The sequence below is a fragment of the Rhizobium sp. P44RR-XXIV genome (assembly GCF_001999485.2).
Lineage (GTDB): Bacteria > Pseudomonadota > Alphaproteobacteria > Rhizobiales > Rhizobiaceae > Rhizobium.
Genome location: NZ_MPVZ02000028.1, coordinates 171,795 through 229,147, shown reverse-complemented (window position 1 = coordinate 229,147; position 57,353 = coordinate 171,795). Strand labels below are relative to the sequence as shown.

General features: G+C 58.8%; 53 protein-coding genes, 1 tRNA gene and 2 pseudogenes (2 of these 56 cut by a window edge). 19 read left to right on the top strand and 37 right to left on the bottom strand.

All coding sequences use genetic code 11. From position 1 onward, the window contains the following. Both terL and BSK43_RS18215 read right to left on the bottom strand, forming a co-directional pair. Positions 1–1,091, bottom strand: partial view of a phage terminase large subunit gene (gene terL / locus BSK43_RS18220; protein WP_205910637.1) — the 5' portion only. It extends 394 nt beyond the left edge of the window; only the first 1,091 of its 1,485 coding nucleotides appear in the window; it begins with the start codon at positions 1,089–1,091; the stop codon falls past the left edge of the window. Then, on the bottom strand, positions 1,048–1,458 hold the full coding sequence (locus BSK43_RS18215) for a hypothetical protein (RefSeq protein ID WP_246662631.1): 411 nt from the start codon (positions 1,456–1,458) through the stop codon (positions 1,048–1,050). Before BSK43_RS18215 ends, terL begins: the two co-directional genes overlap by 44 nt. Positions 1,459–1,681: 223 nt before the next feature. On the opposite strand from BSK43_RS18215, the gene BSK43_RS18210 reads away from it, so the two are divergent. Then, positions 1,682–2,386 (top strand): 50S ribosomal protein L11 methyltransferase, encoded by a 705-nt coding sequence (locus BSK43_RS18210; RefSeq protein ID WP_136687094.1) that lies wholly within the window; start codon positions 1,682–1,684, stop codon positions 2,384–2,386. A gap of 37 nt (positions 2,387–2,423) precedes the next feature. Here the strand turns inward: BSK43_RS18210 and BSK43_RS18205 are convergent, their stop codons facing one another. The 4 genes from BSK43_RS18205 to BSK43_RS18190 form a co-directional block, all read right to left on the bottom strand. Continuing rightward, the gene (locus BSK43_RS18205; protein ID WP_077469213.1) at positions 2,424–3,089 is read right to left on the bottom strand and encodes a DUF6362 family protein; all 666 of its coding nucleotides are present in this window, start codon (positions 3,087–3,089) and stop codon (positions 2,424–2,426) included. Beyond that, positions 3,064–3,480, bottom strand: a complete 417-nt coding sequence (locus BSK43_RS18200) for a hypothetical protein (protein WP_136687092.1) — start codon at positions 3,478–3,480, stop codon at positions 3,064–3,066. Before BSK43_RS18200 ends, BSK43_RS18205 begins: the two co-directional genes overlap by 26 nt. Positions 3,481–3,533: 53 nt before the next feature. After that, positions 3,534–3,818, bottom strand: coding sequence for a hypothetical protein (locus BSK43_RS18195; protein ID WP_077469217.1), 285 nt, complete (start codon positions 3,816–3,818; stop codon positions 3,534–3,536). A 78-nt stretch (positions 3,819–3,896) separates the two neighbouring features. Next, on the bottom strand, positions 3,897–4,112 hold the full coding sequence (locus BSK43_RS18190; protein ID WP_077469219.1) for a hypothetical protein: 216 nt from the start codon (positions 4,110–4,112) through the stop codon (positions 3,897–3,899). A gap of 352 nt (positions 4,113–4,464) precedes the next feature. Between BSK43_RS18190 and BSK43_RS18180 the strand changes: the two genes are divergently transcribed. The 3 genes from BSK43_RS18180 (at position 4,465) to BSK43_RS18170 (ending at position 6,481) form a co-directional block, all read left to right on the top strand. Continuing rightward, the gene (locus tag BSK43_RS18180) at positions 4,465–5,253 is read left to right on the top strand and encodes a LexA family transcriptional regulator (protein WP_068398134.1); all 789 of its coding nucleotides are present in this window, start codon (positions 4,465–4,467) and stop codon (positions 5,251–5,253) included. Between the two features lie 384 nt (positions 5,254–5,637). Beyond that, positions 5,638–6,018 carry a hypothetical protein gene (locus BSK43_RS18175; protein ID WP_246662630.1) on the top strand — a complete coding sequence of 127 codons (381 nt, stop codon included), beginning with the start codon at positions 5,638–5,640 and terminating at the stop codon, positions 6,016–6,018. A gap of 67 nt (positions 6,019–6,085) precedes the next feature. Then, on the top strand, positions 6,086–6,481 hold the full coding sequence (locus tag BSK43_RS18170; protein WP_077469223.1) for a DUF4440 domain-containing protein: 396 nt from the start codon (positions 6,086–6,088) through the stop codon (positions 6,479–6,481). A gap of 70 nt (positions 6,482–6,551) precedes the next feature. Here the strand turns inward: BSK43_RS18170 and BSK43_RS18165 are convergent, their stop codons facing one another. The 7 genes from BSK43_RS18165 to BSK43_RS18135 all read right to left on the bottom strand — a co-directional run bounded on the left by BSK43_RS18165 (position 6,552) and on the right by BSK43_RS18135 (position 13,481). After that, a complete protein-coding gene (locus BSK43_RS18165) occupies positions 6,552–7,214 on the bottom strand; it encodes a response regulator transcription factor (RefSeq protein WP_077469225.1) in 663 nt (220 codons plus the stop codon). A 5-nt stretch (positions 7,215–7,219) separates the two neighbouring features. Further along, positions 7,220–8,284, bottom strand: a complete 1,065-nt coding sequence (locus BSK43_RS18160; protein ID WP_077469227.1) for an ATP-binding protein — start codon at positions 8,282–8,284, stop codon at positions 7,220–7,222. 280 nt (positions 8,285–8,564) lie between these two features. Continuing rightward, positions 8,565–8,930 (bottom strand): hypothetical protein, encoded by a 366-nt coding sequence (locus BSK43_RS18155; protein ID WP_136687088.1) that lies wholly within the window; start codon positions 8,928–8,930, stop codon positions 8,565–8,567. A gap of 149 nt (positions 8,931–9,079) precedes the next feature. After that, positions 9,080–10,411: a nitrate/sulfonate/bicarbonate ABC transporter ATP-binding protein gene (locus BSK43_RS18150; RefSeq protein WP_077469230.1), complete on the bottom strand. Its 1,332-nt coding sequence runs from the start codon at positions 10,409–10,411 to the stop codon at positions 9,080–9,082. Positions 10,412–10,432: 21 nt separating this feature from the next. Further along, entirely contained in the window at positions 10,433–12,193 is a 1,761-nt protein-coding gene (locus BSK43_RS18145) for an ABC transporter permease subunit (RefSeq protein WP_077469232.1), read from the bottom strand. A 94-nt stretch (positions 12,194–12,287) separates the two neighbouring features. Continuing rightward, entirely contained in the window at positions 12,288–12,518 is a 231-nt protein-coding gene (locus BSK43_RS18140; RefSeq protein ID WP_077469234.1) for a hypothetical protein, read from the bottom strand. Between the two features lie 369 nt (positions 12,519–12,887). Continuing rightward, on the bottom strand, positions 12,888–13,481 hold the full coding sequence (locus tag BSK43_RS18135) for a TfuA domain-containing protein (RefSeq protein WP_246662629.1): 594 nt from the start codon (positions 13,479–13,481) through the stop codon (positions 12,888–12,890). A 395-nt stretch (positions 13,482–13,876) separates the two neighbouring features. Between BSK43_RS18135 and BSK43_RS18130 the strand changes: the two genes are divergently transcribed. The 4 genes from BSK43_RS18130 to BSK43_RS18115 all read left to right on the top strand — a co-directional run bounded on the left by BSK43_RS18130 (position 13,877) and on the right by BSK43_RS18115 (position 18,125). After that, complete coding sequence (locus BSK43_RS18130) at positions 13,877–15,793, top strand: hypothetical protein (protein WP_077469238.1); 1,917 nt, start codon at positions 13,877–13,879, stop codon at positions 15,791–15,793. Positions 15,794–15,823: 30 nt separating this feature from the next. Further along, a complete protein-coding gene (locus BSK43_RS18125) occupies positions 15,824–16,042 on the top strand; it encodes a hypothetical protein (RefSeq protein ID WP_077469240.1) in 219 nt (72 codons plus the stop codon). 417 nt (positions 16,043–16,459) lie between these two features. Beyond that, entirely contained in the window at positions 16,460–16,957 is a 498-nt protein-coding gene (locus BSK43_RS18120) for an N-acetyltransferase (RefSeq protein ID WP_077469383.1), read from the top strand. A 151-nt stretch (positions 16,958–17,108) separates the two neighbouring features. After that, positions 17,109–18,125 (top strand): methyltransferase domain-containing protein, encoded by a 1,017-nt coding sequence (locus tag BSK43_RS18115; RefSeq protein ID WP_077469242.1) that lies wholly within the window; start codon positions 17,109–17,111, stop codon positions 18,123–18,125. 112 nt (positions 18,126–18,237) lie between these two features. On the opposite strand, the gene BSK43_RS18110 is transcribed toward BSK43_RS18115, so the two are convergent. Next, positions 18,238–18,313: transfer RNA gene (locus tag BSK43_RS18110), tRNA-Ile, on the bottom strand. A gap of 162 nt (positions 18,314–18,475) precedes the next feature. Here BSK43_RS18110 and BSK43_RS18105 point away from each other — a divergent pair. Beyond that, positions 18,476–19,219, top strand: a complete 744-nt coding sequence (locus BSK43_RS18105) for an SIMPL domain-containing protein (RefSeq protein ID WP_068388102.1) — start codon at positions 18,476–18,478, stop codon at positions 19,217–19,219. A 126-nt stretch (positions 19,220–19,345) separates the two neighbouring features. On the opposite strand, the pseudogene BSK43_RS18100 reads toward BSK43_RS18105, so the two are convergent. From BSK43_RS18100 to BSK43_RS18085, 4 genes and pseudogenes are all read right to left on the bottom strand, one after another. Further along, a pseudogene (locus tag BSK43_RS18100) lies at positions 19,346–19,688 on the bottom strand (hypothetical protein). A gap of 254 nt (positions 19,689–19,942) precedes the next feature. After that, positions 19,943–20,248: a hypothetical protein gene (locus BSK43_RS18095; protein ID WP_068388108.1), complete on the bottom strand. Its 306-nt coding sequence runs from the start codon at positions 20,246–20,248 to the stop codon at positions 19,943–19,945. Positions 20,249–20,418: 170 nt separating this feature from the next. Next, the gene (locus BSK43_RS18090; protein WP_077469244.1) at positions 20,419–20,847 is read right to left on the bottom strand and encodes a secondary thiamine-phosphate synthase enzyme YjbQ; all 429 of its coding nucleotides are present in this window, start codon (positions 20,845–20,847) and stop codon (positions 20,419–20,421) included. Positions 20,848–20,927: 80 nt separating this feature from the next. Then, positions 20,928–21,281 (bottom strand): DUF1428 family protein, encoded by a 354-nt coding sequence (locus tag BSK43_RS18085; RefSeq protein ID WP_077469246.1) that lies wholly within the window; start codon positions 21,279–21,281, stop codon positions 20,928–20,930. A gap of 119 nt (positions 21,282–21,400) precedes the next feature. Between BSK43_RS18085 and BSK43_RS18080 the strand changes: the two genes are divergently transcribed. Then, complete coding sequence (locus BSK43_RS18080; protein WP_077469248.1) at positions 21,401–21,793, top strand: GNAT family N-acetyltransferase; 393 nt, start codon at positions 21,401–21,403, stop codon at positions 21,791–21,793. A 24-nt stretch (positions 21,794–21,817) separates the two neighbouring features. Here BSK43_RS18080 and BSK43_RS18075 read toward each other — a convergent pair whose 3' ends face one another. From BSK43_RS18075 to BSK43_RS18030, 10 genes are all read right to left on the bottom strand, one after another. After that, positions 21,818–22,741, bottom strand: a complete 924-nt coding sequence (locus BSK43_RS18075) for a LysR substrate-binding domain-containing protein (RefSeq protein WP_077469249.1) — start codon at positions 22,739–22,741, stop codon at positions 21,818–21,820. 295 nt (positions 22,742–23,036) lie between these two features. Continuing rightward, complete coding sequence (locus tag BSK43_RS18070; protein ID WP_077469253.1) at positions 23,037–24,266, bottom strand: MFS transporter; 1,230 nt, start codon at positions 24,264–24,266, stop codon at positions 23,037–23,039. 95 nt (positions 24,267–24,361) lie between these two features. Further along, complete coding sequence (locus BSK43_RS18065) at positions 24,362–25,093, bottom strand: phenylalanine--tRNA ligase beta subunit-related protein (protein ID WP_077469255.1); 732 nt, start codon at positions 25,091–25,093, stop codon at positions 24,362–24,364. 82 nt (positions 25,094–25,175) lie between these two features. After that, positions 25,176–25,982: an AraC family transcriptional regulator gene (locus tag BSK43_RS18060; protein ID WP_077469257.1), complete on the bottom strand. Its 807-nt coding sequence runs from the start codon at positions 25,980–25,982 to the stop codon at positions 25,176–25,178. Positions 25,983–26,088: 106 nt separating this feature from the next. Beyond that, positions 26,089–27,069 carry a DMT family transporter gene (locus BSK43_RS18055; protein WP_077469259.1) on the bottom strand — a complete coding sequence of 327 codons (981 nt, stop codon included), beginning with the start codon at positions 27,067–27,069 and terminating at the stop codon, positions 26,089–26,091. 135 nt (positions 27,070–27,204) lie between these two features. Further along, positions 27,205–28,653 (bottom strand): DUF930 domain-containing protein, encoded by a 1,449-nt coding sequence (locus BSK43_RS18050; RefSeq protein ID WP_077469261.1) that lies wholly within the window; start codon positions 28,651–28,653, stop codon positions 27,205–27,207. Positions 28,654–28,890: 237 nt separating this feature from the next. Continuing rightward, positions 28,891–29,670, bottom strand: a complete 780-nt coding sequence (locus BSK43_RS18045; RefSeq protein ID WP_246662628.1) for an APH(3')-II family aminoglycoside O-phosphotransferase — start codon at positions 29,668–29,670, stop codon at positions 28,891–28,893. A 122-nt stretch (positions 29,671–29,792) separates the two neighbouring features. Further along, positions 29,793–31,853 (bottom strand): RNA polymerase sigma factor RpoD, encoded by a 2,061-nt coding sequence (gene rpoD, locus BSK43_RS18040; RefSeq protein ID WP_068388138.1) that lies wholly within the window; start codon positions 31,851–31,853, stop codon positions 29,793–29,795. A 449-nt stretch (positions 31,854–32,302) separates the two neighbouring features. Further along, complete coding sequence (gene tdh / locus BSK43_RS18035) at positions 32,303–33,340, bottom strand: L-threonine 3-dehydrogenase (protein WP_068388141.1); 1,038 nt, start codon at positions 33,338–33,340, stop codon at positions 32,303–32,305. A 21-nt stretch (positions 33,341–33,361) separates the two neighbouring features. Then, complete coding sequence (locus BSK43_RS18030) at positions 33,362–34,549, bottom strand: glycine C-acetyltransferase (protein WP_077469263.1); 1,188 nt, start codon at positions 34,547–34,549, stop codon at positions 33,362–33,364. A gap of 262 nt (positions 34,550–34,811) precedes the next feature. Between BSK43_RS18030 and BSK43_RS18025 the strand changes: the two genes are divergently transcribed. Next, positions 34,812–35,582, top strand: coding sequence for an SDR family oxidoreductase (locus BSK43_RS18025; RefSeq protein WP_077469265.1), 771 nt, complete (start codon positions 34,812–34,814; stop codon positions 35,580–35,582). A gap of 28 nt (positions 35,583–35,610) precedes the next feature. Here the strand turns inward: BSK43_RS18025 and recQ are convergent, their stop codons facing one another. Beyond that, complete coding sequence (gene recQ, locus BSK43_RS18020) at positions 35,611–37,491, bottom strand: DNA helicase RecQ (RefSeq protein ID WP_136687086.1); 1,881 nt, start codon at positions 37,489–37,491, stop codon at positions 35,611–35,613. A gap of 7 nt (positions 37,492–37,498) precedes the next feature. Beyond that, a complete protein-coding gene (gene dnaG, locus BSK43_RS18015) occupies positions 37,499–39,490 on the bottom strand; it encodes a DNA primase (RefSeq protein WP_077469267.1) in 1,992 nt (663 codons plus the stop codon). A 569-nt stretch (positions 39,491–40,059) separates the two neighbouring features. On the opposite strand from dnaG, the gene BSK43_RS18010 reads away from it, so the two are divergent. Further along, the gene (locus tag BSK43_RS18010; protein ID WP_077469269.1) at positions 40,060–40,293 is read left to right on the top strand and encodes a hypothetical protein; all 234 of its coding nucleotides are present in this window, start codon (positions 40,060–40,062) and stop codon (positions 40,291–40,293) included. Between the two features lie 336 nt (positions 40,294–40,629). Beyond that, positions 40,630–41,532 (top strand): hypothetical protein, encoded by a 903-nt coding sequence (locus BSK43_RS18005; RefSeq protein ID WP_246662627.1) that lies wholly within the window; start codon positions 40,630–40,632, stop codon positions 41,530–41,532. On the opposite strand, the gene BSK43_RS18000 is transcribed toward BSK43_RS18005, so the two are convergent. Beyond that, a complete protein-coding gene (locus BSK43_RS18000) occupies positions 41,513–41,965 on the bottom strand; it encodes a GatB/YqeY domain-containing protein (protein WP_077469271.1) in 453 nt (150 codons plus the stop codon). The genes BSK43_RS18005 and BSK43_RS18000 overlap by 20 nt on opposite strands. Before the next feature lie 308 nt (positions 41,966–42,273). Between BSK43_RS18000 and carA the strand changes: the two genes are divergently transcribed. Next, on the top strand, positions 42,274–43,482 hold the full coding sequence (gene carA / locus BSK43_RS17995; RefSeq protein WP_077469387.1) for a glutamine-hydrolyzing carbamoyl-phosphate synthase small subunit: 1,209 nt from the start codon (positions 42,274–42,276) through the stop codon (positions 43,480–43,482). A gap of 104 nt (positions 43,483–43,586) precedes the next feature. On the opposite strand, the gene BSK43_RS17990 is transcribed toward carA, so the two are convergent. The 4 genes from BSK43_RS17990 to BSK43_RS17975 all read right to left on the bottom strand — a co-directional run bounded on the left by BSK43_RS17990 (position 43,587) and on the right by BSK43_RS17975 (position 48,127). Beyond that, complete coding sequence (locus tag BSK43_RS17990) at positions 43,587–44,159, bottom strand: EVE domain-containing protein (RefSeq protein WP_077469273.1); 573 nt, start codon at positions 44,157–44,159, stop codon at positions 43,587–43,589. A 96-nt stretch (positions 44,160–44,255) separates the two neighbouring features. Then, positions 44,256–45,653, bottom strand: coding sequence for an MATE family efflux transporter (locus tag BSK43_RS17985; protein WP_077469275.1), 1,398 nt, complete (start codon positions 45,651–45,653; stop codon positions 44,256–44,258). A 148-nt stretch (positions 45,654–45,801) separates the two neighbouring features. Continuing rightward, positions 45,802–47,058, bottom strand: a complete 1,257-nt coding sequence (locus BSK43_RS17980; protein ID WP_077469277.1) for a TCR/Tet family MFS transporter — start codon at positions 47,056–47,058, stop codon at positions 45,802–45,804. Between the two features lie 157 nt (positions 47,059–47,215). Continuing rightward, on the bottom strand, positions 47,216–48,127 hold the full coding sequence (locus BSK43_RS17975) for a LysR family transcriptional regulator (protein WP_077469279.1): 912 nt from the start codon (positions 48,125–48,127) through the stop codon (positions 47,216–47,218). 123 nt (positions 48,128–48,250) lie between these two features. Here BSK43_RS17975 and BSK43_RS17970 point away from each other — a divergent pair, with 123 nt between their 5' ends. Further along, entirely contained in the window at positions 48,251–49,243 is a 993-nt protein-coding gene (locus BSK43_RS17970) for an aldo/keto reductase (RefSeq protein WP_077469281.1), read from the top strand. 48 nt (positions 49,244–49,291) lie between these two features. On the opposite strand, the gene BSK43_RS17965 is transcribed toward BSK43_RS17970, so the two are convergent. Together BSK43_RS17965 and BSK43_RS17960 are read right to left on the bottom strand one after the other, a co-directional pair. Beyond that, on the bottom strand, positions 49,292–50,206 hold the full coding sequence (locus tag BSK43_RS17965; RefSeq protein WP_077469283.1) for a neutral zinc metallopeptidase: 915 nt from the start codon (positions 50,204–50,206) through the stop codon (positions 49,292–49,294). A 93-nt stretch (positions 50,207–50,299) separates the two neighbouring features. Then, entirely contained in the window at positions 50,300–50,791 is a 492-nt protein-coding gene (locus tag BSK43_RS17960; protein ID WP_077469285.1) for a DUF2306 domain-containing protein, read from the bottom strand. Between the two features lie 85 nt (positions 50,792–50,876). Here BSK43_RS17960 and BSK43_RS17955 point away from each other — a divergent pair. The 4 genes and pseudogenes from BSK43_RS17955 to carB form a co-directional block, all read left to right on the top strand. Further along, a pseudogene (locus BSK43_RS17955) lies at positions 50,877–51,706 on the top strand (LytTR family DNA-binding domain-containing protein). A 322-nt stretch (positions 51,707–52,028) separates the two neighbouring features. After that, positions 52,029–52,607, top strand: coding sequence for a DUF1190 domain-containing protein (locus tag BSK43_RS17950; RefSeq protein ID WP_169055429.1), 579 nt, complete (start codon positions 52,029–52,031; stop codon positions 52,605–52,607). Between the two features lie 11 nt (positions 52,608–52,618). Next, positions 52,619–53,788 carry a glutathionylspermidine synthase family protein gene (locus BSK43_RS17945; protein ID WP_077469288.1) on the top strand — a complete coding sequence of 390 codons (1,170 nt, stop codon included), beginning with the start codon at positions 52,619–52,621 and terminating at the stop codon, positions 53,786–53,788. 220 nt (positions 53,789–54,008) lie between these two features. Then, a protein-coding gene (carB, locus tag BSK43_RS17940; RefSeq protein ID WP_068388194.1) for a carbamoyl-phosphate synthase large subunit crosses the window boundary here: on the top strand, positions 54,009–57,353 show its 5' portion. It continues 141 nt past the right edge of the window; 3,345 of the gene's 3,486 nt are visible here — the first part of the coding sequence; its start codon is at positions 54,009–54,011; the stop codon falls past the right edge of the window.

Sequence of the window (57,353 nt, the reverse complement as noted above, 5' to 3'; positions counted from 1 at the left end):
TAGAAGACGCCATCAACCCATGCCATGCGCAGACCAACGGTCCAGTCCGGTTGACGGCCGGGCCGCTCCTTGGAGGCCGCAAAATCCCAGGCCCGGCAACGTCTGGCGCCGGCAGGAACTGCATCAACAATTTCGAAATCGCCGCGCTGAAACAGGCCACCCGAGCGCGGCGAAGGCCGCTGCTGAAACTGACCGGCAACCGCATAGGAGCCGAGCGGTATCTTGTCCCGCTCCACCACATCTCGCGGAAAACGCTGCGGAAAGAGCAACTCGCCCTCTTCCACTCTCGGATCGATGAACCCGATCGACGTTCGACAGCGCCGCTCCGGCTCGAACTCCATCGGTAGCATCAAATGCTCGTAACCGAGCCCCAGCGCCAGAATGGTGCCAGACACATCAGTCTCGTGCAATCGCTGCATGACCACGACGATGGCCGAACGCTGCGGGTCGTTGAGCCGCGTCGGCACCGACTCCCGAAATGTGCGAACCGTCGACAGGCGCTCCGCCTCGGATTCCGCGCCATCGACCGAATGAGGATCGTCGATGATGACGCGATCACCGCGACCACCCGTCAACCTCGAGAAGGGTACACCCTGGCGAGAGCCCGTGCTTGTATTGGCAAAGGCCATCTCGCCGGTTCTCGTCAGCTTGACCCGATCACCCCAAAGCGCCTGATACCACTCTGAAGCAACGAGATCGCGCATGCGTCTGTTGTCACGCTTGGCGTAGTGTTCCGAATAGGACGCGCCGAGATAGCGCATCTGCGGCCTGTGTTTCGGCCCCCATTCCCATGCCGGCCAGAAGACACCGCAGAGAAGCGACTTCATCGTGCCGGGCGGCACATTGATCAGCAATCGTGTGATCTCGCCCGAGGTGACCGCTTCGAGATGGCGGCAGATCGCATCGATGTGCCAGCCATGGACATAATCGGCCGAGGGTTCGACGACATGCCAGGCCTCTCGGACGAAGCCCGCCAGCGATTGGCAATTGGCACGAATTCGGTCGGCATCCGCAGCAATCTGCCTGGCATGCTGTGCCCGTTCACGTTCACTTGTCCGCCTCGCCTTCTCCTCCTGGATCGCCGCCATCATCGCCGCCGGATCCGGCAAGCGGACCGAAGAGGGATTCGAGTGTTGCAAGCTGCTCATCCGTGGCATTGGTTAAGTCAATGGTGAAACCCCGGCCTCCCTTGGTCCCGGTTACCGAACGCTCGCTCGGCTTTTGATGCACATAGGACGCCGCAATTTTCGCCATCTCATCGCGCCGCTTTTGATCCGCCTCATCGTCGCGCATCACCTTCAACATATAGTCTAGCGGTGTATCGCCGGTCGGAACGGCCTTGCGTCGACGCGCACGCGGTTTGCGCTGCACGACTGGCTTGTCGGCATTGGACATGCTTGAAATTTCCGATGGAACCTTGAAAGGAAACAAGCGGTCTAAAACATCGCTTGCGGTCAACAGTGCGTCGCTGCAACTGTTCTCATCATGCCAAAATGAATACCCCAATTCGGCCCTGTTGGCGACACCCTTGAACGACGATACTGCTGCAAGGATTTAAAAATCTTGATGAGAGTGACCATTAATTATTTGATATAACTTGAAAATATCGCACTCTGCGGTCCGACGATTTGATCGATATTCTCTCCGAAGACAGGTCTCTGGAGACAGGCAAGAGGATACATTGAGCCCCGACTTGGAAAGCCCCACAGACCGCGACTGGGTACGGCAGTTCATCATCGCCAACCTCCCTATTTTGCCCGTTCCCGGCATTCCGGAGATTCGGCTGCATAAAGCAGCCCCCAATAGCGGTTTGCGACGCCTGGCGGAGCGAGATCCGCAATTCGGTTCACCCTATTGGGCGCATTATTGGGGTGGAGGATTGGTACTGGCCCGCTATCTTCTCGACCGGCCGGAGACAGTGATCGGTCGCCGCGTGCTCGATCTTGGTGCCGGATCAGGAATTGTGGGCATAGCCGCCGCAAAGGCAGGAGCTGCGCAGGTACTTGCGGCGGATGTCGATCCCTATGCCATTGCAGCTATCGAGCTCAATGCAGCGCTGAACGATGTGACCATCGAAACAGTCATCGCCGATTTGGCTAACGGCAAGCCTCCGGCTATCGATATCGTCTGCGTTGGTGATCTCTTCTATGATGTGGCGCTTGCAGGGCGGATCATCACATTTCTGGATCGCTGCCTGGCACAAGGCATTACGATCTTGATCGGCGACCCATGGCGCGCGCATCTGCCGACATCGCGGCTTCGGCTGCTGGCGGAATATTCAGTGCCAGACTTTGGCGATGGTACCGCAAGCGCACGGCCAAGCGGCGTCTTTGCATTTGAAAGCAGTATGTCACCGCAAGGTGAAGACGGTCAGGATCGCTCATAGCGGCACATAGGGAGTCGGACCGAATAGCCGCCGCGATCTAGGCCTTCATCTTGGCGCGCCGGCGGTTTCCACGCTCCAGCCGCTTTGCAAGTTCGGCAAGTTCGGGACTTGCCGCATCGAACACCGGCCGGGCATCATCCGGCAACCAGTGTGTTTCATGTTTGGTCACCGGCGGCTTCCTTCGCTCCGAACCACCAGGAGAATGCGGCATCATCGGCGATATGCGTGCCCAGTCCGGCTCCTGCAATAGCGGCGAAGTCGCAAGAAGTACGCCCGCGACATTGCGGAATTCGCTTTGAATATGCCGCTCCGCCGTACGTCGCACACGACCCGTTCGAGTACAGAAATCCCGGAAAGATCCCGCGATATAAGGTGCAGCAAGGCAAACGGACCAGCGCGAAAGCAGGATGCGGCGTTCCTCATCCCTGACGCGGGTCCGCAGCCATTCTTGTAAAACCTCTTCCGCGCGGCTGATGGCGGCAGCACTCGGGCGATAGCGGACACGAACCTCGGAATGGTCCAAAGCTTCCGGCAGAACCTCCGGCCAGAGCGTCCGCATTCTGTCCGGGCGAACACCACGGACATCGAGGTGAACCATCGTGTCAGCCGCCTCGATGAAGCGGGCGCGAACGAGCAGGCTCAGATCGGCAATCTCCGCCTCACGGTGGGAAAGATCGTCAAACTGCGAGGCGGGTCGGTGCATCAAGTCGTCTCTCCAATTCCCAATAGATCAAGGTCCGCAGCGTCGCCCGCACCGGCCAAGGTCGCCTCGCGACCGCCTCCGAACGCAACGAAGCAAGTGCAATGTCGTCGAAGGCGCCGAGCTGATCGCCGGCTCGCTGGAGCGCCCAATCCTGGCGTTGCGCGAGAACGTCGGAGACCGCTCCGATCGTATCCGACCACAGCTCGTCGCGATTGTTGCCGGTCTGACGGATGCAGCGCAAAACGAAAACCAGATGGCCATCGCCATAGCGCCCGCGGATTTCCTGCATCGTGCCGCGCGCATGGCTCTGGGCCGGAGCACGGCGGCGATGGACGGGAACGAGCTTTATGCCGAGGCCGTCCAGAAGAAGATCAAGCTTGCCTTTGGTCATGGATCTCTCAACTCCTTCAGTAAAAGCATGCACTTGCTTCACATGAGCATCGATCATGCGCCGGTACCGGCCGGGACGGCGGCACCGGCAGATCTGGGCTTAAAGAAAGCTTCCGCCTTGGAAATCGCCTCCACTCTGGCGCCATCACGCAGCATGGGCGTGTTGAGATAGGCGACCATCGCCTCGCCAGCGGCAGCCTTGGCCGCGTCTGGCGTCGCAAAGACGATCGGTTCGCCGCGGCTATCCCTGAGGATCTCGTTGGTCGCACGGTGAACCTTGCGGATCCAGCCGAGATGACCGCTGGCAACAGCCTCAGTTCCGATTTGAAATTCATTCATAGCAACCTCCTCTGGCCGGCAAGACCAGATCTGTTTGTTCAGTCTCTGATGGGTTTAATGAAAGTGCGCGACGTGTCGTCAGCGCCGTTTCGTCGAGCATGTCGGCTCGCCGGCACGGATGGCGTGGTCCTCAGCTACACGGAAATGAGCCTGATCTCCCTCGGGAGCACCGCCCTCCTCCTCAGCGTATGGGAACGCCGGTCTCCGGACGATCGACCTCACGGCAGCCAGCATGCTGGCAAAAAAGAGTGCCGCACCGACGCATGCCAGGAATCCCTGGAACATCTCGCTCATGGCAGCCTCTCGAAACTAGACGCCTCTGCCGTAGGCTGAGTATCTGCCATCTCAGTCGGTTCCACGGCCGCGTTGCAGTATTCACAATGAAGCTCGATGACTTCCGCGATAGACAAGCTGCGATGGCAGGTCGGGCAGCCCCAGAAGCTATCGAAATAATCTGTCGACTTTCTATTTCTCCTGCTCGCGATCATGCCGTCACCTCCCAAATTCACCTTTTAGCCGCGCCAAAGAGACCTAGCCCCCAGCCTGCAGCAAAATGAGCCACCGGCATCTTGATAAACACTAATTATGTTGATAAAGATACACATGTCAACATGATTTATGTTGTTAATTTTGCAAGGGTCGGAAAATGCAAAAATCCATGGGCGAACGACTGAGGGCGGCACGCGAAGCCGCAAATTATTCATCGGCAACGAAGGCGGCAGAAGCGCTCGGGGTGAGCCTCTCCACCTATCGCGCCCACGAAAACGGCCAGAACGACTTCAGCGCCGAGATTGCCAGTCGCTACGCCAAGAAGTTCGGCACGACTGCGGGCTACCTCTTGACGGGCGAAGGATCGCACAAGCTGGCCCGCGCGGTGCCGAATATGGTGACCTCTTTCGATCCGGACGAGCAGGATAACGACGGATTTGCCGAAGACGGTGAAGAGCTCAGCTACAGCCGCGAACATTGGCAGCCGCAGATCGCCGGGGCAACGCCGGAGGTCGATGTCAAGCTTGGCGCCGGCAGCGGCGTTGTCGGCGAAGTCATCAATCTGCCCGTTGGTTCCGGGAACGTAGCAGGGCATAAAATCGTCGCGGAATGGCTCATTCCCACCGGATATCTACGCAACGAGGCGAAGGCCTCGCCGAACCATACCATCATCATGGAGGTGATCGGCGACTCTATGCAGCCCACCTACATGCCTGGCGATCGCGTTATCGTTGATCTCTCGCAAAACCAGATGACGACCGACACTGTCTATGCCATCAGCGATGGCTACTCCGAACCACAGATCAAGCGCCTGCAGCGTGTGCCTTTCACGCAGCCTGGGCAGGTGAAGATCATCTCGGACAATCCGGCGTTGGAAACATTCACGGTCGAGTTGGAACGGCTGACGATCATCGGCCGCATTTGCGGGCACATTGCCCGCAAGTAAGAAGACCGGCCTTCGCTCAAGTTGAAGCATCGCGCCAATTTTAATTGGCACCTGAAATATCATCTCACATGGACGCATAACATCTTTGGTGTCTTCTTCGACTTTAATAAACATAAAATATGTTGACATCAATCGTGTTTTCTGACAGTTTCCCAATAGAGCCGATTGGCACTGGAAGGAATGAGCCCGAGCAAGCCTAACAGCCTTGCACGAAGTCAGCGAAACCGGACAGGCAACGGCGATCGATAGTGAAAGGAGAATACAGGCGATGCCCCTGAGAACCGACACCGCTCCGATGGAACCGGCGAACACGTCAAAAGCAGGCAAACGCAACACCAGGCTTAATCTATCGTCCCCGTCGGCTACACAGGCGGGAAGATAATCATGCACAATGCCGCCTTCTCCTGCGAATATTCATTCGACGAGCTGCAAATTCGCCTCTGTGACCGCTGGGAAACCGGGTTGCTGCTGTATGGACACGCCGAGTTGACATCTGCGGGAGCCGACTACGAGGACGAGTTCTACGTTTCGGCAATTCGTCTGGATGGTGGAGCACGACTGGCCAGACCAAACACGCCAAACATTGCAAGTAATTTCGAGGCCGAACTGTTTCGGCGCATAGCGGCGGTCATAGAGGACGAGAAGACGCCTCCAGGTCGTCATGCCGCCGAACTCTTCGCCGGGGAATTGGAGCAATTCCGGGAAGCCGATTGCGATCAGGCATACAAAGTCAGGCAAGAGCAGGGAGTGGCCGTCTTTGCATAATATCCTCCCCCCTTAAACGGGCCTACACTGAGCTTGGAAGCAAGATGAAACGGAGACCGCAAGCGCGATGAAAATTGCACAGGAGGAGCTAGAGGAAATTCGCCGGCTGGAGGAAATGTTGCATCGTCCGGAAATCCGGCAATCACCGAAGGCAGTTGCAGAGCTTCTTGCGGAAGGCTTTGTCGAATTCGGCAGTTCAGGCACGATCTATGACGACAGAGATGAACTCATCGCCGGTCTGGCAGCAGAAAGGGTCGAACCAGCCTCGCAGCCGGTAATTGCGTGTGACTATGCCTTCCGATCGATTTCACCGGATGCCGTTCTCGTGACGTATCGGAGCATTGCAGCGGCAATGGGTGATAGTCCTTCGCGGCATGCCCTGCGCAGCTCGATCTGGCAGCGCATCGATGGCCGATGGCAAATGATATTTCATCAAGGCACGCTCACCACGCCCCGCCCCTAATTCAGGCTAGTTCAAATACTGAAGCGGCTTCGCTGGGGCACCGAGATCGGTGTTGGTAAAACATGAAGGCCTACCGCGAGGCGGATGCGGGGCCGCCGCCCTTGCCGCCAATAGCCGTTTCGGTCAATCCGAGGCCATCGGCCATCCTGATGAGATCGGCAACGGAATCGGCTCGCATCTTTCGCATGGCCTGACCGCGATGGACCTTTACGGTGATCTCACTCAGGCCGATTTCCCCGGCAATCTGCTTGTTCAATAACCCTCTCGCAACAAGCGCCATGACCTCACGCTCCCGCGGTGTCAACGATGCGAAACGCTCGTGAAGATCGGCCGAGGCGACTTCCTTTTTCAGTCGAGCCCGATCAACATCGAGGGCTTGCCGGATTGCGTCGAGAAGATCCTGTTCCCGAAACGGCTTCAGAAGGAATTCCACCGCACCGGCCTTCATGGCGCGCACCGACATTGGCACATCGCCGTGACCGGTTAGAAAGATAATCGGTATCGAATAACCTATCCTTGTGAGCTCGTCCTGAAAATCGAGACCACTCGCATCCGGCATCCTGACGTCGAGAACGATACAGGCCGGCCCTTCCGATCGGGGGTGCGAAAGGAAATCGCGAGGTGAGGCGAAGCATCGCGTGTCGTAGCCGACAGAGCGCAAAAGGCTGTCCAGCCCGTCACGCACGGATGGGTCGTCGTCGATCACATAGACAGTCGGTTGTTGCTCCTGCATATGCCCTACCCCTTTGTCTTCCCACCCAGCGGCAGGGTGAAGCCGAATACAGTCCCATACGGAAAATTGGGCGCGGCATAGACGGCGCCGCCATGCGCTTCGATGATCGATCGGCTGATGGCAAGCCCCATTCCCATACCGTTCGGTTTCGTCGTGTAGAAAGCCTCGAATATTCTATCAAGCTTCGCCGACGGAACGCCGACGCCCGTGTCGCGCACGCTGACTGTGATCTTGCTTTCAGCGGCAGCAACGCTGACCAGCAATTCGCGCTCTTCCAGCACGACATCTGTGAGAGCTTCAATCGCGTTCATGATGAAATTGAGCATCACCTGTTGCAACTGTACGCGATCACCAGTCACGGGAGGCAAGTCGCTCGCCAGCTCGGTGCGAAGAAGTATCTGCCCCTTGCGGATTTCACTACGAACGAGTTCAAGCACGTCGGTAATGGCATCCGTCAGATCAAACATATCGCGTGAAGGAGACGATTGCGCAACGAGCCTACGAACGCGGCCGATAACATCACCTGCCCTGTCGGCATCCATGACGATCCGCTCGATGGCACGCCGCGCCTCATTCTGATCTGCAGGTGTTGCCGAAAGCCATCGAAGAGCGGCGTTGCCGTTTGCGGCTATCGCCGTGATGGGTTGGCTGACCTCATGCGCGATCGATGTACCAAGTTCGCCAACGATCGTAAGGCGCGACATACGCGCAAGCTCGGACTGCGCCTGCCTCGCCCTTGCGTCAAGCCTCTCGATTCTGATCGCCAGGTAGGTGGTCGCGCCGATGGCAATCAGACTCAATATACTATTGATCAACCCCGCCTGCGAGGCGCCATGCCGCGTGAGGAAATAGCTCAATATCGTCAGGACGGCGCAGACAACGCCGACGACGGCGATCGCACCGGTTCGTCCGGAATGTACCGACAGCAGGATGACCGAAACATAGAGGACGGCGAACGCGATCTCCAAATCCGTGATCGTGTCGCCAATGAAGATAAGGCCGGCAAGAACGGCGATACCAAGCCAGAATAGAGGCATCTCGAAAAGATACTTCAGAAACTCGCGCCTCATCCCTTTCGTCCCCGTGTCAGCGTTCTCGACGCCTTGCATATCCGAGTGGCAACCTGCCTGATCCAAAGCCCAAAAACAACGGCGACTGTCGCTACCATAATCCTTGTATAGCACTGATTTCGCTTGATGATGGCTTCCGCTGGCCAACACCCGGCTATTGGCGGCATAACGAGGTTGAGCGAGCCGATCGTCTGCATGATTGCCGGATGCTCGTGACGCCTCCAGATGACGTCGGCCCACCCGCAAACGTGCAAACCACGGCCAAGTTGCAATCGATTAGTCAAGCGCGATGGTCATGATTGTCGTTTCCGGCATAGCGAGTGAAGAGACGGCGGCGCTGGCGGCGACGAAGAATGGCAAGGCTTGTCCTGTTCAGACGTGCCGCCCAACGAAGCAGCACGCGCGTCTGATTTGCAGGCAAGATGCCGCGGAGAAAGAGCCGTGTCGCCCATCGTGTGAGGCAATGCGCACCCCATAGAAGCGCCAGCATCGCCGCCAATCCGACATAGTCTCTCAGGCGAGTCAGGCTCGCGCTTAGCCTGTTTCTCTTGCGGGATTGTAGGCGCTTTCCATTGCAGGGCTTGTTTCGGCTGTTCCTGCTGAGGGTTTCCAGAAAACGGCCAAGTTCTTCGTTGTCTCTGGGCATGACGATCCGTCCCGCAGCCATCCAGGCTGCGCGACGGAATCCCGTGCGCTAGGCCCTGACTTGGCTGCTTGTCAAATTCAAAAGTGTAATTGGGTCGGTCGCCGCCTTATCCGGCGGCAACCTTGATCCGTCTGATCCGGCTGCCTGTTTCAACTTGGGTTCTCCAGCGTGAACAGATCCGCATTTTCGTCATAGGCGAAATATTCCGCGTAACGGGCCCAGTTGGTGACGGCCTTGATGGTCGTGTCGGCATAGTCTTCGGACATGTAATCCTCGAGCTCATCACGAAAACGCCGCGCAGGAGCACGATGCGTCGGCCGTTCGTCGAGGACGCGGCGGATATGGGCAGCAAGTGGCACATAGGTTGCCAGATGCTGCTCGAAGAGCCGCTTGCGCTCATCGACATCGCTGTCGGAGAAACGCAGCCCAGGAGCCGTCAACTTGATGTCGCCGCCTTCCAGATCGGCGAAACGCAGAAGCTGGAGTGTTTCTGCCACCGGAAAGAGGTCATCGATGCCGAGATGCAGATGCGTCGCCAGCGGCGGCAAATCTGCCTGCCCGCGATAGGGCTCGGCTGCCACCGTTTCGATCAGACCGGACATCAGGTTGGTCGATACGCGTGGCAGCGCCATGGCGATACCCGTACCCGGGAACAGCCCTTCACGCGTCGGAGCGCCGGTTCTTGCCGTCATCCGGGCATAGATATCCTCGACCAGCATGCGAAACGCCGGATCGAGGCGGTTGCGCGGCTGCGGCAGATCCACCTTGATTTCCGCAATGACGCGACCGGGGTTCGATCCGAAGATCAGGATGCGGTCGCACATCAACACGGCTTCCTCGATGTTGTGCGTCACCATCAGCACCGAATCGATCGGCATGCGGCCTTCGCACCACAGATCGAGAAGGTCGGTACGAAGCGTTTCCGCGGTCAATACGTCGAGCGCGGAGAAAGGCTCATCCATCAACAGGACTTTGGGCCGAACCACGAGCGCACGGGCAAGACCGACGCGTTGGCGCATGCCGCCCGACAGCTCCTTGGGATAGGCGCTTTCGAACCCATCAAGGCCGATCAGGTCGATGGCGGCCAGCGCACGCTTGCGGCGCTCCGTCGAAGCGACGCCCTGAGCCTCGAGCCCGAGCTCGACGTTCTGCAGCACCGTCAACCAGGGAAACAGGGCGAAGCTCTGGAAGACTACGGCAACATCGGAGTTGGGGCCGACCACCGGCCGTCCGTCAAAGGTGATCTCACCCTTGCTTGGACGGATGAGGCCGGCAATGGCGCGCAGCAGCGTCGATTTGCCGGAGCCGGAACGGCCGAGCAGCCCGACGATTTCATTCGGATAGAGCTGAAGATCGACATTCTCAAGCACGACGAGCGAACCGGAGGTTCCCTTGTCATATGTCTGGCAAACCTGCTTTGCCAGAACTAGCGGCGAACCTTTTACAATGTCGAGCTTCTTGGAGATGACAGCGTTTTCCATGTTCATTTCTCCGATGTGTGATTAATCGAGGCGCAAACGGCGTTCAGCGAAGACGTAGAGCGGCCGCCAGAGCGTTCTGTTGAAAAGGGTGACGAAAACGGACATGACGACGATGCCGAGGATGACCCGCGGAAAATCGCCCGCTTCGGTCGCCTTCGCGATGTAGGAGCCAAGCCCGAAGGCTTCGAGCTTCGTGTTTCCCCAGCTTGCCAGTTCCGCAACGATGCTCGCATTCCAGGAGCCGCCGGAAGCCGTCAGCGCCCCTGTGACGTAATAGGGGAATATCCCAGGCAGTATCGCCCGCCGCCACCAGGTCCATGAACGCAGCCTGTAGACGGAGGATGCCTCCCGCAGATCGGTTGGGAATGCGCTTGCCCCGGCAATCACGTTGAAGAGGATGTACCACTGCGTGCCCAGCACCATCAGCGGTGACAGCCAGATATCAGGGTTGGCGCCCGTCGCGACGATTGCAATCACCGCCACGGGGAAGAGCACGTTCGCCGGAAATGCTGCCAGAAACTGAGCGATCGGTTGGACGCGCTCCGCAACCGCCGGGCGCAGACCGATCCAGACGCCGAGCGGGACCCAGATCACGCTTGCGACTGCGATCAGAACGACCACGCGGAGGAGAGTAACGAAGCCACCGGCAAACGCGATCGAAACATCCCCCCATGACAGCGTCTGACTGAGATAAGAGACGATATCCCAGATGCTCCAGGCGCCGATGGCGGCAATCAGAGCGAACCAGGCATAGTCGATGACCCGGCTAACAACACGCCGCTCGTCCCGCCCCTTCGCAACCGCTCTCGATGCAGGCAGCAGCCGCAGAAGGAACAACCTGCCCCACACGGCGGCAAATGGTGCCGTCACATTTTTCAGAAGACGCGTGCGGCGGATCAGCGAATAGACCCACGAACGCGGCTTTTGCTGGCCGGCCGTCTGCTCGAAGCGAAATTTGTCTGCCCAGGCGACGATTGGCCGGAAGAGCAGCTGGTCATAGAGAAGGATGACGATGCCCATGACCAGGACCGCCCAGCCGACGGCGACAAAATCCTGCTTGTCGATGGCAAGCGCCAGCCACGAGCCAAGTCCGGGAAGCTGCACGGTGGTATTGCCAACCGTGATTGCCTCCGAGGCGACCACGAAGAACCAGCCGCCGGACATGGACATCATCGTATTCCACACCAGACCAGGTGCTGCAAACGGGGCCTCCAGACGCCAAAAGCGCTGCCAGGAGGATAAACCGAAGCTGCGGCTGACTTCATCGAGATCGCGCGGCACGGTCCGCAACGATTGATAGAAGGAGAAGGCCATATTCCAGGCCTGGCTGGTGAAGATCGCAAAGATCGAAGCACATTCCGCACCGAGCTGGCTTCCAGGAAACAGCCCCATGAAGAACGTCACGGTGAATGTCAGAAAGCCCAGTACCGGCACCGATTGCAAGATGTCGAGAGCCGGAATGATGATCTTCTCGGCACGCCGGCTCTTTGCAGCAAGCGTTGCAACCACAAAGGTGAAGATGAGCGACGCAACGATTGCAGCCATCATCCGCAAGGTCGTGCGCAGCGCATATTCAGGCAGATAGGCGGGATCGAGCGAGAGCGGAGTCGTCGAGAGGCCCTCCAGCGGCGCCCGCATCTCGCCCACTCCATGAAGCGTAAGATAGCCTGCGGCAGCGATGAAGGCGAAGGCGGCAAGATCGTAGCCGTTTGGCAGGATGCGTGCACCGGCCAACGCGGCAACGGCGCTGCGCTCGCGTCGATCATTGGCAAGGAAAACCATGTATAACCCCTTAAAAACAGGATGTTATCAATAGAGCGCGCCCGCATGACGCAGCAGTTGCAGCGTCAAGGGCGAGCCTGTGTGAAAGAAAGGGCTAGGCCGCTCGCCGACTGTCGTCCTCATCGGAGACAGCAACATTTCCGGTCGTCCAGAAGCACTCCAATTTCCCCGTATGCGGATTGGTGTGCCAAACGGCCATCAGGCGCGGGCGTTGAAAAAGCACGATCCGGCCGAGCGACGACGAAGCCGTCGTAGCTCGCAGCATGTGCGGAGCGGAAAACTTGGTTGCGAACGTGCGTTCGCGGAAAAGAACAATATTGTTCATGGCTCACTCCTCGGTCCGCTTACGAGCAGATCCGGAGGTCGAGCCGGACAGGCTAGGCCCGACCGTCGCTCGCCCGGCGAATGCCGATAGCGGTCCAGGTTGTTGCGATGACCATCCGGATACGGCGCGAAGCCGCAACCGGACAGCGACTAGGGTAGCTGTCCATTTGCTTCTTTTATCTGTTGTTGCATCTGCCCTTGCATCATGTTGCGCAGGCAGGGTCGTCTTGTCATAACCGCTGGGTAGGGTCAATCAAGCGATGGTGCCGTGCGATTATACCAAGGTATAGGCCCTCGGATTTCGTGCTTGCCAAACTCTGGAGAAAGCGAAAAATCGCTATTTCGGAGGGGGTTAAGAGCCTTCTTCGGTCTAAGCCTTAGCCTTACGGGAGGAAGAAACCATCCTGTCCCAGAAGCTCGTTGCTTCGAAAATCCAGTCGGGCCTGACCGCGAGACGCCGATCCGGTGCCGAGACGACGACATCGATAAGACGCTCTGCATCCAGCAGCTTTTGATTGACGAGATTCTGCCGCAGCGCCGTCAGCACCAAAGTCGCGCGATCCGGGTCCTGAATGCTGGACTGTACCAGAACCTTATACGTCCGATCCTTGAAGAAGGTCGCTCTCGCGGCCTCCAGAAGCCGATCATGCTCGGCATCGGTAATGCATCCGCGATGCAGGCATTGCGCGATCGTTGCGCGGACATTGACGAGCGGCTCGCTCAATGAAAGGAAGCCCAGCTCTGCCGGCCCATGAGACTGGGCGACATCGGCATCGTCCAGCAAAGCTCCACTGGCGTAGTCGTCGTAGATCTTGCCGATGCCGATCATGCCGAAAGCTGCACATTCGGCCGCCCTCAAGGCGCCCATGCTTGCGCCACCAAAGACCTGAACTCCCTGGGCAAGAGCGAACAGGATCTCCTTGTGCCAGATCGCCGGTACATGCTCATAAATCCCGTCAATCAAGCCGATAACATTCGCGCCATCCTCAACCGCCCTGAAGAAATCACCTTGCCTGGCGGGCGGCCGCAGCTCGTAACCTTCGCTGGGTAACTGATTCGTCCCGTGTAGAGTCGGGCCTGCGAAAATGACTTTCATATCGAGTTAGGAATACCCATTGCGGTACGTTAGTCGAGCTTTCCTTCCGGATTTCATCGGAATTTCACCGTCGACATCGAAATTTCACACAACAACGTCTTTGAAACTACAGATCGGCTAATAGTCGAGTTGCAATTAATCACGCCTTGCAGCAAAAATATAGCATGAGTTTCACTCGCCGTATCGGTGTCTATCTACCCGATAATCACCAGATTTCTCAAAGGCGGCGGCCGTTACATATGTAAAACAATATAGATGGCGCGATGCAATTTTCACTCAGAACATTTGGAGAGATCGCTCTTCTCGATAGCGCCGGACGCGAGGTAGCATTTCCGGAAAAAGCACTCCTGATACTTACTTATCTACTTACAGGCGAAAGAGGATATACAAGCAGAACAAGCATAGCGCGATTTCTGTGGGGCGAGGATGATATCGCCAACTCGCTGACGAACCTGCGCAAGCTCATTTCTCGTATCAAGAAGCGGCAGGCGGAACTCAATGCAGACTTCATGACCTTTGACGATACGGATATCCATCTCGTCCGGAACTCACTGACCAGCGATCTTATCTCCCCATATGCCGATGCCTCGAAGGACCAATCGCAGCATCTTCCGCTTCTAGCAAAGGCTGTGCAAGCGACGTTCCTGGAAAACGCGAACTGTCAGAGCCGGGCCTTCGTCGATTGGCGAGAGGGTGAAAAAAAGCGGCATCTCGCTGCGCTAAAGCAAGCACTTGAGGCAGCCACACAACGTCCGGCGACAGCCGACGAAATCGCTATCATCAAGGAGGCGGCGCTCCTTCTTTTCGAAGCGGAACCCGCGGACGAGAACACCCATCGCATATTGCTGAAAGTATTTGATGCAGAAGGTGGGATCGAGCAGCTGAAACGCCTGTTCGAGCGGCGCAAGGACCTTGTTTCGTCCTGGCCGGCTAGATCGCCGGCATCTCCGCGGTCATCCATTCCGGCCCCGGCATTCGACGAGGCCATCTCGGAACATGACCTTCCAACGCAACCCATCCTGCGCATACCGCGGCTTGCCTTGCTGCCTCCAGGCAATGACAGCGCCGATACGGCTGCGCTGATGGTGGCGTCGTCGCTGATCGAGGACATAACCCTCGGCTTTTGCGCATTGAACAGTCTGCGGGTCATCGCCCCCTACTCGGCCATGCAGATAAGCCGCCAGACCGAAAATCAACTCGCGCTCTTCCAGCAATACGATATCAACTATGTTCTCGACACTCGGCTGAGCGGGCTTGGCAACGATCTCTCGCTGTTCTCGCAGCTCATCTATATGTCGAACAGCGAGGTTGTTTGGGCGGAGCGCTTCAATTTCGGCAAGCTGGATCTGGCCCGCAACAAGCGCGATATCTCGCGGCACATCGTTCTTGAGGTTGCAGGGCAAGTGGAGCGTCACGAAACGACGCGGATCTATTTTGAACAGAACCCCGCCGCCTATCATCAATATCTTGTCGGGCAACAATATCTCCATCGCCTGACGCTGCCGAACATGCGTCGCGCCCGCAAGGAGATGAAGACGGTCTTGCGGGAAAGCGCCGATTTCGCACCGGCGATGAGTTCCATCGCCCGCACCTATTCCAAGGAATGGTTGCTGACGGCTCGCGGCGATATCGAACTGCTGAAATCCGCCGAAGCCTACGCCACCCAGGCGATCGAGATTCGTGACGACCTGGCGGACGGCTATCGCGAACTTGGCGTCGCCAAAGTCCTGCAGGGAGCCATCGATGAAAGCGTGGAAGCGCTGGAACTCGCGGAAGCCTTGAGTCCACACTATGCGGACGTGATCGCCGACCACGCCGATACGTTGACCCATTGTTCGCGCCCGCAGCTGGCGCTTGAGAAAATCACCCACGCCATCGAGTTGAACCCTTTAAGTCCGGATTCGTATCTCTGGACAGCCGCCGGAGCCAGCTATGCACTCGGGCAATTCAGCGAGACGGTGGAATATATCGGGAAAATGGCCGACAGCAGCCTGGCCGACAGGCTATCGGCCGCCAGTTGGGCCATGCTCGGCAATAGCGAGAAAGCGCGCTTCTTTGTGCGCAGAACCCGAGAAACCAATCCTGACTTCGATGTTGATCGATGGCTCGCAATCGTGCCGGTGAAGGAACAATGGCACAAGGACATGTACAGAGAGGGCCTAAAGAAGGCAGGATTTTAACCAGCAAATCATAGTCAAAAGGAACACCACATGGCACGCGTTGTTATTCTAGGAATTGCCGGAGAGACCGGCCTTTGGGTTGTCGATCTGGATGCCGGGACCGCAGCTCCCCTGACGAACCCACCGGACTCGACACTACAGCCGATCGTCAATCTCCGGGCGGCCGGCGCCACGGTGACCAGAGGGGTCAATGTCGCCGTTTCCGTAGCATCCGCGGAATCGGCATATTCCGGTCATTTTGACGGCTGATCTCCAAAAAGACTGGCGGGAGGTGCCGAACCAATCGGCATCTCCCCCGCAGTCTGTTCAGAGCTGTAACGCCGTGCAATGTCCCCTCGACGATAGTCTTTCAGGTGCCCTGCGAGATCTTTAGGCTAATCAGGTCGGAAGTACCCTCAAGCCGCCGGCTGCTTAAGATATTAGACAGCCGAACGAGGTGGTTTACATAGCTGCAAAAACCCATACGCCGCGAGATCATGGCGAGGCATTAAAGATCGCATCTCGAATGTGGTACGGCTATTTTATGTAAGATTTCCCACCCAGCGCCTAGTTTTACAAACCTTTCGATCCAATAAATGTTGCGGACGACTGCGAGCGCATTCACCGCATGATTGTGCTAGGTAAAATGCAACCTGAAATCGCCCATCAGCAAGGCCAATATTAGTGATTATTGTACGCACAGAGAGACCGGAAGACATCGAGACCATTCGAGCCATAACCACCGCCGCTTTCGCAAGTGCCGAACACAGCTCCGGCACGGAAGCAATGATCGTCGATGCCTTGCGAGCTGCCCATGCGCTGACGCTCTCACTGGTCGCCGTGGAACAAGACGAGATCGTTGGCCATGTGGCGCTCTCACCCGTCAGTATCGAATCAGGAGCAACGAAATGGTTCGGTCTCGGGCCGGTATCGGTGCGACCTGATCGACAAGGGACCGGCATCGGCAAGGCCTTGATCGAGGCCGGGGTCGCCAAGCTCGAAGACGACGGTGCCCACGGCTGCGTCGTCCTCGGCGATCCCCGATACTACGCCCGCTTCGGCTTCGTTAGCGACCCCGCTCTCCGATACGCCGACGTGCCATCGGAGTATTTCCAGCACATTACATTCAAGGGACCAACACCGATTGGTCAAGTTGCTTATCACGAGGCATTTAGCCAGGGTTAGATCAAGAGCCAGAAAGCTAAATCTAGCTTTGACCTCATCGATGACGGCTGGTGCTTCGTACAATCTAACTATTGCGAATTGAAAATTACGGATGCTAAGTTGTATCCGCTACCTTGGGGGCAAGGATAGCGTTTAGCATGCCGGGGGTATAATGCTATTTCGACTTTACGGGTCGATCCGTGAGCTGTTCGGGGGAACTGTTCGCGGTACATCGGCCAACGATCTCTCGCCGACGCTCGTGACGCCAAGCTGGGTCAAACCTCGCCAGAACAGAAGTCGTCGCCTGCGCCAGCACATCAACGAAACAACGAAGGTTCTTGAAATCGGACCGCTCGCGCGGCCAATTGCGCCGAAACGAAAAGGGTATAACGCCTACACCGTGGACAATATGGATCGGGAGGGCCTTCTCCGTCAGTATGCTCATGCTGGCTATGATCCGAGCAGTATTGAGGAAGTCGACTTCGTATGGAGCTCAGGTGATCTAGCGGACGTGGTGCCAGAAGAGCATCATGCGACATTCGAGGTCATTGTTCTCAGCCATGTCCTAGAGCACATGCCGAACCCTCTCGCATTTTTCAGTAGCTGTGCACGACTGCTGAAGCCGGGTGGTTACGTGACCCTGGCACTTCCCGACAAGCGGCATTGCTTCGATCTCTTTCGGCCCGTCACGACGACCGCGCAGTGGCTTGCGGCTTTCCGAGCCAAAACAACGGCACACAACGAGATATCATTGTTCGACTACGCAACCCTTGCGGTTGCACGACGAGCGGAGATTGCCTGGGACAGGTCAAAACATAAGACGCAGGACCTCACGTTCCTGAACATGAACATTGAAAGCGCCTATGCACGCTACTTCTCCGGCGGTGATCGCAACCGCAACAGCTACGAAGATTGCCACGCGTCCGTTTTCACTCCGGCGAGCTTCGCCCTCGTTGCACAGGAATGCCATGCAATCGGGGTTAGTCGGTTTGCACTGGATTACGTGTCAATCACAAGGGAACACGAATTTATCGCGCATCTCCGGCTCGAAGATCGAAAGCCCATCAGCCACCACGATCGGATCCAGCTTCTGGCACTTTCAGCGAAAGAGCAAAGCGTCGGCTACCGCGGCGTGAAAATTGCAAGCCGACCGATCTGGAGTAAGATTCGCGCCGCTCTCAGTGGTTAGCATCGGGATTCCTTATCGCTGTCTCGAGCCACGACTGCGAACCTCGCAGAAATGGCTTCGGAAGCTAAAGTTTCCGCAAAACCGGAACCGACGGCAACAGAAAGTAAAAAAATGGTGGGCCCGGAGGGACTCGAACCCCCAACCAAGCGGTTATGAGCCGCCGGCTCTAACCATTGAGCTACAGGCCCGGCACGAGAAAGGATCCCCGCGCGCGACTCCGGAGCAATGGTTCTCCGAAAGCCGAGATGGCTCTAGCCCAATTTCTCTTTTCCGACAAGGGACTGCCGTAATACCTTCACAATCAATCCGCAAAAGCGAATCCTGAGGGACCATCAACCAAGGAACGAACTATGCCACTGACCAAAACCAGAGATTTTGTCCTTGCCGCTCTTGTCAGCGCCACTTTTTTCGTGCCTGCAGCCGCAGCCTTTGCCGAGGACGCCAAGCCGCGTGAGGCCGTCATCACGGTCACCGGTGAGGGACATGCCGCCATCGCGCCGGATATGGCCGTGGTGACGCTTGCGGTCGTCCAGCAGGCAAAGACGGCGCAGGATGCGCTTGATCAGAACAACAAGGCCATGGGCGCCGTTCTGGCAACGCTGAAGGACAGCGGCATCGCCGAGCGCGACCTGCAGACCTCGGGCTTCTCCATTCAGCCGCAATATACCTATCCGAATGACAAGGATGGCCATACCCAGCCGCCGGTTCTCAACGGCTATCAGGTCTCGAACGGCCTGACGGTTCGCGTGCGCGACCTCTCGAAGCTCGGCGGCTTGCTCGATCAAGCCATCAAGCTCGGCGTCAATCAGGGCGGCGATATCCAGTTCACCAACGACAAGCCGGATGCCGTGCTCGAAGACGCCCGCAAGAAAGCAGTCGCCGATGCCGCCGCCAAGGCGAAAACCTTGACGGATGCCGCCGGCGTCAAGCTCGGCCGCGTTATCGCTATTCACGAAGGCGGCATTGCCGCTCCGCCGCAGCCCTACATGCGTGCCATGTCTGCCGCAGCGCCGATGGACAAGGCCGTTCCCGTCGCAACTGGCGAGAATGAATACAACGCCTCGGTCAGCATCACCTACGCGATCCAGCCGTAACCAAAAGCAAAACCGCCCTTCGCTCAGATTCATCCGAATCGAGCAAAGGGCGGTTCCGCGGCCCCCGCCAAAAGGCGAAAAGATCAAACAAGCAATAACGGGCGCGACGGGCGCCCGTTGTTTTTATCAGCGGCCGAGCAAAGGGCAACCGCGCACATTTGCAAACATCATCGTATCCGGGCCGCGACGGCCGAAGCCATCGACGATCACGCGGCGCGGCGTCACATCCACAACGGCGAGCGCGACGCAAGCCATAGCTGCGGGCGACATCCAGGGCCTCACGCGGGTCGCAGCCGCGGCGACGGTCGAAGCGCGGCGGCGGGTTGTCGTAATCCGGCGGCGGCGGCCGATGGCGGCCGGGACCGACATAGATATCCACGCCCTGTGCGGAAGCAAAATCCGCCGTTCCCGACAACGCAGTAACTGCGATGGCAGCGGCGACCCCCAACTTTGCCAGCAATTGTCTCATTGTGTCCTCCATGGAGCAAAAAAGCCTTTTCCTCGCTCCTACACTATTTGTCGAGCGAGTGCTGAGAGATAACAGCCAAACGCTGAAAAGCGCAGAATCGACCGTACCTCTACTCGTCAGGTACAATGAACGCTAAAATGACACCAGATGCGCCATGATAGCACAATGTAAAAAAATAAAGCCGACTCCAGAGTGGAGGCGGCTTCGGAACTATCGAATATATGTGGAAAACGTCGCCGCTTTCGTAGTCAGCATCAACGGCGGATCAGCGGGCAACCCCGCGCATTGGCGAAAACGACGCGATCCGGACCGCGGCGGCCAAAACCTTCGACAACGACGCGGCGCGGCGTGATGTTGTCGATGCGGGCGCGGCGCAGGCCCATGTCACGCGCCTTCTGAACAGCCAGAACCGGCGAGCACGAACGGCCACGATAGTGATCATAGCGCGCCTGCTGGATGCCGGGGTGAAAATCATTGGCAGATGCGGTGGCGGCCGTTGCGGAGATACCGCCGAGCGCGATCAGAGCGGCAATACCGACCTTGGTGAAAAGATTGGTCATGGGTGTTTCTCCTTCAAATCCTTGCTGCGGATTGTTGCAATCCCGGGATCCGGCTCGACGCCTTTGGGATTGAGTGCAGGTTACGTCGGCCAAGCTGAACCGAACGCGAACTCGCCATTCAGATTGTATTCATGAGGGTTAACAATCGGTTGACGCGAGGATTTCAGAAATCAGGCCGAGAGATGCAGGACAATTTCACGCCGGTGAGGCCGGTCGCGATGCTCGAAAAGATAAATGCCCTGCCATGTGCCGAGCGTCAGGCGGCCGTTCATGACTGGAATGCCGATCGAGACTTGCGTCAGGGCCGCCTTGATGTGCGCCGGCATGTCGTCCGGCCCCTCCATCGTATGCACGACCCAGCGCATTGACGGGTCCGAAGAGGGCGGCACCAGCCGCCGGAAGAAGGTATTGAGGTCCGTCTTCACATCCGGATCGGCATTTTCCTGAATGAGCAGCGAGCAGGACGTGTGCCGCACGAAGACGGTCAAAAGTCCCTCGCCGCCGCCGGCCATTGCGCCACGAACGAAATCTGCGGCCTGATCAGTGAACTCGTAAAGTCCCTGACCACGGGTAGAGAGTGTGATGACGGTTTGCGGCATGGCTTCTTCCGACAATAGTAATGGTGATCGGCATCACGTCTGCCGCAACACTCGCAATGTCAAGTCCAGCAGCCGATAGACTATGTCTCGAGAAAGATGTCGAAGCCGCCATAGATCAAGCGTTTGCCATCGAAGGGCATGTTCTGCATATCATCCTTCAAGCGTGGATCGGCCATGACCTTTTTCAGCACCTCGTCACGGCTCCGCCGCGATTCATAAGTGATCCAGGAAAAGACCACCACTTCATCCTCGGTTGCCAGCACTGCGCGAGGAAAGGATGTCAGTTCTCCATAGGGCACATCGTCGCCGATGGCTTCCACGTAGCTGAGAGCACCATGTTCCCTCCAAACCTCCCCGGCCCTGCGCGCCTGCGCCTTGTATGCCTCGATCTTGTCTTTCGGCACGGCAAGGATAAAACCATCCACATAGGACATTTGAGCCTCCTCTGTTCTACGCTCACGTCAGAATGACGATCGAACACATCACTATCCGACATGGGGCGCTCACTTTTTTCGACGATTGCCCAACAGACGGATCCGCCCGATTGATTCAAATGCAGATAGAATACAAGGACGATCCAAATCCTGGAAATAAAGCCCTTGGCGCTCTCTGGGCGAGCGCATGGAATGATCCCTCCATGCGCGATTTCTCGCCTATCCTTGCAAGCAGCCTCGCCCATGTCGGCGCATTTGCAGGCCCGAGGCTAATCGGTTTTGTCAATGTCGCCTGGGATGGCGGCATCCACGCCTTCATTCTCGATACCTGTGTCGACCCGGAATTCCGAGGCTGGGGCGTCGCGACCGGCCTGGTCGAGCGGGCAACGATTCTTGCCCGCCAGCGTGGCGCGGAGTGGCTGCATGTCGATTTCGAACCGCATCTCACCGGCTTCTATCGAAAGCTCGGTTTCACCCCCATCAAAGCAGGCCTGATAAGATTGCGTGATTGAGACCCGAGTGCTTTGACCAACGCCTCACCCGGGCGAACGAGCTTGCGACAACAGCCAATTGCGAAATAATGCTGCCGACGGGTTCTCCAGCGCATTTGGCGGATAGAGCAGGTTGTAGCTGACGGGCGCCGGTTGGACCTCGACAAAACAACGCACCAATTTTCCCTCGGCAATATCCCGTGCAACCAACGAACTGCGCACAAGCGCGAAGCCGCGCCCTTCCCGGCACGCCTCAAGCATCTCGGCAAAGGATTCGAACTGCTCGCTGTTCTCCACAGCCCGGATGATATCGAAATGCGCGCCTGCCTCGCCGATCCCGCCGGTGATCTGCTCATGCCAACGCTGCCAATCCAGTATCGTGTGACTCATGCCGGCATAGCGCAGCAGCGGGGCCGCCCTTATGGCGTTGCGCGGGGGTAAACGTTTGGAAAGCTCTGGCGAGCTGACGACGAACTCCTCGTCCGCCAGCAATACCTCCTCAACAAGGCCTGCATCGGCATGGCCAAGCCAGATCGCCAGATCGATCCCACCGGGCCGGAAATCCGGACGCTGGTAGCCGACGGCCATCTTCAATTCGATCGCCGGATGTCGCTGACAGAAATCCGGCAGCCGCGATGCCAGCCATTGGCTCGAAAACTCCGGCGAGACGGAAACGGCAACGCTACGAACAGAAATACTCGCCCGCGCCTGATAGAGCGCCGTCTCCAGCTCGGAAATCGTCGCCGCAATTGCCGGATGCAGCCGCGCACCGAGCGGCGTCGGCCTTGCACCGTTTCGGCCACGATCGAACAGGCGCCCGCCGATCCATCCTTCCAGCTGCGCGAGCTGATGGCTGATGGCGGTCTGGGTCTGCCCGATCCGCTCCGCGGCGCGGCCAAAACCGCCGGTTTCGACAATGGCACAAAATGTCTGCAACACCGGCAGGGGTGGAAGCGGCCTCTTACCCATGAAAATCCTGCATGCTCGATTGCGGGAAGCTTCATTATACATCGCAAATTTTCGGGCGTATCCATTCATCTCAGGAAATCATAAGGCTCCGATAGATGAAAAATCTTCATGGAAATGATTGGGCGCGATGGATTGCCCGGTGGCTGGATCAAGCAATCCGCGAACATAACAGCGAAAGGCCGCCCCAGCTGAAATCGAAAGGCAGGCCCAATAGGCTCGATGCTGCGAACGACCATTTACTGAGGGATATCGGGCTCGGCGACAGCCAGGCAAGCTGCAGGGATTGTCGCTTGGGCTAGCCCTTGAGCGTCTTGACCCTGGTGAGATCCGGGAAGAGCCGCATCCACAGCAGCACCACAACTATGGTGCCGACACCGCCGACAATGCCGGTCAACACCGGTCCGAGAGCGCTGGCCAGCATGCCGGACTCGAATTCGCCGAGCTGATTGGACGTGCCGATGAAGAGTGAGTTCACGGCGTTGACGCGGCCACGCATCGCATCCGGCGTCAAAAGCTGCACGAGCGAACTGCGCACCACGACGCTGACCGTATCCGAAGCACCGACAACAAACAGTGCGGCGACGGAAAGGATGATGTTGCTCGACAGCGCGAACACGACGGTGGCAATGCCGAAAATCAGCACGGCAAACAGCATCTTCTTGCCAACATCAGTCTGCAAGGGCCGCCGGGCCAGCCAGATAGACATCACCAAGGCGCCGATCGCCGGAGAGGCGCGCAACAGGCCAAGACCCCAGGGGCCGGCATGCAGAATGTCGCGGGCGAATATCGGCAGGAGCGCGGTTGCACCGCCCAGCAGGACAGCAAACAGATCGAGCGAGATCGTCCCCAGCATTACGGGCCTGCTCTTGATGAAGGAAACGCCGGCAAAGACGGAGCTCAGCGTGACCGGCTCCCGCGACGATGGTTGCTCCCGCTCGACACGGATCGAAATGACGTTGCTGCTCGCGATGACATACAGCATTGCCGAGACAGCGAACGGCGCCACCGGATTGAGGCCATAGAGCAGGCCGCCAAGCGACGGGCCGATGATGAAGGCCGTCTGCATCATCGACGTCGAGGTCGCGATGGCGACCTGGAGCAGCGAGGACGGGACGATATTCGGCAGGAGCGCCGCCATTGTGGGTCGCTCGAAAGCGGTGGCCGCACCCATGACGGCGACGGCGGCCAGAATGCCGGCGGGACCTATCCAGTGCTGCCAGACGGCAACGGCCAGCACCAGTGCCGTCAGAGCCTCGACCAGTTGGCACGCAAGGCCGATGCGCCTCCGGTCGAACCGGTCGGCGACATGGCCAACGACAAAGGTCAGGATGACCATGGGCAGGAACTGGCAGAGGCCGACCAGGCCGAGATAGAAGGCGCTATGAGTCTGATCATAGATCATCCAGCCCATGGCGACGGTCACCGACTGAAAGCCTATCGAGGAGAAAACGCGCGACGCCACAAATGAACGGTAGCCGGGGTGACCGAGCACGCCCGGCCGGTCTAGGTTCTGCAGGGTATCCATGGGCCTTCTTCGTCTTCCGGCGCCGGTGCGCGGAGACATGCACTCTTAATCGTCAAAATCTCTGTAGCCCCTGCTCTGCCTGAACGCGCCGCTTGTCAACCTCGTTTCGGTTCCAGTTGGACATTCGTCTCTGCCGGGAGATCAAATAGCGGTGATGAGCGGCTTAGCAATCCTCGCCTGGCCTCCAGCGACCAGACAGCGGCAAGCTCGGCGGCAATCGTATCGATCAGCCGCGGCACATCGCTGGCGGCGGAATCGTGCAGCGCTTCCGCCACGATGAGCACGGATCGCGTATCCTCCCGCACGGCCGAAAGGCCACTTTGCCGGTTGGTCCAACGCCGGGCGTGGGCCTGTCCCGCGCTATCGGCAAAGACCACCTCGCGAGGCTCCGGATGCTCGACCTCTCCCGAAAATGTCAGATAAGATTCGCGACCGTCCGCATGTCGCACCTCGATATCAGCAGATATTTTCGAGAGATCGAACACAGCGACAGGAATGGCGAAGGCGATGGACACAGCATTGCAGAGATCGACGAGCGGATGCAGCCGCGGCAGCGAACCCTCCTGGCGGAAACGACGCAACAGAGCCTCGGAGGCACAGCGATATTGAGTGGGCTTCAATCCCATTTTCGAGAAGCAGCGCCGCCAGGCCTGAATCTCAGGCATCTCACTTTCGGGACCTTGCGCCAGCCGCTCCGTCGCAATCGCATAATATCCATTGAGACGATGGGTAACGATGGCATCCGCGGTGATCCCGTCGGCAAACAACACGCCCGGAACCAGTTCGGGGAACTCGTTCCACATCTCGTTCGAATGGCGAAAATACATGGCCTCTCCTTCTGCATGTCCGGCTTTGCATTTCAGAAGACCCTGTCATCATCGCAAGGTCTTGAATGAAATTGCAGAAGCCTCAGCAGGCGGCGGCATACGCGCCGGGCGATATGCCGAAATTGCGCACGAACAGGCGCGTCATGTGGCTTTGATCTGCAAAGCCACCGGCAAAGGCGGCTTCAGCCAGCGGCGTGCCTGTTGCGATCAGCCGCCGCACTTCCTGGATGCGGCGCTGCATCAGATAAGCGTGCGGAGTAAGCCCCGTCGCTTTGCTGAATGCGCGCAGGAACTGGAATTGGCTCAGCCCACAGGCATCCGATAACTCGCCAAGCGTTAGGGGTGCAGCAGGATCATCGTCGATCATGTCGCGCGCCCCATCGATGGGCGCGGGGACAGCGATATCGCGCGCCGTCCGTTCGCCTTCACTCATCACGGCGGCGACTAGCGATAACAACAGCCCATCCCGCAGCAACCCATCCGCGGGCTCAGCCCGATCGACCACAAGCGGAAACAACGCGCTGAAGCATGCGGCTATCTGGCCATTGCGGATGACAGGGGCCGGAAATTCGATCTCACCGATCTGCCCTTCCCCGATATCCTCAAGCAAATCGCCGATCAATCGTGGATCGAAATAGAGCATCGACCATGCCCGGCTTTCGCCGATGGGCACGCCGTCATGCACCTCGTTCGGACTGACGCTGATGACGTCTCCAGCCTCCGCCCGCACCATCCCCCGCCCGCTGAGCGACATCTGGGCGCCAGCCTCGATAAGACCGATGCCGAATTGACCATGGGTATGCTTGGGAAAGCTATGCCCCGTTTCCGCCTTCACAGCCTCGATGCCCCCGCCCTGAGAACGGAATATCCTGAATTGGCTGGATCTCATGCGTATCGCTTCCCCACGGAAACAGGATCACTCGCTCGAGGATGACGAAGCCTAACCCGGCACCGCTAGGCTGGCAATCTCAGCCATCTTCCTTCCAGCCCAGCCGCTATCTTTCCGCTATGGCGGCGTCCTCGTCCTGGGTTGTTGCCAATGCCGCCTGCGTGTTGCCGGCAACGGCGGCCGGCAGCGGGGTACCGCGCCTGCGCTCCCTCGCCAGCGTCAATAGCCCGGAGAAGATGATGAGGGCGATGCCGAAGGCCATGGGCATATCGATGCTGTCGTTGAACAGCAGATAGCCGAAAATAATCGCCCAGATCATCTGGCTGTACTGCGGCGGCGCAACCAGATTGGCCGGCGCCATGCGTGCAGCATTCATCAGCAGCACGTTGCCGATCGCACCTAACAGACCATAGCTTGCGAGGAAGACCCATTGCGTCGCCGTCGGCGCCATGACCTCCGGAAGCATCAGAAAGCCGCTGACAATCAAAGTGCCGAACAGGCCGGCACCATAAAGCGAGATGCGCTTTTCCTTCGAGCCGAGCGCACGATTAATGACGATCGAAATCGCCGCCGCAAGACCGCCCACCGCAGCGCAGAGATGGCCGATCGAGAGCTCGCGAAAGCCCGGCCGCAAGACGATCAGCACGCCGATGAAGCCGAGAATGACCGCTGTCCAGCGCTGCCAGCGCACATCCTCTTTCAGGAAGATCACCGAGAGGATCGTCACGAAAGACGGCAGCAGGAAGAGAAGCGCGAAGGCTTCCGCCATTGGCAGCTTGGTAAATGCGATGACCGAGCAGATGGCGCCGGTCGCGCCGCAGATGAAGCGCAACAACCACAGCGGCCGGTTAGACGTCCTCGCCATATCAAGCCAGCCGTCCTCCCGCTTTTTCAGAAAGGGCACGGCGGCAAAGCCAAACAGCGCGCCGATGAAGGCGACCTGATAGGACGGAACCACGCCGTGCAGGATCTTGATCGAAGCATCGCTGAAGGCAAAGACGGCATAAGACGCGAATGCCACAAGGACACCGCGCAAGGCGGAGCGGCCAGCGGCCGCGGAACTGGGATCGGCTGTAATCGAGGACATCGGAATCGTACAATGTGACGGGAGGAGAATTGAATCAGGTAGATACAGGCAATTGTATGATGAAACGAGCCGAATTTCGATTGAGCTGACAATAAACTATTGTTTCAGGAGGATGCCGGACGTGGCTATTCAGTGTCAATTTCCAAGGAACCGCGATCTGTCCATCTGGCTTGGGGAAACATGTCCTCTGAGGGTATAGGAAAAAGCGACAACTTTCAGTGCGTCGCTATCTACTTGGCAGGTGAATGCCACCCTCTGCCAGCCGCTGGGTGTATCAACCGCAACCCCATCACCAAACAGACTGATATCAGAAAGCATAGCGGACGATAGCGCAGAGTTATTAAAGCCAACTGCACCGAGATCGTGACCAAATTGAAGCTTCTCCTCAGAGTTGCAGAGATAGCGTACCCGATCACGTTTTGGCATCTTCTTCCAAGCATCGTAGTCGCTCTTCGACAGGCGCGCCATCTCGGCACCGGAATAGAGCTTCTTGGCTTCAATGGCCCTCTTCGGCACAAGTGACTTAGGCTGCTGAGGCTCAGTCACCAATGCTGTGCCACTGGTCTGGCCGCCCTGACTGCTCGAAGCAGACTGGCTTTGCGAAGCCTGCTCCGTGGGAGAAGGCCTGACTGTGGGAACGGCAATCTGGGGCTCGGCTTTCGCCTCATCCTTGGCTTCGTTGGCGGTAGGCTGCTGTTGCGGATCAGATGGTGACGCCTGCGCGGCGGCTTGCGCCTGCGGATCATTCTGATCGGTCGATTGCGCCTGCGGCTGCTGCACCTGCTGATCAGAGGGCTCGTTGGTCGCCAGCACATCGGGAGCCGAAGAGGCCGCTTTGGCGGTTGAATCGCCTTCCGGCGGCTTGGCCGCATTTGCTTCCTGGCTCTGGGCATCGGCTTGCTGTTGAGCTTGCTCAGCTTGAGCCTGGGCCTGGGCTTGTGCAGCCGCCTCCGCGGCAGCCTGTGCTTCCGCCTGTTGCGCGGCGGCATCATTCGGTGGCGTCTGCGGCGTGTCGCTCGGCTGCGTTGAGGCTTCTGCCTCCTGCGTGGTGGTCGCGTCCTTCTCCTCGCCCTTCATATCCGGAAGTGGCGTCTCCGTCGCAGAGGGCTTCTGGTCCGCTTTCTCTACTGGCTTGTCAGCGCCGCCGTCGTCAGATTTGGGTGCCGGCTTTTCCGCCTGCTCTTCAGGCTTGTCGGCCTTGGCCTCATCGGATTTGGGTGATGGCTTGTCCGTCGGCTCCTTGCCCTGAGGGTCGGATTGCTTTGGTGGTTGTTCGTCTGCCTTTTTTCCCTCGGGCTGCTGCGGCTGCTCTTGAGCTTCAGCGGTCTGTTGCGCTGGCTTCTCATCGGCCTTCTGAACGGGCTTCGGAGGCTGATCGGGCTTCTCATTCTCCTTCGTCGCGATCTCCTGCTTTTCCTCCGGCTGCGGCACCAGCTCGACGTTGACGCTCTGCTCGGGCTTTGCCTGTGGCGGCGCGGGCAACAGCGGCAGCAGAAAGATAGCCACAAACAGGACATGCAGGAGGATCGACAGGACAAAGCCCGGCCTCGTCTCCTTATCCCGTTTTTCCGCAACCTTTTCCATCGTTCAGCGGATGGCTCGCGAAGAGAAAACAATCAAGAGGGAACTGCGCATCGATTCATTCGATCCTTGCCGGCAAACAGATCAGAAGACTTTCAAGCCCGCTGACATATGGTATCCGACAGCACGCCAAGAAAGAGGCAGCCATCAAAATCGAACTTGTCAGGCCTCCGGGCGATCCGCAATGCTTCAAAAACAAACCTGCGTGATCGCACGGGCGCCAAACGCACCCGTCCACCGTTAAAAAAACTCGTCCAACAGCCGATAGTAGGCCATCTTTTCAGGATGCAGCTCGAAGTGCCCATAGGCATTGAGGAAATCGGCAGCCAGCGCCGCGCCGAAATTGTATTGGATGCTGCCGCAGGCCAGTGCCAGGTCCTGATAGCGATCGGCAATGCCGAGGCGGCCGCAATCGATATAACCACTGAAGCCCGCGCCATCCGCCATGAAATTCGGAAGGCAGGCATCGCCATGGGTGACGACGAGGTCTTCCGTCGCAGGCCTCTTATCCTCGAGTTCTCCGAAAAGATCATGCCCCGAATGTCCCAACCGGGTCTCATCGAAATCATCCTCATCGACGCAGCCGGCAACCAGGCGCGCCTTTGCATCGCCAATTCTGTTCGCCAATCGATGATCGAAAGGGCAGGCAGCAATGTCGATCGCGTGCAATCGCCGCAACGCATCCGCCAGAAGACGGACACGTTCGGCTGGCGATATCAGCTCCGCGCTGACGAGATCGCTGCCGGGAAGCGCGCTCATCAAAAGCCATTCGCGCTCCTCGTCCTTCGCATGGGCAATGATCTCCGGACAGGCAAGGCCCTGAGAGCGCAACCATCGCAGCCGCGCGACCTCGCCGACCAGCTCGCCCAAGGGGTCCACAGGCTCGGTCTTGAGATAAACAGGCGCACGCCCATCGGCCTCAAGCCGGAAAACATGCGCTGAAGAACGCCCGAGCGCATCCTGCCGCCATTCATAACCGGCCAGCAGATCACGCAGCGGGACGGGTATGGATGTTTCCATGAATTGCCGCTTACCTGCCATGCTCAGACCTTTGATGCCGATGTCCTCAATGAAAAGCCCGGCTCGCTTTCGCGAACCGGGCTCCGTTTCGTATACTGCCAATACCGGCTTGCGCCAGGGCCTTAGCTGTCGAGGAAGCTTCTGAGCTTGCGGCTGCGGCTCGGATGCTTGAGCTTGCGCAGAGCCTTGGCCTCGATCTGACGGATACGTTCGCGCGTAACCGAGAACTGCTGGCCGACTTCTTCGAGCGTATGGTCGGTGTTCATGCCAATGCCGAAGCGCATGCGCAGCACGCGCTCTTCACGCGGCGTCAGCGACGCCAGAACGCGGGTCGTGGTCTCGCGCAGGTTCGCCTGGATGGCGGCATCGATCGGCAGAAGCGCGTTCTTGTCCTCGATGAAATCGCCGAGGTGCGAATCTTCTTCGTCACCCACAGGCGTTTCGAGCGAGATAGGCTCCTTGGCGATCTTCAGTACCTTGCGCACCTTTTCGAGCGGCATGGCAAGCTTTTCGGCCAGTTCTTCCGGCGTCGGCTCGCGGCCGATCTCGTGCAGCATCTGGCGCGACGTGCGAACGATCTTGTTGATCGTTTCGATCATGTGCACCGGAATACGGATCGTGCGGGCCTGGTCAGCGATCGAACGGGTGATTGCCTGACGAATCCACCAGGTGGCGTAGGTCGAGAACTTGTAACCACGCCGATATTCGAACTTATCGACCGCCTTCATCAGGCCGATATTGCCTTCCTGAATGAGGTCGAGGAACTGCAGGCCACGGTTGGTGTACTTCTTGGCGATGGAGATGACGAGGCGCAGGTTGGCTTCGACCATTTCCTTCTTGGCGATGCGAGCTTCGCGCTCGCCCTTCTGCACCATCTGAACGATGCGGCGGAATTCCGAGATGGAAATGCCGGTTTCGGTCGCAAGGTTCTGAATTTCCTGGCGAATGTCACGGATCGTGGTGTTTTCGCTCTTGGCGAATTCCTTCCAGCCGCGCGCGGCCAGATTGCCGATCGACTTCATCCAGTTCGGGTCGAGCTCGGCACCCTGATACTGCTCCAGGAAGCTGTCGCGCTTGACGCCATAGGATTCCGCAAGACGCAGCAGGCGACCCTCGTTCTGCACGAGACGCTTGTTGATGTCATAGAGCTGCTCGACGAGAGCGTCGATGCGGTTCTGGTTCAGCGACAGTGACTTGACCGACTTGACCAGTTCATCCTTCAGCTCCTTGTAGCGGCGCTCCTGCGCCGACGACAGCGTGCCGGAAGCGGACAGGCGCTGTTCGACCTGCTGATCCTGCAGCTTGCGCAGCTTCTTGTAGGTCTCGGCGATGGTATCGAGCGTCAGCATAACCTGCGGACGAAGCTCGGCTTCCATGGCTGCCAGGGAAAGGCTGGACTCGTCTTCGTCCTCTTCCTCTTCCTCCATCGGCAGGCCTTCGCCGCCGACATTGGTGATATCGTCGTCGCCACTTGGCGAACGGCCACGGCGGGCCTTTTCCTTTTCTTCGGCAGCCTTGCGGTCAGCCTCGATCTTCTCGGGGCTCTGGAACTGCGGAGCAGCCTTGGCCTCGGGACCGGAATAGGTGGTTTCGAGATCGATGATCTCGCGCAACAGCGTCGTGCCCTCGTTGAGTTCGTCACGCCAGATGATCAGCGCCTGGAACGTCAACGGGCTCTCACAGAGGCCGCCGATCATGGTTTCGCGGCCGGCCTCGATGCGCTTTGCGATGGCGATTTCGCCTTCGCGCGACAGCAGCTCTACCGAACCCATTTCGCGCAGATACATGCGCACCGGGTCATCAGTACGGTCGGTCGGCTCTTTCTTCTTGGCGGTCGCAAGCGCAGACCCGGTAGAAGGAGCAAGCTCGCCGCCTTCGCCTTCCTCGTCGCCGCTCGCGTCGTCATCGTCGTTGGAAGGCGTGCCCGCCTCTTCGACGTCTTCATCCTCGATGACGTTGATGCCCATGTCCGAAAGCATGGCCATCGTGTCTTCGATCTGTTCCGATGTCACCTCTTCCGAGGGCAGGACGGCATTGAGCTCGTCCATCGTAACGTAGCCGCGCTTCTTCGCGGCCTTGATCATTTTCTTGACCGCGTCATCGGAAAGATCGAGAAGCGGGCCGTCGGAGGTGCCGTCGCGTTCGACTTCAGCTTCTTCGTTCTCTTTGACCTTGGTTGCCATCTCTATATCGTCGCTTTCCCTGACGCTGCAAACTTTACACGCGGTAGAACATTTCAATCAGGCCGGCACGCCCTGCGCCAGCCTCGACTCACCGACAAACACCTAACGGAATGACCTTTAATGCCCGATTAACCACGATCACCTCTACCGGATTGCAAAGCTGGATTGCGTTTGGATTTCCGGCCATGGTATTAGGTGATCCGCTTGATCCAGTTTACCGTTCTTCCCGAAGTTAAACGGTGATTCCTAGATTTTTTGTTCTCGTCAAGCTTTTCCGGTAAAAAAGCACGTTAAATGCGCGAAAAAGCCTTATCCACAGGCTCGATGCGCCATAATCCATTATTTCCCGTATTTAGGAAGTCCCCGCGCGATGACAAGAGCATCCTAAAGAAAGCTGCACATTTCCGACATCGCGTACCATTATCGATGCCGGAAATCGACAGCCAGGATCAATTCCAGTCCATGACGACCTTGCCGGAATTGCCTGAGCGCATGGCCTCGAAGCCCTCGCGAAAATCATCGATGCCGATGCGGTGCGTAATGACGGGTGATACATCGAGACCGCCCTGGACGAAGGCAATCATCTTGTACCAGGTCTCGAACATCTCGCGGCCATAGATGCCTTTCAGGTTCAGCATCTTGAAGATGACCTTGTTCCAGTCGATCTCGAAGCCCGCCGGCGCGATGCCAAGAATGGCGATCTTGCCGCCATTGTTCATCTTGTCGATCATGTCGCGGAAAGCCGGTGCCGCGCCCGACATTTCCAGCCCGACGTCGAAGCCCTCTGTCATGCCGACGGATTTCATCACATCGGCAAGGTTTTCCTTCGAAGCGTCGACGACGTGATCGATGCCGACCTTGCGGGCAAGCGCCAGCCGGGTGGGATTGATATCGGTGATGACGACCTTGCGCGCGCCCGAGCGCTTGGCGACCATGGCCCCCATGATGCCGATCGGCCCTGCGCCCGTGACAAGCACATCCTCGCCGACGAGATCGAAGGAGAGCGCGGTGTGAACCGCATTGCCGAACGGATCGAAGATCGCGGCGATCTCATCGGAAATGTCGTCGGGGATCGGAACGACGTTGGATTCGGGAATGCAGACGAATTCGCCGAACGAGCCGGGACGGTTGACGCCAACGCCGAGTGTGTTGCGGCAAAGGTGCCCCCTGCCCGCCCGGCAGTTACGACATTTGCCGCAGACGATGTGCCCCTCGCCGGAGACGCGTTCGCCGACATGGTACTTCGTGACAGCCGAACCGATTTCGGCGATCTCGCCGCAGAACTCATGGCCGACGACCATCGGCACGGGAATGGTCTTTTGTGCCCATTGGTCCCAGTTCCAAATATGGACATCGGTGCCGCAGATCGCCGACTTCCTGACCCGAATCAGCACATCGTTCGGCCCGACCTCGGGAACCGGAACATGCTCCATCCACAGCCCGACTTCCGCCTTCGATTTTACCAGCGCTTTCATCATGTTCGACATGATCGGTTCTCCCCAACCAATTCAAATGATTCCGAGTTCTTTCCCAGCTTCCGCAAAGGCCGCAATCGCCCGCTCGACATCAGCTTTCGAATGAGCGGCCGACATCTGCGTACGGATGCGCGCCTGTCCCTTGGGCACGACCGGGAAGGAAAAGCCGATGACGTAGACGCCCTTCTTCAGCATCAGCGCCGCCATGTCCTGCGCCAGCTTGGCGTCGCCGAGCATCACCGGGATGATCGGATGATCGGCACCGGCAAGCGTGAAGCCGAGCTTGGTCATTTCGCTGCGGAAGAGTTCGGCATTGTTGCGAAGCCGTGCCCGCAAGGCGTCGCCATTGTCGATCAGATCGAAGACCTTCAGCGAGGCAGCCGCGATGACCGGCGCCAGCGTGTTGGAAAAGAGATAGGGGCGCGAGCGCTGCCGCAGCCAATCGACGATCTCGCCTTTGGCCGATGTATAACCGCCCGAAGCGCCGCCGAGCGCCTTGCCGAGCGTGCCGGTGATGATATCGATCCGGCCCTCGACGCCACAATGCTCCGGCGAGCCGCGGCCGTGCGCACCGACGAAGCCAACGGCGTGACTGTCGTCGACCATGACCATAGCACCGTATTTCTCGGCCAGATCGCAAACACCGCCAAGATTGGCGATAATGCCGTCCATCGAGAACACGCCGTCAGTGGCGATCAGCTTGAAACGGCTGCCCTCGGCCTTCTTCAACTCCTCTTCCAGCGCCGCCATGTCGTTGTTGGCATAGCGGAAGCGCTTGGCCTTGGAGAGCCGCACGCCATCGATGATCGAGGCGTGATTAAGGGCGTCCGAGATGATGGCATCTTCCTCTGACAGCAGCGTCTCGAACAAGCCACCATTGGCATCGAAGCAGGAAGAATAGAGGATGGTATCCTCCATGCCGAGAAACGCCGAAATCCGGGCCTCGAGCTGCTTGTGCTCTTCCTGCGTGCCGCAGATGAAGCGAACCGAAGCCATGCCGTAGCCATAGCGATCGAGCGCTTTCTTCCCGGCCTCGGCAAGCTCCTCGTTATCGGCGAGGCCGAGATAGTTGTTGGCGCAGAAATTGAGCACGCGGGCGCCACCGACGACGGCGATTTCACCGGCTTGCTTGGACGTGATGACGCGCTCGGCCTTGTAGAGACCGGCTTCTTTCAAGCCGACAAGTTCCTTGCGCAGATGGGATAGAAATTCTGAGGTCATTGTCGCATTCCGATGCTGGTCGCAGTGCCTAATTGATGAAGAAGTAACACAGGATTCGGCCGCTTGCTGCATCCAGCAGCGGCAAAAATGCGCAACGCGGTGACGTCGGCGCGATAGGAGGCAGGTTCGATATTATCTGTCAAACCAGCCTCGATCCACGCAAGTTCCTGTCCGGTCCCCTTTAATTGCCATTGCGGAAATTACTTGACTGAGTCCATTATCTTGCGGCAGCTTGTCTTCACCGCAGGACAAAGGGATAGCCATGAGCATATTTCACAGATTTTCCCTCACAGGGCGTGTTGCGCTGGTGACCGGCGGCGGCCGCGGCCTTGGATTTGAGATGGCCCAGGCACTTGCCGATGTAGGCGCTCACGTCATCATCAACGGGCGGACCGAAGCGACGTTGAATGCGGCGGTCGAAACCATCCGGGCAAGAGGCGGTTCCGCCGAGGCTGCCGCCTTCGACATCGCCGATCGTGAGGCGCAGCGCGCCGTGATGGCCGATATAGAAAGCAATCACGGCCGGCTCGACATATTGATCAACAATGTCGGCGCCCGCGACAGACGCCAGCTGGCGGATTTCGACGACGAAGCGATCCTTGCCTTGCTCAACACGGATCTTGCCGCGTCGATCATGCTCTCACGCGATGCGGCCCGCTTGATGAAGCGGCACAATCACGGACGCCTGATCTCCGTCACCTCGATCAGCGGTCAGGTCGTCATGCCCGGTGACTGCGTTTATCCCGCAGCCAAACAGGGACTGACGGGGCTGATGCGCGGGATGGCGGTCGAGTTTGGCCCGCACGGCATCACCAGCAATGCCATCGCTCCCGGCTGGTTTGCGACGGAAACCAATGCCGCGATGGCCGCAAATGAAGAGCTGATCCCTTTCGTGCGGCAACGCATCCCAGTCCAGCGCTGGGGACGACCCGACGAAATCGCCGGTGCTGCGCTCTTCCTTGCCAGCGACGCCGCGTCTTTCGTCAACGGCCATGTTCTGACAGTCGACGGCGGCATGACCGTACGCATGTAGCCGCGTCTCTACACACGACCGGCAGATATCAACGACGATCGAAATCCGAAATCACGCCAAGGAACGCATCTCCGTAGCGCTCCAGCTTCGATTGGCCAACACCGGAAATACCCAGGAGTGCCTTGGAATTCTTAGGTCGCTCGGTCGCGAACGCGATCAGGGTCGTATCCGGGAAAACGACATAGGGCGGCACACCCAATTCCTTGGCGATCCTTGTCCGTTCGGCGCGCAGCGCATCGAAAAGCGCTTGTGCCTCGCCGGCAAGACCATGCGCCGGCTTTTCCGCGCGCCCCGCCTTTTTGCCACGGCGCCCTGTCTCGGGCCGATCCTTGCGAAAGAAGACCTGCCGCTCGCGCTTGAAAACTGCCCTCGCCTCCTCCTCCAGCTTCATGGCACCGAAGGCAGTGTGGTCAACGCTGATGAGGCCGCTTGCCAGCAATTGCCGGAAGATAGATTGCCAGGTGCGGGACGGTATATCCTTTCCGGCACCGAATACGGGCATGTCGACATGGCCGAAACGCTCAGTCTTCTCGTTGACCGTGCCCAACAGCACATCGATGACATGGCCGGTGCCGAAACGCTCGCCGGTGCGATAGACTGCCGCCAGCGCCTTGATCGCCGCTTCCGTGCCGTCCCAGGTCTCGACGGGTTTCTGGCAGGTATCGCAATTGCCGCAACCGCCGCCATGCGCTTCGCCGAAATGGGCCAGGATGGCCTGTCGGCGGCAACCGGCCGTTTCGCAGATGGCAAGCAGCGCATTGAGCTTTCCCCGCTCCACCCGCTTGATTTCATCGGCTGCATTGCCCTCGTCGATCATGCGCCGCCGCTGGATGACGTCGGCCATGCCGTAGGCCATCCATACCTCAGAGGGCAAGCCATCACGCCCGGCACGACCGGTCTCCTGATAATAGGCCTCGACCGAACCCGGCAGATCGAGATGCGCGACATAGCGCACGTTCGGCTTGTCGATGCCCATGCCGAAGGCGACCGTCGCAACAAGGCAAAGATCTTCTTCCTTGAGGAATGCATCCTGGTTGGCATCGCGCACCGCTCGATCCATGCCGGCATGATAGGCAAGTGCCCGGACGCCCTGCCCGTTCAACCACTCCGCGGTGTCCTCGACCTTGGCCCGCGACAGGCAATAGACGATGCCGCTATCGCCACGGTGCCCGTCGAGAAAGCGCAACAGCTGCTGGCGCGGCTGATCGCGCTCGACAATCTCATAGGCAATATTCGGCCGATCGAAGCTGGTGGTGAAAACCTCGGCATCATCAAGAGCAAGCCGCTCGATGATATCGTCGCGGGTATGAGGATCGGCCGTCGCCGTCAGCGCGATGCGCGGCACGCCAGGAAAGAGCTCGGCAAGCTTGCCGAGATCGCGATATTCCGGCCTGAAATCATGCCCCCATTGAGACACGCAATGCGCCTCGTCGATCGCAAAGAGTGCGATCTTCGCCTTGGAGATCATCTGCTGGAAGCCATCCGTCAGGATACGCTCGGGCGTGACGTAAAGCATATCCAGCGTGCCGCTGGAAACCGCGCGATAGACATCGCTGGCCTCCTCGCGCGACAGGGACGAGTTCAAGGCGGCCGCCCGGATGCCGAGCTGCTTCATCGCCTCCACCTGATCGCGCATCAAGGCGATCAGCGGTGAAACGACAATGCCGACACCGTCTCGGCACAACGCCGGAATCTGGAAACACAGCGACTTGCCGGCGCCGGTTGGGAACAGCACGACGGCGTCGCCGCCGGAGACCACATGCTCAACCACCTGCTGTTGCTTGCCGCGAAATGCCGAATAGCCATAGACACGCTTCAGCACGTCTAGCGGCGCGGATGCACCACCTCTGCTGCCGAACAAGGCGTCATCGGCGGAAAATCGCGGTTCCAGTCTATCCGGCTGCGGCATCTATTCCCTATTTCCCTGCTACGCCCTTGATACGGCCGGACAACACGCCAAAGCCATCGATGATGGCCTCCTGGTTTTCCAGCCGCACCGCTTCAAGCTGTACTTCCTGCAAGGCGCGCATCAGCTGCTCGATCGCTTCGCCATCGCCATCTTCCGTCGCCTCGGCGATCGCGCCTTCCAGCTCGATCTTGTGCCATCGCAGTGCCTTGGAACGCTTGTGAAGTGCGAGCGCCTGGCGATAGCCCTCGCGGGCATCCTCCATCGCGGCTTCCTCGGTTGCCGTCCAAAGCCGGGCATTGCGAACCTGCTGGTCGAGATTCTTCAGCAATGCGCCGAAATCCTGCTCTTCCAATTGCTCGACCAACCGATCGCGGACAAGCTGCGATCCGATCGTGGTCGCGGCAATCCCGAGAACCGCCGACCATAGGCGCTGCAATTCCCGGCTCTCGTAGTCGATCGCAGCGATCTCGTCATATTCATCCTGCAGCAGCAGCGGATGATTGACGATGGTCAGCGCCAGGACGCTTTCCCGAAGGCTCGGAATGTCCTGATGTCCCTTAATCATCGCCGACCGCGTCAACCGATCGGATGCTGTCGTGCTGACAGCAGCCCGATCACGGCCCTGCTGTCCACCACGTCCGCCGAAGGAGCGGCCGTTGCCGTCGCGGGAAAAGCCGCGCCCCTGCTGATTGCCGCCGCGCTGGAACTGCGGTTGAAACAGCCCGTTCAGCCGCTCGCGCATGCTCTGCTGATAGTGGCGGCGAACATCCTCGTCGACGATGACGGACACGATGCGCCGCAACCGGGCCTCGAGTTCCGCCCGTGCTTCCGGCGTTTCGAAGGTGCCGCTGCCCGCTTCCCTTGCCCAGATCATGTCTGCCAGCGGCTTTGCCTGCGCGAGAACCTTGTCGAAAGGCGCGCGACCGTCATGGCGGACGAGATCGTCCGGATCCTTGCCATCGGGTAACAGCGCGAAACGGACGGTGCGGCCCGGCTTGATATGCGGCAGCGCCAGATCGGCGCCACGATTGGCGGCGCGAATACCGGCGCCATCACCGTCGAAACAAAGCACCGGTTCCGCCGTCATCTTCCAGAGAAGATCGAGCTGATTCTCGGTCAGCGCCGTGCCGAGCGGCGCGACGGCATTCTCGACGCCTGCCTGGTGCAGAGCGATGACGTCCATATACCCTTCGACGGCAATAATGGTGCCGGCACCATCGGCGCCCTGGGAGGCGCGGCGCGCGCGGGTGAAATTGTAGAGTACGTTACCCTTGTGGAAGAGCTCGGTCTCATTGGAATTGAGATATTTCGCCGGCGCATCCGGCGACATGGCGCGGCCACCGAAGGCAATCACCTTCTCGCGTGATGACAGGATCGGAAACATGATGCGGTCGCGAAAGCGATCGTAGGAGACAGGTACGTTCTCGTGCACGACGAGGCCGCAGGCTTCCATCTGCTCCTTCAATACGCCCTTGCCGGCCAGAAACTCCTTCAGCGCATTACGGCTATCCGGGGAATAGCCAAGACGGAAGGTCTCGATGGTGCGTCCACTCAAGCCTCGGTCGCGCAAATAGGCGCGGGCGCGGGCGCCATTGGCGGTCTGCAGCTGGTCCTGGAAGAATTGAGTGGCCATCTCCATGACATCTAGCAGCGATGTGCGCTCCTTCTCGCGCTTCGCCTCCATGGGATCGGCAACCGGCATGGGAACGCCGGCCATGTCGGCGATCTGCTGCACTGCCTCGGGAAAGCTTAAGCCCTCGAGCTCGGTCAGAAAACGGAAATGATCACCCGTCACGCCGCAGCCAAAGCAGTGATAGCGGCCCTTGCGGTCTTCGCAGTGGAAACTTGGCGACTTCTCGCCATGGAAAGGGCAGCAGGCCCAAAAATCGCCACGCGGCACATTGGTCTTGCGCCGATCCCAGCTCACGCGACGACCGATCACGTCTGAAATCAGAACGCGGTCGCGAATCTCGTCGAGAAACGTATTGGAAAATCGCATGGCTACCTCTGGCTTGCCCCATATAAACAGGAATGGCGCGCATTGCCACGACGACCCGACGGACACACACGGTATTCACAGCCCATTACGGACGATTGCATTTCCATCCCGCCGATCACAACTTCGTGAAGCGATCACCAAAATCGAGCCGAGCAGACCGGCGAGATAAGTCAATTTCAGCCTGATCCAAACCCGCTTTTGCATCGGAATCGAGCGGAAGGACTAACGGATCTAGCTGCCTACGCTCAACTGTTTTCACGGCAAAAGAGGCGGAAAAGCAAAGGCTTGCACATCTTGAGGTGGGTGGAAAGGAAGGTCGGATGCGGGAATGACAATCAATGGCTGCAACGTCCACGGCTTGCGCCCAAACTGCTTGGTGGCGCATTTGCGGCATGGTTCGTAAGCCAAACATTATTTTTTTGTAATTTGATTGTTGATGTGCACCGCAATAGCGTTCTTCTCACGGGGCGAGACAAGCCGGCGAAGAAACGACTTCGCGACGCGACATGCCGAGACGCCCCGACGAACCGGAAGCCATAAGGAACAGGGCTTTCAGTTTAGGAGATAAAATGCGTGTTCTGATCGTACCCTTAGCCGCCGCGGCGATTTTCGCCACAGCTACTTATAGCTCGGCCACGACAGCTAATGGCAGTAGCGAAAAGAACGTGCTTTATGCCGGCGCGGAGTACCAGCTGCCGGTCGATATGAAAATCCCTGCCCTCACGGCAGGCGTTAAAGTTCAGATGTACGGACTGCCGTCGCAAGCGTTGGCTTTGCCCCAGCAAGTCAGGATCATTCGATAGGTTCACCAGATACTCAGGTGGGGCACCATCCCTACCCCCGGCGCCGCCCCACCTGAGTGCCTTTGCAATAGACGTTTGATTTTTGGGCCCCACCCTGCGTCATCAAACGGCTGCAAAGTGCAAGAAGGCAGGAGCTCCCCCAGCTCCTGCCTTCTCTAATTTTAGGCCCCCAAAACGATGAGCGCCACCTGCGAGGCATCGCTATACCGCGTACGCAAGTATTTTGACGTACGTGATGCAATGTATATTTCCTAAGATCACAAGATATGCCATCCTGATGAACATCATCTTCTTCAGACAATTCGGAAGTTTGTCCAGTTCATCGGAGACGGCGACATGTCTTTATCCGCGAAGGAACTTGCCCAAGACCCTAATTTTTTCGCTGAAATTCTGGATTATACACGAGAGATTATATCAACTTATAATGAAAACCAGAAAATCTGCTCTGTCTTTGCTTCGCAGCAACGCTGGTTGATGGCGCTTGCGGGTTTTGCCTTATACTATGGCGGCGTTGACGGAGAGCCGCCCGGTCTCCATGCGAATCGTTTTGCCACCTATGTGGTCGAGCACGAGATCGCCAGCCACAACACCGCCCTCAGCTTCATGCAGGAAATGCTGGCCGAGGGCTTTCTACGTTACCTGCCAAACACACCCGACCGCCGTACGCGACCAATGGAACCGACGGAAGAAGCCATCAGGCAACTGGGCAAATGGCTTGCCATTCATCTCGCAGTGCTGGACCGGCTGGATGGCGGCAGGCGCAGCGTCCTATTTGCCAAGCGCCCCGAGCTTATAGCCGCCTTGCAGCCCGCGATCTCGGTCGGCATCATCGACAGCGATGATGTTCGCCGCCCAGGGGATACGTTCGATCTCTTCACATGGGTCAATTCCGGCGGCGTGATCATGGACTATCTGATCTCGCGTGTCGGGCTGGTCGATTCGGTAACGCACAGGGCAATTGTCGGGCGAATTGCCTTCACAGACATTTGTCGCCGCTTTCATATTTCCAGAACCCATGCGAAGCGGCTGATGAACAGGGCTGTGAAAATGCAAAGTGTCGGGTGGACGGGCTCTTCGGGGAGAAGCCAGCTCTGGCTCTCCTGCAGCTTCATTCAGGAATACCGGAACTTTCAAGCCGAAAAATTCGCCATCATAGACGGGGTCTGGAAAAACGCCTTCGGCACGCAGCAAATCCGCATGCCGAAGACGAAACAGCTTTTTACTTCAGCAATTCCTTGAGGATCGACGAAGCCTTGGTGAAATCCATCTGACCGGCATAACGCTCACGCAGGGCGGCGACGCACTTGCCCATATCCTTCAGGCCCTGCGCACCGAGCTCCGCCACGATCGCGACGCAGATCTCGCGCACTTTGTCTTCCGACAACTGCGCGGGCATGAAGCCCTGAATGACCGTGATTTCCTCACGCTCCTTCGCGGCCAGCTCCGGACGCCCGCCGTCGACATAGATCTTCTCGGACTCTTCCCGCTGCTTGATCATCTTGGCGAGCAGCTGAAGAATCTCGTCGTCGCTTGCCTGTTCCTTTGCCAGGCCGCGATTGGCGATGTCCTTGTCCTTGATGGCGGCAAGGATAAGACGCACGGTCGAAAGCCTTGCCGTATCCCTTGCCTTCATCGCATCCTTCTGGGCGTTGGAAAGGGTCTCGCGGATCATATCTGTACTCCTTGAAGCAGGCGGACGACGATCGCCCGGTCTCTTATTTCATGCTGCCCGTCTCATAGACCATCAGCAGCAACCAATGCAAATGCGACAAACCGGCTGAAATGGAATGAATTCCATGCCAGGAAACGAAAAGCGCGCATTGACCGGCTGGCCTTGTTTGGCTATGTCCAACACCTGCACATTAGATCCATATGAAGATCTCAAGCCGCGACACGTGTCGCCGGCCGTACCTTGCTACAAACATGGCGGAAGCCGACGGCCTCTTCAAGGTCGCGCACGACGCCGGAAACGGGATGATTATGACCGCCACAGCCCCATGGACCACCGAAAAGCCGACCGCTCTTCTCGTTCTCGCCGACGGCACCGTGATCGAAGGCAAGGGTATCGGCGCGACCGGCAAGGTCCAGGCCGAAGTCTGCTTCAACACGGCGCTGACCGGCTACGAGGAAATCCTGACCGATCCCTCCTATCTCGGCCAGATCGTCACCTTCACCTTCCCTCACATCGGCAATGTCGGCACCAATGAGGAAGATATCGAAGACCTGACGCCTGCCGCCCGGCACGGCGCGGTCGGCGTCATCTTCAAGGCTGACATCACCGATCCGTCGAACTATCGCGCCGCCAAGCATCTCGACCAGTGGCTGAAGGCCCGCGGTATCATCGGCCTCAGCGGCATCGACACCCGCGCGCTCACGGCCTGGATCCGTGAAAACGGCATGCCGAACGGCGTGATCGCCCATGATCCGAACGGCGTCTTCGATATCGAGCAGCTGAAGGCGGATGCCAAGGCCTGGAGTGGCCTCGAAGGCCTTGACCTCGCCAAGGTCGCCTCCTCCGGCCAGTCCTCGCAATGGTCGCAGACACCGTGGATCTGGAACAAAGGCTATGGCGAACTCGGCGCCGCCGAAGCCAAATACCACGTTGTCTGCCTCGACTACGGCGTCAAGCGTAACATCCTGCGTCTCTTTGCCGGTCTCGATTGCAAGGTCACCGTCTTGCCGGCGACGGCTTCGACCGACGAAGTCCTCGGCCTCAAGCCCGATGGCATCTTCCTGTCAAACGGTCCTGGCGACCCGGCCGCGACCGGCGAATATGCAGTACCGGTCATCAAGGACCTGCTGAAATCGGACATTCCGCTCTTCGGCATCTGCCTCGGCCACCAGATGCTCGGCCTCGCACTCGGCGCCAAGACGGCGAAGATGCACCAGGGCCATCACGGCGCCAACCATCCGGTCAAGGATCACACGACAGGCAAGGTCGAGATCGTCTCGATGAACCATGGCTTTGCAGTAGACTCGAATTCGTTGCCGCAAGGCGTTGAGGAGACTCACGTTTCGCTCTTTGATGGCAGCAATTGCGGCCTGCGCGTTTCCGGCAAGCCGGTCTTCTCGGTGCAGCATCACCCGGAAGCGTCTCCCGGCCCGCAGGACAGCCACTACCTCTTCCGTCGCTTCATCAATCTGGTGCGCGAAAAGAAGGGCGAGCCGGCTTTGGCGGAACGCGCCTAAATCTTCCCAACCCAGCAATATTCAAAAGCCCCGGATTGGCAGCCAATCCGGGGTTTTCTTTTGTTTAGGCCAGCACAGGAAACCTTAGCCGGTCCGTTATCCGATCAAGCCTGCAGGCGGCGCTGCTTGACCACTTCAAGCTCGCTCATCATGATCTCTTCCAGGAACTCGAAGTCCGACTGCCCGAAGGCAACGAGACCGAATCTCAGCCTGTAACCCCAGTTCTTGTCCTGGGTGAAATCAAGCCAGCCCAGCAGGGGGCGAAGCGGCTGTTCGGGTGCATCCAGCCAGTCGACATCGCGGCGATAGGCTTTTCCGCAACCCATCTCCGCCCGGTAAGGCTGACCTTCGCGGACAAAGCCGATGGCGGTAAAGCTTTGAAAGCCGTCTCTCTCGCCCATCTTCACAGATGGAGAGTAATAGACAATGCCGTCGCCTGGCTTGATGCGCTTTAATGGTGCTTCCCTGCCGTGGTTCACCTGCATGAAACCATACTCGCGCCCGAGGCGCACGTGCTCCGCACTAGCCACCGCCAGCCAATAGGACCTCTGCGCCGGCTGAGGCTGCCGGGACGATGTATTGGCGTGCGGAAACAGGCGCACCATGGTGCCCTGGTTGATGGAGTCTTCCCGCGAGAAAAGCGCGGTATCGTTACGATCGCTTGCTTCGTATGTCATGGTCGTCTCCCGTGATTGGTATGACGCCATATATAGCCGATCATGCTGACAATATTTGTCAGTAGTCTCATCGCGCAGCGCTCGATATCGCCGATTTCACGCAGATTCTTTTTGCGAGCGCACCAGAATGTAGAAGCGCGTGCAGAGCATCACCGCTGCCGAGGCAAGGCCGAGCAGGAACCCGAACCATATGCCAATCCCGCCGAAGCCGAGCGGAAAGGCAAACAACCACGCAAGGAAAAAGCCGATCGGCCAATAGGCGATCAGTGCCATGATCATCGGCACGCGCGCATCCTTCAGACCGCGCAGCAGCCCGCTGGCGATCGCCTGCAGACCATCGACCAACTGGAAGAGGCCAGCCACCATGATCAACGGCGCCGCATAGGCAAGCACCTTCGGCGCATCCGCTGACGTGACATCGATATACCAGCTTCCCAACCATGTCGGCACGGTGGCGAAGAGGATGCTGCCGAATACCGAGATCACGCTCGAAACGACAAGCACCACGATCGCCGCACGCTTGAGGCCAAAAAGATCGCCCTGCCCGTGCGCGACGCCCACCCGTACCGTCGCCGCCTGGCTGAGGCCGAGCGGGATCATGAAGGCCATCGACGCCCATTGAAGCGCGATGCCATGGGCTGCCAACTCGATCGTGCCGATCTGCCCCATCAACAACGATGCCGCCGTGAACAGGCTGACCTCCGCGAGAACCGTGATGCTGATCGGAAAGCCCAACCGAATGACATCCCACAGAGCGTGCCAATCCGGGCGCCAGAGATGGACGAAAATCTCGTAGCGGCGCGTTTCCTCATGGCTCTGCACATAGAAGATGATGAAAATCAATCCAGCCGTCTGCACGGCAACAGAGACGATGGCCGCACCGTGCAGCCCCATAGCCGGCAGGCCGAAATGGCCGAGCACGAGGATGTAGGCAAGCACGGCATTCATGACCAGCATGGCAATCGTGACTTTGAGGATGATGGCGGCATGACCGATGGCACTGACCAACGCGCGGATAACGTTGTAGAGCAACCCGGGCAGCACAGCAAAGTGGCCAATGGCGATATAGCCGCTGGCCAACCGCGCGACCTCGGGCTTTTGCCCCGCCGCCAGAAGGATCTGCTCGGAATAGAGGAAGGCCGGCTGCGCCAACAGCCAGTAGGCCGTCACAACCCACAGACCCATGCGCAAGGCGCGGCGCACAGACGCGACATCACCCTTGCCATAGGCTTGCGCCACCAGCGGCACCACGGCGATCGAGAAGCCGGCGCCGAAAATCAGAATCGTGAACAGGAACTGCGCAGAAAGCACCATCGCAGCCAGTTGCTCGGCACCAAGCCGGCCGACGATCATCACGTCGGTGGTATTGATGCCAAGCTGCGCCAACTGCGCGCCGATCAACGGTATGCCGAGCGCAAGGGTTGCACGGATATGTGCAGACCACGAATTATTGTTACCATGCGCGTGTGGGCGCGCAGCTACCGGCATATCCATGATGAAAACTCGATTTCCAGAATCGCGCGGACCGCCCTACCCAAGGGTGCGCGAGCCTGCCGCATTAGCGCAACTTAGCTCAAAAAGCCAGCCGGCAAGCCCATAGTGCTAAAGAATTCATCAGGACATCAAAATATCTGATGAATTTTTAGGCCGCCTCGCCCGCTTCCGATTGTACGACTACCTTCGGCTCGGTCTTGCGAACCTTCGTCAGCAGAACGAGAAGCGCAGTCGCCACCAGAATTGCGCCCATGATGAAGGGGGCGCCGGCAAAAACAACCGGTGCCGTGGGCGCGGTGTAATATTGAAACAGATATGGAAAGAGCAAGGGGCCGACGATCGCGGTGATACTCGTCAAGCTACCGAGCGCGCCCTGAAGCTCGCCCTGCGCCGAAGGGGGCACCTTGCTGGCAGCGATGGAACGTAGCGGCGCATCTGCGACGTTTTCGATGACGGTCAGGACGACGACGGCATAGACCATCCACCCTTGCCAGGCGAAAGCATATCCCATCAACCCGAGACAGGAAAACGCCAAGCCGAGCAAAGCGGTCTTCCATTCGCCAAGCACAGGCACCAGACGGGGCAGAACCAGCCCCATAACGATGGCCGCTCCGATACCGTACACGCTAAGCGAAAAGCCGATCTGTCCCTCACTCCAATTATAGCGATAGGAAGTGACGAAGGACCACACAGCCGGGTAGACGCCATGCGCCAGCCAGTTGAGGAACATGACGACGCAAACCCAGCCGATACCCTGGTAGCGTCTTATCTGCGTGAGTGCACCGAACGGATTGGCCCGCCAGATCTCGAAGGGGCGACGATGCTTTGCATCCAGGGTTTCCGGCAGCAGGAAATAGGCGCCGACAAAATTCAGGAATGCCAATGCGGCTGCGCCGTAGAAGGGAACGCGAGGGCCGAATTCACCGAGAAAGCCGCCGATCACGGGACCAAGGACGAAGCCGACGCCGAAGGCCATGCCGATCAGTCCGAAATTCTTGGCGCGGTTCTCATCATTGCTGATATCGGCAATATAGGCGGAACAGGTCGAGAAGCTTGCGCCGCTGATGCCGGCAAGAATGCGGCCCACGAACAGCATCCAGTAGGTACCGGCGATCGCGCAGATGAAATTGTCGATCGCGAAAGTCAGTACCGAAGCGAGCAGCAGCGGGCGGCGGCCGAAGCGGTCGCTCAGATTACCGATCAGCGGCGAAAACAGGAACTGCATCCCCGCATAGGCCAGCAACAGCCAGCCGCCTTCCGTGGCCGCCGTGCTGACCGACGCGCCCGTCAGCTCTTCCAGATATTTCGGCATGACCGGCATGATGATCGCAATGCCGATAACATCGAGGAAGAGAATGAGGAAGACGAGGAATAGGCCACGCCGTGCGAATTTCTGATCGATCATGGAGTTGCCTTTGAGGCTCCATCTCCATGAAAGAGACAGAACGTGAACGAAAAACAGGAATGTTCCCATACATAAAGATTTTGGCAGAAACAATCCGTGAACGCTTCAATCTTATTGATTTATTGACCGCTTTTTTTGATCCTCGACCCAAAAGCGACTATCTGCCGCGATTACGCCGCTGCTCGCGATTGAGGAAATCCACGAAGGCTCGAAGCGGCGTCGGCATGTGCCGGCGGCTGGCATAATAGAGAAACGGACCCGAGAAATCCGTGTCCCATTCCTCCAGGATCGGCACCAGCTCGCCGCTGGCGATCTGTGGCGCCAGGAACTCCCGAAAGGTTCTGATGATGCCGAGGCCGGCCACCGCCGCGCTGCGTTCGATCTCGATAGAATTCGAAGCGATGACCATCGTCGGGGCGATGAATAAGGTCTCTCCATTGCGCTCGAACTCCCAGGGCAAGATGGAGCCGCCAAGGAAGCGATGGCGGATGCAGCGATGCTCAAGTATGTCCCGCGGATGCTCCGGGACGCCATGCGCCGCAAGATAGTCCGGCGCAGCGGCCGTCACGTAGCATTGCCGCCGTGGCCCGATCGGCACGGCGATCATGTCCTTTTCCAGCCTTTCGTCATAGCGAATGCCGGCATCATAGCCGGCTGCCACGACATCGATAAAACTGTCTTCCGCAACGATCTCGACGGAAACCGCCGGATATTCCTGCAGGAAGCGATTGATGATGTCGGGCATGACGACCATGGCGGCAACCGTGGGTACATTCAGCCGCAAGGTGCCGCCCACGCTGTCGCGAAAGCTGTTGATGTCGTCGAGCGCCAAGGTGATCTCGCTCATTGCGGGCGTCAGGCGCTCCATCAGTCGCTCGCCCGCTTCAGTGGGCGTGACGCTGCGCGTCGTGCGGTTGAGCAGACGCACGCCGAGCCGCTCCTCCAGCCGCCGAACCGCCTCGCTCAAGGATGACGCGGATACGCGACGCTTGCGCGCCGCCTCGCGAAAGCTGCGTTCGCGGGCAACGGCGGTGAAGGCGACAAGGTCGGCCAAGGGCAAGTCATCCATTGTGCAAAATTCCAAACGACCTGTTTCGATTTACTCGGATTATCGCACAAAGAGCAAGGGAGTAAACAATCCCATCAGATCCCGTGGAAGCTGAGCTATGCTTCCCATCAAAGGAGAACCGCAATGCATAAGCACCCATTGGGAAAGACAGGTCCGCAGGTGTCCGCTCTCGGCCTCGGCTGCATGGGCATGTCCGGCATGTACGGACCATCCGATCGCGCCGAAAGCATCGCCACAATCCATGCCGCGCTCGATGCCGGCATCAACCTGCTGGACACCGGCGACTTCTATGGCATGGGCCACAACGAAATGCTGATCGGCGAGGCCATCAGCGGGTTGAAGCGCGATGACTTCCTGCTGAGCGTCAAGTTCGGCGCCCTGCGTGATCCCTCTGGCGCCTGGCTCGGCTATGATGCGCGGCCAGCCGCGATCAGGAACTTCGTCGCCTATTCGCTGCAACGCCTCGGCGTCGACCATATCGACATCTACCGCCCTGCCCGTCTCGACCCGAACGTGCCCATCGAGGACCAGATCGGCGCCATATCGGACCTCATCAAGGCCGGCTACATCAGGCACATCGGCCTGTCCGAGGTCGGAGCCGACACCATCCGCCGCGCCGCAGCCGTGCATCCGATCGTCGATCTGCAGATCGAGTATTCGCTGATCTCGCGCGGCATCGAAAACAACATCCTGCCGGCTTGCCGTGAACTTGGCATCGGCATCACGGCCTATGGCGTGCTATCGCGCGGCCTGATCAGCGGCCATTGGCAGAAAGACAACGTCCAGAAAGGCGATTTCCGCACCATCAGCCCACGTTTCCAGGCCGGCAATGTGGAGAAGAACCTGGAGCTGGTGGAAGCATTGCGAGGGATCGCCGATGCCAAAGGGGTCAGCGTGGCACAGATCGCCATCGCCTGGGTCGCAGCCCAGGGCAAGGACATCGTGCCCGTCGTCGGCGCTCGCCGGCGCGATCGCCTGACGGAAGCTTTGGGCGCACTCTCGGTCGAGCTGTCGCAGGCCGATATGGCGGCGATCGACCAGGCCGTACCCAAGGATGCCGCCGCCGGCGGCCGCTACCCGGAAGCACAGCTGACACATCTGGATAGCGAGAAGTAAGGAATAAGAGTTGCACCCGCTCCCATGATCGGGAGCGGGTGTCAAAAATCAGACCGGATTGTTCAACGTATCGCAATCGGTGAGCTTGCCGGAATCGAAGCCCTGCTTGAACCACTTCATGCGCTGTGCCGAGGTGCCGTGGTTGAAGCTGTCAGGAACGACATAGCCCTGGCTGCGCTTCTGCAGCGTATCGTCGCCGATCTGCTGGGCAGCGTTTAGAGCCTCCTCCAGATCGCCGGCCTGCAGGATGCCCTTCTGCTGGGTGAACTTGCCCCAGATGCCGGCAAAGCAATCCGCCTGCAGCTCGATACGCACCGACATCTTGTTGGCATCCACTTCGCTCATGTTCCGGCGGGCCTGATTGAACTTCGGCAGGATACCGAGCTGATCCTGAACGTGATGGCCGACTTCATGCGCGATGACATAGGCCTGCGCGAAATCACCGGATGCGCCGAACTGATCCTTCATCTGCTGGAAGAAGGCCATGTCGAGATAGATCTTCTGATCGCTTGGGCAATAGAAAGGCCCGGTCGCGGCCGAGGCCTGCCCGCACGCCGAAGGAAAGCTGCCCGAGAACAGCACGAGCTTCGGATCTGTATAGGTCTGGCCCATCGACTTGAAGATACCGGTCCAGGTATCCTCCGTATCGGCAAGAACAGTCGCAACAAACTGCTTCATCTCGTCATTGGCGGGCTGGCCGTTGCTCCCGGCAGATGTGCTCTGCTGATATCCCGAGCCGCCGCCGAGGATGCCGCTCTGCTGCAGCAAGCCCATGACGTCGACGCCCATGGCTCTCAGCACCAGGAAGATCACCACCAGAACGATGATGGTGCGAAGGCTCAAACCTCCACCGCCCAACCCGCCGCCGGGAAAGCGAAAGCCGCCGCCACCGCCGCCACTCATGGGCGATGAACCGCGCTCGTCCTCGATATTGTCGGATTGCCGACGCCCTTTCCAATCCATAATGCACCTCCCGGCGATGCCTCAAATCAAAGTCCCTTAAGGCACTTATATATCCAGGAAGACCGACAAGGCCAGTTGGCTATCGACAGAACCTCAGGTTAAACTTCGACGGCGCCATAATTCCTTGGACACAAGCCATAGAAGAATAGCCGCAATGGCTGCGACGACGACAAGCGGTGCAATTTCGTCGCCGCCGAAAGCCACCCTGTTCATGATGCGCCCCGGAAGGAACGTGAATATTCCAGCGCCGACGATCCCGCCGAAATAGAGGCCTCTGACGATGCGCTTGTGCGCTGCAATATTGTGCCTACGCGCATTGACGATCGCCCGCCAACAGCCGAACAGAACGAATATCGAGAGCAGATGGATGGGGCTGAAGCCATAAAAAAGGTTGATCTGATGAATGAAGAAGCTTGAGAACGCCGTAATCACCATCAGGCATAACCATATTTTGCCGAGCAACCGATGTCTCGGCGTCCCCTTCGGCCTCAGAAGAAGATAGGCGCCGAGCAAGGCAGCCGGGACGACTGCCGCAACGTGAATCTGGATTGCAAATGGGGCATCAAAAAGCGGCTCGAGAGTCATGGCGGCATCCGGTTGAGTTTGCCGAGCCTTTCCGCGATATTATCCTCCTCTCAATCGAATTTGCGCGAAAGAACGGAAAAACTTCGTGGATCACACCTTTCTGCAATCCACGCTTCGCGAATTGCAGGTCTTCCAGCGTTCACCGAGATTCTGGGCGACCTTCGTCGCAATCGTCCTGATCTTCGCCATATCAGGCCCATACGGCACCTTTGCGCGGCTCATGCCGGCGCCCGGCTCGGCTATTGGCTGGCTCTGCATGCCATGGCCTGGTCGATAGCCATCCTCTTCTCCGTTGCGGCCGAAATCCTCTTGCGTAAGCGGATGACGAGCATGTTCGCCCGGATGATGACCGGCTCCATCATCGCCGCACTCCCGATCGGCTTCGGCATCGGGCTCGTCGATCTGGCATTCTTCGGCACGATGCCCACCCTGACAAGCAGCCTGTGGCAGGCACTGAGTTCGATCCCGCTTTGCTTCCTCTTTTGCCTTTTGACCTATCTGACGATGCACCAACAAATCGCGATAGCAGCTGAAGGGCCGACTGGTGGGCAGCCAACAACTCCTGTTGCGAAGATAGCTGAGATTAAAGACGCGCCCTCGCAGGCACCGATCCTCTCACGCCTGAAACCGGAAAATCGGGGAGCGCTCATACGCCTTTCTGTTCGCGACCACTATACCGAGGTCGTCACGAGCCGCGGGCGCGAACTGATCCTGCTGCGCTTCGGCGATGCGCTGATGGAAATCGGCGATACCGAAGGCCTGCGCCTGCATCGATCCCATTGGATCGCCGCCGATCATGTCGCCGGTTTGAAACGCGACAACGGCAAGCTTTTCGTCCTTACGCACGACGGCTCGGAGATGCCCGTGAGCCGTCCCTATGCGGATGCGGTCCGGCATCGTTTCGGCCAGCAATAGTCGAGCTACCGGCGCACGGGGATAAAAGCGGCTCGCCTCCTTTCGGATAGGTCGCGTCACCAAAACTTATGAAACCGCGAAAGACATTCTTTACGGTCGCAACCATTGGTCTAAAAAAATCCGACAAAACGCACGCATACGTTCTTTAAATCAGGCCGATTTACACCTAACTGTTTTGTCGAGCCCATATTCCTTACGTTGAAATCTTTGCTCATGTGAACAGCCGCACCCGTGTGTCTTGCGGCCGATAGACGTGTGCGGGCAACGTGCGAAATATCCGGCTGCGAAGGCGCAAGGCGCAGGGGGTTTTATGAAGCGATCGATGAGTGTGTCGCTGCTGCTCATGGGAACAGCGGCATTGTCGGGCTGCGGCCAGAAAGAAGATAAGGTTCAGATATATAAGGATGTCGATGCCTGCGTTGCGGGCGAACTCTTTTCTGCCGACGAATGCCGATCCCAGTTTGCCGCTGCCGAGACGGAGCGCGAGCGTAACGCGCCCGCCTACGAGACCGTGGCGAATTGTGAAAAGGATTATGGCGCCGACAAGTGCCAACCGACAACCCCCACCCATCAGGCCGGCACGGGCCACTTCATTCCGTTGCTAGCCGGCTATCTCGTCGGCAGCGCCACCAGAACGCTCGACACGCAAGCGCTTTACCAGCCCCGTGGGAGCAGCGACTTTCGGACGGCGAGGGGTCGCAGTCTTGCAAACGGCATGCTGCTGGGAAAGACAAACTATGCCGCAAAGAAGAAGGACGACGATACACAAACGTCATCTTCAGGTGGCAGCGGTGGCGGCGCTCATGGTTCCTGGGGGTCGTCTTCGGAGCGCTCGTCGCGCTCGACCAGTTCGGTAGAGCGTGGCGGCTGGGGTTTTCGCGGCTTCCATCTCTCGGGTTAACGGGTAGGCAGATGAAACGGGTTGTTATGAACGAGCGGCCGGGTTGGAAGGCCGATGCCGAGAGCTGCGGCTTCACCATCCACTCCATGTATGGTCAACGCTATTGGGACGAGCGGCACGCCTACGTCTTCAGCCTCGAAGAGGTGGAAACGAAACTCGAAGATCCCACCGCTGCCCTGCTGGAAATGTGCTATGCTGCAGTCGAAAGGATCTCCCTGGATGGCGAATTGATGCGCCGCATGGCCATTCCGCGGGTCTATCACGATGCCGTACTGCGCTCCTGGCGCAATCGCGAACATGATCTCTACGGCCGATTCGACCTCTCCTATGATGGCAACGGTCCGGCAAAGCTGCTCGAATTCAATGCCGACACGCCGACCAGCCTGTTCGAAAGTGCAGTCTTTCAATGGCGCTGGCTGGAAGACATGAAGCAACGAGGCGAACTTCCGCCCTCGGCGGATCAGTTCAACTCCGTGCATGAGCGTCTGGTGGATGCCATACGCATCCTTGCCGGACCCTCGCGGCGCATCCACTTCGCCGGCATGCTGGAATCCGAGGAAGACCTCGTGACCTTGAACTACCTCGTGGATTGCGCCGTGCAAGCCGGCTGCAAGACGAAGCTGATCGCCATGCCGGATGTCGGCGTCGACGACAAACACTGGCTGATCGATCTTCAAGACCAGCGTATCGACTGCATATTCAAGCTCTACCCACTGGAAGACATGGTACGCGAACCTTTCGGTCGCCATCTGCCGCTGACACCGACGCGGGTAGTCGAGCCGCTCTGGAAACTGACGCTATCCAATAAGGGGCTGTTGCCAGTGCTCTGGGACATGTTCCCAGGCCACGAAAATCTGTTGCCCGCCTATTTCGAGGACGACCCGCGCGTGAGCGATCTCGGAGATCGCTATGTCCGCAAACCGTTGCTATCCCGCGAAGGCGCGAATGTGACGCTCGTCAACCACGAAGCCGGTGCCGGCACGTATCATGTTGAAGGCCCCTACGGCGAAGAAGGCTATATAAGGCAGGCATTGCATCTGCTCCCCCGTTTCGGTGAGGATTGGACGGTGATCGGCTCCTGGATCGTCGCCGGCCAGCCCGCGGGTATTGGCATTCGCGAGGACGATACGCCCGTCACTCGCGATACCTCGCGCTTCGTGCCCCATTATATAGAAGGCTGATGATCCACTGCCCAAAAAGCGGGCGTCACCCCTCACGAATTCATCGAGTCATGAAGCGTGCAAGCCGAATTCCTGTCGATTCCGCGATTTATGGGGTTCCGTTTACAAATACATTTGCCTATAAGCCGCTTCTAGCCTGAAAAGATTTGTCTATGCGCGCCCGGCCGTGATCTCCCACCCTGGCCGGTTTTTCGCGCAACAAAAAAACGGATGTGAGCCCATGCCGAAGCGCCAAGATATCAAATCGATCCTCATCATCGGCGCAGGACCGATTGTTATCGGCCAGGCCTGCGAATTCGATTATTCCGGCACACAGGCCTGCAAGGCGCTGAAGGAGGAAGGCTACCGAGTCATCCTCGTCAACTCCAACCCGGCAACGATCATGACCGATCCGGGCCTCGCGGATGCGACCTATGTCGAACCGATCACGCCGGAAGTCGTCGCCAAGATCATCGCCAAGGAACGTCCGGACGCGCTGCTGCCGACCATGGGCGGCCAGACGGCACTCAACACCGCACTGTCGCTGAAGCGCATGGGCGTGCTCGACCGCTACAATGTTGAGATGATCGGCGCCAAGCCCGCCGCCATCGACATGGCCGAAGACCGCGCCCTCTTCCGCGAGGCCATGGCCCGCATCGGCCTTGAGACGCCGCGCTCGATGCTGGCAAACGCCACCGACATCAAGGATGCCGACCGCAAGACGCATGAGGCCGAGCGCAGCAAGCTGAAGGCGCAGCTTTCCGGCGCCGAGCTCGACAAGGCGCTCGATGCGCTGGAAAACCAGTGGAACCTCGGCGAGAGCGACCGCAAGCAGCGCTACATGAGCCATGCCATGGCGATCGCCGCCCAAGCAATTGACCATGTCGGCCTGCCCGCCATCATCCGCCCCTCCTTCACGCTCGGCGGCACCGGCGGCGGCATTGCCTATAACCGCTCGGAATTCTTCGAAATCGTCAGCGGCGGTCTCGATGCCTCGCCGACCACCGAAGTGCTGGTCGAGGAATCAGTGCTCGGCTGGAAGGAATTCGAGATGGAAGTCGTCCGCGACACGGCGGACAATTGCATCATCATCTGCTCGATCGAAAATATCGATCCGATGGGCGTCCATACCGGCGACTCGATCACCGTTGCCCCGGCCCTGACGCTGACGGACAAAGAATACCAGATCATGCGTAACGCCTCGATCGCGGTCCTGCGCGAGATCGGCGTCGAAACCGGCGGCTCGAACGTGCAGTTCGCGGTCAATCCGCAGGACGGCCGCCTTGTCGTCATCGAAATGAACCCGCGCGTCTCGCGTTCTTCCGCCCTGGCATCGAAGGCCACCGGCTTCCCGATCGCCAAGATCGCTGCCAAGCTTGCTGTCGGCTACACGCTGGACGAACTGGAAAACGACATCACCGGCGGTGCGACGCCCGCTTCGTTCGAACCGTCGATCGACTATGTCGTCACCAAGATCCCACGTTTCGCCTTCGAAAAGTTCCCGGGCGCCTCCCCTGTCCTGACCACGGCCATGAAGTCGGTCGGCGAAGTCATGGCCATCGGCCGCACCTTTGCCGAATCGCTGCAGAAGGCACTGCGCGGTCTTGAAACCGGCCTGACGGGTCTCGACGAGATCGAGATCCCCGGCACCGAGGAAGGCGAAGGCAACCGCAACGCCATCCGCGCCGCCATCGGCACCCCGACTCCGGACCGCCTGCGCATGGTCGCCCAGGCGCTGCGCCTCGGCCTGACACCGGAAGAAGTGCACGAAGGCTGCAAGATCGACCCCTGGTTCATCGCGCAATTCAAGAACATCATCGATATGGAAGCCCGCATTCGCGAGCATGGCCTGCCGCAGGATGAGACCAATCTGCGCATGCTGAAGTCCATGGGTTTCTCCGATGCGCGCCTGGCGACCTTGACCGGCAAGCGCCCGAAGGAAGTGGCGGAGCTGCGCAACAGCCTCAACGTTCGCCCCGTCTTCAAGCGCATCGACACCTGCGCCGCCGAATTCGCCTCGCCGACCGCCTACATGTATTCGACCTACGAAACGCCTTTCGTCGGCGCTGCCCGCTCGGAAGCTGAGGTTTCGGATCGCAAGAAGGTCGTCATCCTCGGCGGCGGCCCGAACCGTATCGGCCAGGGCATTGAGTTCGATTATTGCTGCTGCCATGCCGCCTTCGCGCTGAAGGATGCCGGCTACGAAGCGATCATGATCAACTGCAACCCGGAAACGGTCTCGACCGACTACGACACCTCGGACCGCCTCTACTTCGAGCCGCTGACGGCCGAAGACGTGATCGAAATCCTGCGCGCCGAGCAGGAAAAGGGCGAAGTCGTCGGCGTCATCGTCCAGTTCGGCGGGCAGACACCGCTGAAGCTTGCCGAAGCGCTCGAAAAGAACGGCATTCCGATCCTTGGCACCGCGCCCGATGCCATCGACCTTGCCGAAGACCGCGACCGCTTCCAGAAGCTCCTGATGAAGCTCGACCTCAACCAGCCGAATAACGGCATCGCCTATTCGGTTGAGCAGGCGCGCCTCGTCGCCTCGGAAATCGGCTTCCCGCTGGTTGTGCGCCCGTCTTACGTTCTCGGCGGACGCGCCATGCAGATCATCCACTCGGAAGGCATGCTACAGACCTACCTGCTCGACACGGTGCCGGAACTGGTGCCGGAAGACATCAAGCAGCGCTATCCGAACGACAAGACCGGCCAGATCAACACCCTGCTCGGCAAGAACCCGCTTCTGTTCGACAGCTACCTCGCCAACGCCATCGAAGTTGATGTCGACTGCCTGTCCGACGGCACCGACGTTTACGTCGCCGGCATCATGGAGCATATCGAAGAGGCCGGCATTCACTCCGGCGATAGTGCCTGCTCGCTGCCGCCGCGCACGCTCTCGCCTGCAATGATCGACGAACTGGAGCGCCAGGCGAAGGCCATGGCCAAGGCACTGAACGTCGGTGGCCTGATGAACGTCCAGTTCGCCATCAAGGATGGCACCGTCTACGTGCTCGAAGTCAACCCGCGCGCCTCGCGTACCGTGCCTTTCGTCGCAAAGACTATCGGCGCGCCGATCGCCAAGATCGCCGCCCGCGTCATGGCCGGCGAGAAGCTCGATGCGACCTTTGCCGCCTACGGCGAAAAGCCCGATCCCCGCAAGCTCAAGCACATCGCGGTCAAGGAAGCGGTCTTCCCCTTCGCCCGCTTCCCCGGCGTCGACATTCTGCTTGGACCGGAAATGCGCTCGACCGGCGAAGTCATTGGTCTGGATACCGATTTTGCGCTGGCCTTCGCCAAGTCGCAGCTCGGTGCCGGCGTCGAACTGCCGCGTGACGGAACGGTCTTCGTTTCGGTCCGCGACGACGACAAGCCGCGCGTCCTGCCGGCCATCCGCATGCTGACGGAACAGGGCTTCAAGGTACTGGCCACCGGCGGAACCCAGCGCTTCCTCGCCGAGAATGGCATCGACGCGACAAAGATCAACAAGGTGCTTGAGGGACGTCCGCATATCGAGGACGCCATCCGCAACCGCCAGGTCCAGCTCGTCATCAACACGACCGACAGCAACAAGGCGATCTCGGAT

Coding starts and splice junctions, on each gene's coding strand:
- BSK43_RS18205 (WP_077469213.1), bottom strand. CDS start 3,089: ATGCACCGACCCGCCTCGCAGTTTGACGATCTTTCCCACCGTGAGGCG.
- BSK43_RS18200 (WP_136687092.1), bottom strand. CDS start 3,480: ATGACCAAAGGCAAGCTTGATCTTCTTCTGGACGGCCTCGGCATAAAG.
- BSK43_RS18195 (WP_077469217.1), bottom strand. CDS start 3,818: ATGAATGAATTTCAAATCGGAACTGAGGCTGTTGCCAGCGGTCATCTC.
- BSK43_RS18190 (WP_077469219.1), bottom strand. CDS start 4,112: ATGAGCGAGATGTTCCAGGGATTCCTGGCATGCGTCGGTGCGGCACTC.
- BSK43_RS18180 (WP_068398134.1), top strand. CDS start 4,465: ATGCAAAAATCCATGGGCGAACGACTGAGGGCGGCACGCGAAGCCGCA.
- BSK43_RS18175 (WP_246662630.1), top strand. CDS start 5,638: ATGCACAATGCCGCCTTCTCCTGCGAATATTCATTCGACGAGCTGCAA.
- BSK43_RS18170 (WP_077469223.1), top strand. CDS start 6,086: ATGAAAATTGCACAGGAGGAGCTAGAGGAAATTCGCCGGCTGGAGGAA.
- BSK43_RS18165 (WP_077469225.1), bottom strand. CDS start 7,214: ATGCAGGAGCAACAACCGACTGTCTATGTGATCGACGACGACCCATCC.
- BSK43_RS18160 (WP_077469227.1), bottom strand. CDS start 8,284: ATGAGGCGCGAGTTTCTGAAGTATCTTTTCGAGATGCCTCTATTCTGG.
- BSK43_RS18155 (WP_136687088.1), bottom strand. CDS start 8,930: ATGCCCAGAGACAACGAAGAACTTGGCCGTTTTCTGGAAACCCTCAGC.
- BSK43_RS18150 (WP_077469230.1), bottom strand. CDS start 10,411: ATGGAAAACGCTGTCATCTCCAAGAAGCTCGACATTGTAAAAGGTTCG.
- BSK43_RS18145 (WP_077469232.1), bottom strand. CDS start 12,193: ATGGTTTTCCTTGCCAATGATCGACGCGAGCGCAGCGCCGTTGCCGCG.
- BSK43_RS18140 (WP_077469234.1), bottom strand. CDS start 12,518: ATGAACAATATTGTTCTTTTCCGCGAACGCACGTTCGCAACCAAGTTT.
- BSK43_RS18130 (WP_077469238.1), top strand. CDS start 13,877: ATGCAATTTTCACTCAGAACATTTGGAGAGATCGCTCTTCTCGATAGC.
- BSK43_RS18125 (WP_077469240.1), top strand. CDS start 15,824: ATGGCACGCGTTGTTATTCTAGGAATTGCCGGAGAGACCGGCCTTTGG.
- BSK43_RS18115 (WP_077469242.1), top strand. CDS start 17,109: ATGCTATTTCGACTTTACGGGTCGATCCGTGAGCTGTTCGGGGGAACT.
- BSK43_RS18105 (WP_068388102.1), top strand. CDS start 18,476: ATGCCACTGACCAAAACCAGAGATTTTGTCCTTGCCGCTCTTGTCAGC.
- BSK43_RS18095 (WP_068388108.1), bottom strand. CDS start 20,248: ATGACCAATCTTTTCACCAAGGTCGGTATTGCCGCTCTGATCGCGCTC.
- BSK43_RS18090 (WP_077469244.1), bottom strand. CDS start 20,847: ATGCCGCAAACCGTCATCACACTCTCTACCCGTGGTCAGGGACTTTAC.
- BSK43_RS18085 (WP_077469246.1), bottom strand. CDS start 21,281: ATGTCCTATGTGGATGGTTTTATCCTTGCCGTGCCGAAAGACAAGATC.
- BSK43_RS18080 (WP_077469248.1), top strand. CDS start 21,401: ATGCAGATAGAATACAAGGACGATCCAAATCCTGGAAATAAAGCCCTT.
- BSK43_RS18075 (WP_077469249.1), bottom strand. CDS start 22,741: ATGGGTAAGAGGCCGCTTCCACCCCTGCCGGTGTTGCAGACATTTTGT.
- BSK43_RS18070 (WP_077469253.1), bottom strand. CDS start 24,266: ATGGATACCCTGCAGAACCTAGACCGGCCGGGCGTGCTCGGTCACCCC.
- BSK43_RS18065 (WP_077469255.1), bottom strand. CDS start 25,093: ATGTATTTTCGCCATTCGAACGAGATGTGGAACGAGTTCCCCGAACTG.
- BSK43_RS18060 (WP_077469257.1), bottom strand. CDS start 25,982: ATGAGATCCAGCCAATTCAGGATATTCCGTTCTCAGGGCGGGGGCATC.
- BSK43_RS18055 (WP_077469259.1), bottom strand. CDS start 27,069: ATGTCCTCGATTACAGCCGATCCCAGTTCCGCGGCCGCTGGCCGCTCC.
- BSK43_RS18050 (WP_077469261.1), bottom strand. CDS start 28,653: ATGGAAAAGGTTGCGGAAAAACGGGATAAGGAGACGAGGCCGGGCTTT.
- BSK43_RS18045 (WP_246662628.1), bottom strand. CDS start 29,670: ATGGAAACATCCATACCCGTCCCGCTGCGTGATCTGCTGGCCGGTTAT.
- rpoD (WP_068388138.1), bottom strand. CDS start 31,853: ATGGCAACCAAGGTCAAAGAGAACGAAGAAGCTGAAGTCGAACGCGAC.
- tdh (WP_068388141.1), bottom strand. CDS start 33,340: ATGTCGAACATGATGAAAGCGCTGGTAAAATCGAAGGCGGAAGTCGGG.
- BSK43_RS18030 (WP_077469263.1), bottom strand. CDS start 34,549: ATGACCTCAGAATTTCTATCCCATCTGCGCAAGGAACTTGTCGGCTTG.
- BSK43_RS18025 (WP_077469265.1), top strand. CDS start 34,812: ATGAGCATATTTCACAGATTTTCCCTCACAGGGCGTGTTGCGCTGGTG.
- recQ (WP_136687086.1), bottom strand. CDS start 37,491: ATGCCGCAGCCGGATAGACTGGAACCGCGATTTTCCGCCGATGACGCC.
- dnaG (WP_077469267.1), bottom strand. CDS start 39,490: ATGCGATTTTCCAATACGTTTCTCGACGAGATTCGCGACCGCGTTCTG.
- BSK43_RS18010 (WP_077469269.1), top strand. CDS start 40,060: ATGCGTGTTCTGATCGTACCCTTAGCCGCCGCGGCGATTTTCGCCACA.
- BSK43_RS18005 (WP_246662627.1), top strand. CDS start 40,630: ATGTCTTTATCCGCGAAGGAACTTGCCCAAGACCCTAATTTTTTCGCT.
- BSK43_RS18000 (WP_077469271.1), bottom strand. CDS start 41,965: ATGATCCGCGAGACCCTTTCCAACGCCCAGAAGGATGCGATGAAGGCA.
- carA (WP_077469387.1), top strand. CDS start 42,274: ATGACCGCCACAGCCCCATGGACCACCGAAAAGCCGACCGCTCTTCTC.
- BSK43_RS17990 (WP_077469273.1), bottom strand. CDS start 44,159: ATGACATACGAAGCAAGCGATCGTAACGATACCGCGCTTTTCTCGCGG.
- BSK43_RS17985 (WP_077469275.1), bottom strand. CDS start 45,653: ATGGATATGCCGGTAGCTGCGCGCCCACACGCGCATGGTAACAATAAT.
- BSK43_RS17980 (WP_077469277.1), bottom strand. CDS start 47,058: ATGATCGATCAGAAATTCGCACGGCGTGGCCTATTCCTCGTCTTCCTC.
- BSK43_RS17975 (WP_077469279.1), bottom strand. CDS start 48,127: ATGGATGACTTGCCCTTGGCCGACCTTGTCGCCTTCACCGCCGTTGCC.
- BSK43_RS17970 (WP_077469281.1), top strand. CDS start 48,251: ATGCATAAGCACCCATTGGGAAAGACAGGTCCGCAGGTGTCCGCTCTC.
- BSK43_RS17965 (WP_077469283.1), bottom strand. CDS start 50,206: ATGGATTGGAAAGGGCGTCGGCAATCCGACAATATCGAGGACGAGCGC.
- BSK43_RS17960 (WP_077469285.1), bottom strand. CDS start 50,791: ATGACTCTCGAGCCGCTTTTTGATGCCCCATTTGCAATCCAGATTCAC.
- BSK43_RS17950 (WP_169055429.1), top strand. CDS start 52,029: ATGAGTGTGTCGCTGCTGCTCATGGGAACAGCGGCATTGTCGGGCTGC.
- BSK43_RS17945 (WP_077469288.1), top strand. CDS start 52,619: ATGAAACGGGTTGTTATGAACGAGCGGCCGGGTTGGAAGGCCGATGCC.